General features: G+C 39.8%; 44 protein-coding genes and 1 pseudogene (2 of these 45 running past the window's edge). 26 read left to right on the top strand and 19 right to left on the bottom strand.

Going from position 1 to position 57,671, the window contains the following annotated elements; all coding sequences use genetic code 11:
- Both bcsG and VCASEI_RS07660 read right to left on the bottom strand, forming a co-directional pair.
- Positions 1 to 884: pseudogene (gene bcsG / locus VCASEI_RS07665) on the bottom strand (cellulose biosynthesis protein BcsG); it reaches 453 nt to the left of the window's first position.
- A 152-nt stretch (positions 885 to 1,036) separates the two neighbouring features.
- Complete coding sequence (locus tag VCASEI_RS07660) at positions 1,037 to 2,752, bottom strand: mechanosensitive ion channel family protein (protein WP_162621036.1); 1,716 nt, start codon at positions 2,750 to 2,752, stop codon at positions 1,037 to 1,039.
- 310 nt (positions 2,753 to 3,062) lie between these two features.
- Between VCASEI_RS07660 and speA the strand changes: the two genes are divergently transcribed.
- The 3 genes from speA (at position 3,063) to VCASEI_RS07645 (ending at position 6,907) form a co-directional block, all read left to right on the top strand.
- The gene (gene speA / locus VCASEI_RS07655) at positions 3,063 to 4,976 is read left to right on the top strand and encodes an arginine decarboxylase (protein WP_089110139.1); all 1,914 of its coding nucleotides are present in this window, start codon (positions 3,063 to 3,065) and stop codon (positions 4,974 to 4,976) included.
- Between the two features lies 1 nt (position 4,977).
- The gene (speB, locus tag VCASEI_RS07650; RefSeq protein ID WP_086963144.1) at positions 4,978 to 5,919 is read left to right on the top strand and encodes an agmatinase; all 942 of its coding nucleotides are present in this window, start codon (positions 4,978 to 4,980) and stop codon (positions 5,917 to 5,919) included.
- A 148-nt stretch (positions 5,920 to 6,067) separates the two neighbouring features.
- A complete protein-coding gene (locus tag VCASEI_RS07645) occupies positions 6,068 to 6,907 on the top strand; it encodes an isopenicillin N synthase family dioxygenase (RefSeq protein ID WP_086963146.1) in 840 nt (279 codons plus the stop codon).
- A gap of 115 nt (positions 6,908 to 7,022) precedes the next feature.
- Here VCASEI_RS07645 and VCASEI_RS07640 read toward each other — a convergent pair whose 3' ends face one another.
- Both VCASEI_RS07640 and VCASEI_RS07635 read right to left on the bottom strand, forming a co-directional pair.
- Positions 7,023 to 7,952, bottom strand: a complete 930-nt coding sequence (locus tag VCASEI_RS07640) for a 1-aminocyclopropane-1-carboxylate deaminase/D-cysteine desulfhydrase (RefSeq protein WP_089110138.1) — start codon at positions 7,950 to 7,952, stop codon at positions 7,023 to 7,025.
- Between the two features lie 38 nt (positions 7,953 to 7,990).
- The gene (locus VCASEI_RS07635; RefSeq protein ID WP_086963149.1) at positions 7,991 to 10,369 is read right to left on the bottom strand and encodes a YgiQ family radical SAM protein; all 2,379 of its coding nucleotides are present in this window, start codon (positions 10,367 to 10,369) and stop codon (positions 7,991 to 7,993) included.
- 315 nt (positions 10,370 to 10,684) lie between these two features.
- Between VCASEI_RS07635 and elbB the strand changes: the two genes are divergently transcribed.
- The 4 genes from elbB to VCASEI_RS07615 all read left to right on the top strand — a co-directional run bounded on the left by elbB (position 10,685) and on the right by VCASEI_RS07615 (position 13,502).
- Positions 10,685 to 11,344 (top strand): isoprenoid biosynthesis glyoxalase ElbB, encoded by a 660-nt coding sequence (elbB, locus tag VCASEI_RS07630; RefSeq protein WP_089110137.1) that lies wholly within the window; start codon positions 10,685 to 10,687, stop codon positions 11,342 to 11,344.
- 126 nt (positions 11,345 to 11,470) lie between these two features.
- Positions 11,471 to 12,322 carry an alpha/beta fold hydrolase gene (locus VCASEI_RS07625; protein WP_089110136.1) on the top strand — a complete coding sequence of 284 codons (852 nt, stop codon included), beginning with the start codon at positions 11,471 to 11,473 and terminating at the stop codon, positions 12,320 to 12,322.
- 150 nt (positions 12,323 to 12,472) lie between these two features.
- The gene (locus VCASEI_RS07620; protein WP_086963156.1) at positions 12,473 to 13,147 is read left to right on the top strand and encodes a hypothetical protein; all 675 of its coding nucleotides are present in this window, start codon (positions 12,473 to 12,475) and stop codon (positions 13,145 to 13,147) included.
- Positions 13,148 to 13,307: 160 nt separating this feature from the next.
- Positions 13,308 to 13,502 (top strand): DUF4250 domain-containing protein, encoded by a 195-nt coding sequence (locus tag VCASEI_RS07615; protein WP_086963157.1) that lies wholly within the window; start codon positions 13,308 to 13,310, stop codon positions 13,500 to 13,502.
- Positions 13,503 to 13,563: 61 nt separating this feature from the next.
- Here the strand turns inward: VCASEI_RS07615 and metR are convergent, their stop codons facing one another.
- Positions 13,564 to 14,475 carry an HTH-type transcriptional regulator MetR gene (metR, locus tag VCASEI_RS07610; protein ID WP_086963159.1) on the bottom strand — a complete coding sequence of 304 codons (912 nt, stop codon included), beginning with the start codon at positions 14,473 to 14,475 and terminating at the stop codon, positions 13,564 to 13,566.
- Positions 14,476 to 14,711: 236 nt separating this feature from the next.
- Between metR and metE the strand changes: the two genes are divergently transcribed.
- A complete protein-coding gene (metE, locus tag VCASEI_RS07605) occupies positions 14,712 to 17,108 on the top strand; it encodes a 5-methyltetrahydropteroyltriglutamate--homocysteine S-methyltransferase (RefSeq protein ID WP_089110135.1) in 2,397 nt (798 codons plus the stop codon).
- A 243-nt stretch (positions 17,109 to 17,351) separates the two neighbouring features.
- Here metE and VCASEI_RS07600 read toward each other — a convergent pair whose 3' ends face one another.
- From VCASEI_RS07600 to VCASEI_RS07590, 3 genes are all read right to left on the bottom strand, one after another.
- Positions 17,352 to 19,673 carry a VolA/Pla-1 family phospholipase gene (locus VCASEI_RS07600; protein WP_089110134.1) on the bottom strand — a complete coding sequence of 774 codons (2,322 nt, stop codon included), beginning with the start codon at positions 19,671 to 19,673 and terminating at the stop codon, positions 17,352 to 17,354.
- A 17-nt stretch (positions 19,674 to 19,690) separates the two neighbouring features.
- The gene (locus VCASEI_RS07595; protein ID WP_089110133.1) at positions 19,691 to 20,929 is read right to left on the bottom strand and encodes an outer membrane protein transport protein; all 1,239 of its coding nucleotides are present in this window, start codon (positions 20,927 to 20,929) and stop codon (positions 19,691 to 19,693) included.
- Between the two features lie 245 nt (positions 20,930 to 21,174).
- Positions 21,175 to 22,434 carry an outer membrane protein transport protein gene (locus VCASEI_RS07590; protein WP_086963166.1) on the bottom strand — a complete coding sequence of 420 codons (1,260 nt, stop codon included), beginning with the start codon at positions 22,432 to 22,434 and terminating at the stop codon, positions 21,175 to 21,177.
- A 668-nt stretch (positions 22,435 to 23,102) separates the two neighbouring features.
- Here VCASEI_RS07590 and rsuA point away from each other — a divergent pair.
- From rsuA to VCASEI_RS07530, 12 genes are all read left to right on the top strand, one after another.
- Complete coding sequence (gene rsuA, locus VCASEI_RS07585; RefSeq protein WP_089110132.1) at positions 23,103 to 23,801, top strand: 16S rRNA pseudouridine(516) synthase RsuA; 699 nt, start codon at positions 23,103 to 23,105, stop codon at positions 23,799 to 23,801.
- Positions 23,802 to 23,985: 184 nt separating this feature from the next.
- Complete coding sequence (locus VCASEI_RS07580; protein WP_089110131.1) at positions 23,986 to 25,185, top strand: Bcr/CflA family multidrug efflux MFS transporter; 1,200 nt, start codon at positions 23,986 to 23,988, stop codon at positions 25,183 to 25,185.
- A gap of 41 nt (positions 25,186 to 25,226) precedes the next feature.
- Entirely contained in the window at positions 25,227 to 25,874 is a 648-nt protein-coding gene (locus tag VCASEI_RS07575) for a DUF2913 family protein (protein WP_089110217.1), read from the top strand.
- Positions 25,875 to 26,095: 221 nt separating this feature from the next.
- Positions 26,096 to 26,767 (top strand): ABC transporter ATP-binding protein, encoded by a 672-nt coding sequence (locus VCASEI_RS07570; RefSeq protein WP_086963171.1) that lies wholly within the window; start codon positions 26,096 to 26,098, stop codon positions 26,765 to 26,767.
- Positions 26,748 to 29,201 carry an ABC transporter permease gene (locus VCASEI_RS07565; protein ID WP_089110130.1) on the top strand — a complete coding sequence of 818 codons (2,454 nt, stop codon included), beginning with the start codon at positions 26,748 to 26,750 and terminating at the stop codon, positions 29,199 to 29,201. Before VCASEI_RS07570 ends, VCASEI_RS07565 begins: the two co-directional genes overlap by 20 nt.
- On the top strand, positions 29,198 to 30,322 hold the full coding sequence (locus tag VCASEI_RS07560; protein ID WP_086963175.1) for a lipocalin-like domain-containing protein: 1,125 nt from the start codon (positions 29,198 to 29,200) through the stop codon (positions 30,320 to 30,322). Before VCASEI_RS07565 ends, VCASEI_RS07560 begins: the two co-directional genes overlap by 4 nt.
- Before the next feature lie 222 nt (positions 30,323 to 30,544).
- Entirely contained in the window at positions 30,545 to 31,708 is a 1,164-nt protein-coding gene (gene nhaA, locus VCASEI_RS07555; protein WP_086963176.1) for a Na+/H+ antiporter NhaA, read from the top strand.
- Between the two features lie 509 nt (positions 31,709 to 32,217).
- Entirely contained in the window at positions 32,218 to 32,847 is a 630-nt protein-coding gene (locus VCASEI_RS07550) for a TetR/AcrR family transcriptional regulator (protein WP_086963178.1), read from the top strand.
- 53 nt (positions 32,848 to 32,900) lie between these two features.
- Positions 32,901 to 35,201 carry an acyl-CoA dehydrogenase gene (locus VCASEI_RS07545; protein ID WP_086963180.1) on the top strand — a complete coding sequence of 767 codons (2,301 nt, stop codon included), beginning with the start codon at positions 32,901 to 32,903 and terminating at the stop codon, positions 35,199 to 35,201.
- Between the two features lie 169 nt (positions 35,202 to 35,370).
- A complete protein-coding gene (gene fabV / locus VCASEI_RS07540; RefSeq protein WP_089110129.1) occupies positions 35,371 to 36,573 on the top strand; it encodes an enoyl-ACP reductase FabV in 1,203 nt (400 codons plus the stop codon).
- A 108-nt stretch (positions 36,574 to 36,681) separates the two neighbouring features.
- Positions 36,682 to 37,194: an AAA family ATPase gene (locus VCASEI_RS07535; RefSeq protein WP_238321372.1), complete on the top strand. Its 513-nt coding sequence runs from the start codon at positions 36,682 to 36,684 to the stop codon at positions 37,192 to 37,194.
- 28 nt (positions 37,195 to 37,222) lie between these two features.
- Complete coding sequence (locus VCASEI_RS07530; RefSeq protein ID WP_086963186.1) at positions 37,223 to 37,687, top strand: methyltransferase family protein; 465 nt, start codon at positions 37,223 to 37,225, stop codon at positions 37,685 to 37,687.
- A gap of 107 nt (positions 37,688 to 37,794) precedes the next feature.
- Here the strand turns inward: VCASEI_RS07530 and VCASEI_RS07525 are convergent, their stop codons facing one another.
- The 6 genes from VCASEI_RS07525 to VCASEI_RS07500 form a co-directional block, all read right to left on the bottom strand.
- Entirely contained in the window at positions 37,795 to 39,477 is a 1,683-nt protein-coding gene (locus VCASEI_RS07525) for an aspartate:alanine antiporter (RefSeq protein ID WP_086963187.1), read from the bottom strand.
- A 443-nt stretch (positions 39,478 to 39,920) separates the two neighbouring features.
- Entirely contained in the window at positions 39,921 to 40,184 is a 264-nt protein-coding gene (locus VCASEI_RS07520; protein ID WP_086963188.1) for a GrxA family glutaredoxin, read from the bottom strand.
- A 117-nt stretch (positions 40,185 to 40,301) separates the two neighbouring features.
- Entirely contained in the window at positions 40,302 to 41,156 is an 855-nt protein-coding gene (locus VCASEI_RS07515; RefSeq protein ID WP_086963190.1) for a MurR/RpiR family transcriptional regulator, read from the bottom strand.
- A gap of 342 nt (positions 41,157 to 41,498) precedes the next feature.
- Complete coding sequence (gene panP / locus VCASEI_RS07510) at positions 41,499 to 43,145, bottom strand: pyridoxal-dependent aspartate 1-decarboxylase PanP (RefSeq protein WP_089110216.1); 1,647 nt, start codon at positions 43,143 to 43,145, stop codon at positions 41,499 to 41,501.
- Positions 43,146 to 43,257: 112 nt separating this feature from the next.
- On the bottom strand, positions 43,258 to 43,779 hold the full coding sequence (locus VCASEI_RS07505; RefSeq protein WP_086963192.1) for a hypothetical protein: 522 nt from the start codon (positions 43,777 to 43,779) through the stop codon (positions 43,258 to 43,260).
- A gap of 130 nt (positions 43,780 to 43,909) precedes the next feature.
- Positions 43,910 to 44,815: a lysine exporter LysO family protein gene (locus tag VCASEI_RS07500; protein WP_086963194.1), complete on the bottom strand. Its 906-nt coding sequence runs from the start codon at positions 44,813 to 44,815 to the stop codon at positions 43,910 to 43,912.
- A 480-nt stretch (positions 44,816 to 45,295) separates the two neighbouring features.
- Here VCASEI_RS07500 and VCASEI_RS07495 point away from each other — a divergent pair, with 480 nt between their 5' ends.
- Positions 45,296 to 45,889: a TfoX/Sxy family DNA transformation protein gene (locus VCASEI_RS07495; protein ID WP_086963196.1), complete on the top strand. Its 594-nt coding sequence runs from the start codon at positions 45,296 to 45,298 to the stop codon at positions 45,887 to 45,889.
- Between the two features lie 70 nt (positions 45,890 to 45,959).
- On the opposite strand, the gene VCASEI_RS07490 is transcribed toward VCASEI_RS07495, so the two are convergent.
- Positions 45,960 to 46,517, bottom strand: coding sequence for a hypothetical protein (locus tag VCASEI_RS07490; RefSeq protein ID WP_086963197.1), 558 nt, complete (start codon positions 46,515 to 46,517; stop codon positions 45,960 to 45,962).
- A gap of 322 nt (positions 46,518 to 46,839) precedes the next feature.
- Between VCASEI_RS07490 and VCASEI_RS07485 the strand changes: the two genes are divergently transcribed.
- Together VCASEI_RS07485 and serC are read left to right on the top strand one after the other, a co-directional pair.
- Positions 46,840 to 48,102: a DUF945 family protein gene (locus VCASEI_RS07485; RefSeq protein WP_086963199.1), complete on the top strand. Its 1,263-nt coding sequence runs from the start codon at positions 46,840 to 46,842 to the stop codon at positions 48,100 to 48,102.
- A 163-nt stretch (positions 48,103 to 48,265) separates the two neighbouring features.
- On the top strand, positions 48,266 to 49,348 hold the full coding sequence (gene serC / locus VCASEI_RS07480; protein ID WP_086963200.1) for a 3-phosphoserine/phosphohydroxythreonine transaminase: 1,083 nt from the start codon (positions 48,266 to 48,268) through the stop codon (positions 49,346 to 49,348).
- A gap of 131 nt (positions 49,349 to 49,479) precedes the next feature.
- Here serC and cydC read toward each other — a convergent pair whose 3' ends face one another.
- From cydC to trxB, 3 genes are all read right to left on the bottom strand, one after another.
- Entirely contained in the window at positions 49,480 to 51,201 is a 1,722-nt protein-coding gene (gene cydC, locus VCASEI_RS07475; protein ID WP_089110128.1) for a heme ABC transporter ATP-binding protein/permease CydC, read from the bottom strand.
- Entirely contained in the window at positions 51,194 to 52,996 is a 1,803-nt protein-coding gene (gene cydD / locus VCASEI_RS07470) for a heme ABC transporter permease/ATP-binding protein CydD (RefSeq protein ID WP_086963203.1), read from the bottom strand. Before cydD ends, cydC begins: the two co-directional genes overlap by 8 nt.
- Before the next feature lie 152 nt (positions 52,997 to 53,148).
- Complete coding sequence (gene trxB / locus VCASEI_RS07465; protein ID WP_089110127.1) at positions 53,149 to 54,105, bottom strand: thioredoxin-disulfide reductase; 957 nt, start codon at positions 54,103 to 54,105, stop codon at positions 53,149 to 53,151.
- Between the two features lie 330 nt (positions 54,106 to 54,435).
- Here trxB and VCASEI_RS07460 point away from each other — a divergent pair, with 330 nt between their 5' ends.
- Both VCASEI_RS07460 and VCASEI_RS07455 read left to right on the top strand, forming a co-directional pair.
- Positions 54,436 to 55,095 (top strand): 2OG-Fe dioxygenase family protein, encoded by a 660-nt coding sequence (locus VCASEI_RS07460; protein WP_086963206.1) that lies wholly within the window; start codon positions 54,436 to 54,438, stop codon positions 55,093 to 55,095.
- On the top strand, positions 55,088 to 56,326 hold the full coding sequence (locus tag VCASEI_RS07455) for a cysteine desulfurase-like protein (RefSeq protein WP_089110126.1): 1,239 nt from the start codon (positions 55,088 to 55,090) through the stop codon (positions 56,324 to 56,326). Before VCASEI_RS07460 ends, VCASEI_RS07455 begins: the two co-directional genes overlap by 8 nt.
- 72 nt (positions 56,327 to 56,398) lie before the next feature.
- On the opposite strand, the gene VCASEI_RS07450 is transcribed toward VCASEI_RS07455, so the two are convergent.
- Complete coding sequence (locus tag VCASEI_RS07450) at positions 56,399 to 57,235, bottom strand: DUF2797 domain-containing protein (RefSeq protein WP_089110125.1); 837 nt, start codon at positions 57,233 to 57,235, stop codon at positions 56,399 to 56,401.
- A gap of 240 nt (positions 57,236 to 57,475) precedes the next feature.
- On the opposite strand from VCASEI_RS07450, the gene VCASEI_RS07445 reads away from it, so the two are divergent.
- Positions 57,476 to 57,671 carry the start of a GGDEF domain-containing protein gene (locus VCASEI_RS07445; protein ID WP_089110124.1) on the top strand. It continues 1,124 nt past the right edge of the window, so the window shows 196 of its 1,320 coding nt (coding positions 1–196); it begins with the start codon at positions 57,476 to 57,478; its stop codon lies off the right edge, out of view.

The following is a 57,671-nucleotide window of genomic DNA, read 5'->3' as shown; positions in this document are numbered from 1 at the left end:
ACTGACCATGCCCGTTTCACCGCTGTTTTTAATAATACGGTTCCCATCATGTAATGAAATGGTGTTGTACAGTGCGACGACCTTCTCTTGTGGGTCTTTTTCACGGTTTGTTAACCAACGGTTTAGAATGTCTTTATCACGATAAATATCGGATCCATCGAACGCAGCTTGGTAAGGGGATAAACCCTCTTTACTCATGACCGGAGCTTGAAGGTGACCTTCATTTTTTAATAGTCCGGTAAAGTTATCAAATGACCCATTATGATTAAGCATTAAGTTTTCACCGTAGCCTAATTTCGCTAAGTTATCGAATAAGTAACATTGCTGGCTTGGGGGTCAGAAAACAGTGCCTCATGGGGTTCTTGTCCGCAACTGGCACGTAATAAACGAACCAATGCCGGGGCCGCTGCAATGGGTACAACAGCTTGTTGTGGGCTCGGTTTCGGTAAGCTGAAATAAATCATTGCCGCAATCACAAAGATAGAGACTCTGAAGATCCGGTTCAGGAAGTAATAAGCGAAAATTAATACAGCAATAGCAAGCAGATCTTGAAGAGAAACAAAGCGTGACGCCAACTCTAAAAGATAGCTGAGCTGAAAGTCCATTAGCCCACTCATTTGCCCCCACAACCGATTAAGTGGTGGCAAGAAGGAATCGTAATGCCCTAGATAGAAAGCAATCGGAAAGGCGGCAATGGCCCGTATTAATGTTAAAAGTTTATGGCGCAGTGGGATCAGTAAATAAATAACAAAGGCAAAGTTTTCGATTGGGTGGAAGCCAATAGTACCTTGTGAGAATAATGCCAATTTTATGATGAAATACAGGTTCCACCAGCCGAGGCCTAACATCATCATTTGTTCGGGTGTTTTTTGGGATTTTTTCATGTGTATTAATTCTGCTTATCGGTAGAATCTTGAGGTAAATAGGCGCAATAAATGAATATTGGACAATGGATAAAAGAAAAGCCCTAATAAAGGATGATATTAGGGCCGTATGGTTTTAACTTTGAGCGCTGTTTTAATTCTGAGCGCGGGTGTTAATCCTGAGTTCGAGTTGGATTAGACGATAAGTTAAGACCCATGTCAGTACCAACAATATGTAAATGAATATCTTGTTGTGGGAAGGGAATGTTGATCCCTTCGGCGTCAAAGCGCATTTTTACTTCACGAGTACAATCACGCATTACGTCAATATAATCATCCGTTCTTACCCACGGGCGTACAATAAAGTTGACCGACGATTCTTCCAGTGTATTCACCTTAATGATAGGCGCTGGTGCTTTAAGTACTCGTTCGTCTGCCGCTAAAATGTCTTCAAATATTTGTTCTGCCTTTGCAATGGAATCTTTATGTCCAATACGAAATATCATATCAACCCGACGTACTTTTTCATAAGTGCGGTTAATGATGACTTCCATCCAAATTTTAGAGTTAGGAACTAAAAGCACTTCATTAGAGAAGGTTCGTATGGTGGTATTAACTAGGCTCACATGGCTAACGGTGCCTTCTACTCCCGCCGCATTAATCCAATCCCCTTCATCAAAAGGGCGGTAGATCAGTAACATCATGCCTGAAGCAAAGTTTGAAAGCGTGTCTTGTAGAGCAAAGCCGATGATGATACCTGCGACGCCCAGGCCGGCGATCACGGGTGTGAGATCCAAACCAACTTGTGCTAAAGCAATGAGTAGCGCGATGCAGAAAATTAATTTTACCGACATCGATAAAATAAATTGCTGCATTAAATTACTGAGTTTTAAGTGTGGTGCTTTCACTGCTTTTTTCAATAGATGTTGCACCAATTGAGCAACAACACGTGCGAGAGCTAATATCAATACAAACATAAAGAGATTAAAAAACATGTTTGGACTGTTGATAACAAACCAGCTTGAAAATTGCGTAAACCAACTAACAAACGTTGATTTCAAAACTGCCCAACTGAATAAATCATGGGTAATATCACCGGTGGCCGTAAATAATTCATGTCGTAATTCTACGGTATTGATATTAAGAGAATCTGCGGTATCAACTAAGCGCGATAAGGCTTTACTGTAAGTATTAATGTCTCGCTGCAGATACGATATTTCTAAGTTGATTTTTTCAGCTTGAGTGGCGGATAAACCCTCTAACTGTCTTTGCAATGATTCTTGATAAGTTAATGAATAATTTAATGCTGCGGAAGTAAAGTGGGCGAGATCTTGCAGTTTATCTTCGAACTGGCTTATTGATTTATCGGTATCAATGCCTAGAGATTGTAACCATGCGTAGTTCTGGTACTGCTCTGTATAAAGGATGGCTTGGCCTATGCGCAATTCGTTCAGAGGGATTTGCATTAAGAGGCGATCATCTTTCTTGGCTTTTTCAATTTCCGTCTGGAGATTATCGAGTTTTTGTTCTACATAAGAAAGATAGAATTTGTAGTATTCAGTTTGCAATTGGATCTGCTGAGTCAGCAACGTTTTATCCGAATTTTTTTGTTCAACGGATGATTGCTCAACGGCCGATTTGAGTACTTTACGAAGCTTTTCATTCATGTTGTAAATTTCAAGTTGAATGATGGCCAATCGTTCACCTTTTAGTGTTTTAGCTTTTTCCGTTAACACTTTCATTGTGTTACTAATCTGGGTGATTTCAGATTGATTGAGACTGTTTTCGCTTTTGACTCTTTCATTATTTTCGTGTTGAGCCGTTTGAGCTTGGGAAAGTCCTGAAAACGAACACAAAAGAATAAGTAAAAAAGCTAAATAATATCGCATGGTTAACCCATTTTTATGAAACGTAAGTATTGAGGTATAGCTGTAATTATTACTGACTAAGATTGAAACACAATACTTACTCTTCATATTTGAAGTGACAATTTCAATTACTTTGAATAATTTATAATATGCTGACTTTTCTTAACATTTAATTCATTCAATTTATTTATTCTTGCTACAAATTTTTCTCATTGGACTCGTTGAAATATTTATTAGTTAATGCGCGTGAACTGACGCACACTTACGAATAAACCTGTGTGTTAACGTATTGATTCAATGTAAAAACTCATTTTAAACGAGAGGGAATAATGTGGAAAATCCTGTGAACTTAGAGCAAATTCGAGCTAACTATAATGTACGTCATTGGAGCCAAGGGTTCTATGGCATTAATGATGCTGGTGAAATGACGGTTTCTCCGCGTGCAGGTGAAGAACACCTTCAAGTGCCATTAAGTACAATAGTGAAGCAGATTGAAGCGCAAAATTTAACTTTGCCAGCTTTGGTTCGTTTTCCGCAAATTTTGCACCAACGCGTTCATAACGTGTGTGATGCTTTTAACCAAGCCATTGAAGAATATAATTACACTAACCGCTATCTTTTGGTTTACCCAATTAAAGTAAACCAACAAAAAGAAGTGGTGGATGAGATACTGGCGAGTCAAGCTGAGCTTGAGCATAAGCAACTTGGTCTTGAAGCGGGTAGCAAGCCTGAACTCCTTGCTGTATTGGCGTTGGCACAGCAAGCCAGTTCGGTCATTGTTTGTAATGGCTATAAAGATCGTGAATACATTCGCTTGGCATTGATTGGTGAGAAACTAGGACATAAAGTTTTTATTGTTCTTGAGAAATTATCTGAGTTAGATCTTGTGTTATCTGAAGCAAAATCTTTAGGTATTAAACCTCGTATGGGTTTGCGTATTCGTCTTGCTTCTCAAGGGGCAGGTAAGTGGCAATCAAGCGGTGGTGAAAAATCAAAATTTGGTTTATCGGCGAACCAAGTATTAACGGTAATTAATCGTTTAAAAGCGGAAGACCAATTGGAGACGTTGCAGTTGGTACATTTTCACTTAGGCTCACAAATGGCAAACATTCGTGATGTGCGAAATGGCGTGAGTGAAGCCGCGCGTTTTTATTGTGAACTACGTGATATCGGTGCACAACTTGATTATATGGATGTTGGTGGCGGTTTGGCAGTGGATTATGATGGTACTCGTAGCCAATCTCACAGTTCAATGAACTATGGTTTGGCGGAATATGCCCGTAATATTGTTTCGAGTATTGGTGATATTTGTCAGCTTTATAACCAACCAGAGCCAACCATTATTTCTGAATCTGGCCGTTCATTGACGGCGCACCATGCGGTATTGATCACGAATGTTATCGGTACCGAAGGTTACAAGCCTGAAGTGATTGTAGCTCCCGAGGATGACGCGCCAACGTTACTGCATAACATGTGGCGTAACTGGGAGATCCTGTCTCAAGGGACAGATGATCGCGCATTAATTGAGATTTACAATGATACACAAAGTGATTTAGCTGAAGCGCATAACCAATTTGCAACGGGTGTGATTAACTTGCATCATCGCGCTTGGGCAGAACAAGTCTGTTTACGCATTTGTCATGAATTGAGTTTACAGTTGAACAATAAGAACCGCTTTCATCGTCCTATTATCGATGAGTTAAATGAACGTTTAGCGGACAAATTCTTCGTTAACTTCTCATTGTTCCAATCGCTTCCAGACGCGTGGGGGATTGATCAGGTTTTCCCTGTAATGCCATTGACCAACTTAAACCAAGTTGAGCAAACTCGCGCAGTGATGCTTGATATTACTTGCGACTCGGATGGTGTGATTGATCAATACGTTGATGGACAAGGTATTGAAACAACGTTACCAGTGCCTCGCTGGGATAAAGATACCCCATATTTAATGGGCTTTTTCTTAGTTGGCGCTTATCAAGAGATTTTGGGTGATATGCATAATCTATTTGGTGATAGTCACTCGGTTGTCGTGAACGTGAATGAGAAAGGGCAATCTGAAATCGTATTGATTAATGAAGGCGATACCGTGGAAGATATGCTGCGTTATGTCCATATTGATGTGGATGATATTCGCCGTAATTATCGTGAATTAGTGGCAAGCCGTGTTGAAAGTCACGAACAAGAAAAGATCCTTGCAGAATTAGAGCAAGGGCTGTCGGGCTACACTTATTTGGAAGATATTTGATATGAACAAATTTGATGATCTGTTTAATAAACCAGATTATTCATTGTATTCAAACTCAATGAGCTTTGTGCGTCGCCCTATGGTGCAAAATCCGGTAGAAGCAGACGCTGATGTTGTGGTGTTGGGTGTACCGTTTGACATGGCAACATCAGGTCGTTCTGGCGCCAGAATGGGACCCGATGCGATTCGTCGTGCTTCGGTCAACCTAGCATGGGAGAGCAAAAAATTTCCTTGGAATTTTAATTTGTTTAAACATACCAATGTTGTTGATGCTGGGGATTTGGTGTTTGATTGCGGAGATGCCGAAGATCTGACACAGCGTTTAGAAGCGGCGGCAAGTGAAATTATTGCCAGTGGGAAAACGTTGTTAAGTTTAGGGGGCGATCACTTCATTACTTTGCCGCTGCTGCGTGCGCACGCGAAACAACACGGCGAAATAGCATTGATTCATTTTGATGCTCATACCGATACTTACAGCAATGGCAGCCGGTATGATCATGGCACTATGTTTTATCATGCCCCCAAGGAAGGGCTGATTTCTCGTGAGCACTCAGTACAGATTGGTATTCGTACTGAATATAAGCAAGAGGGGCATGGATTTAATGTCATCAATGCGATGGAAGCTAACGATTTATCGGCGTCTGAGATTGTCGAAAAAGTGAAAAAAATTGTTGGTGATAAGCCAGTGTATTTAACTTTTGATATTGATTGCCTTGATCCAGCGTTTGCGCCGGGAACAGGAACGCCAGTTTGTGGCGGCATGACATCGGATAAAATTCTAAAAATTCTACGCAGTTTACAAGGGATTAACTTGGTCGGTATGGACGTAGTTGAAGTGTCGCCTGCGTATGATCAAAGTGACATTACCGCTTTGGCTGGCGCGACTATCGCGCTGGATTTATTGTACTTGTGGACACAGCAAAGGCTCAGCAACAAAGTATAATCCAACGTCGTTTTAAGTTAGGTGATCAAACGCACTACGCTAAAATCGTGGTGCGTTTTTTATTATAAAATAGAGCTTCAACGTTTGCTTTCATCGCTATAGATACTTACACTTTGCGAGTATTTTCCCCAAATGATAAAAATATATTATGAAATTAGAAACCGTTGATTACCTTGCTGATGATGCTGCTGAGCAATTTGTAAAATCACTGCGTGAAACTGGCTTTGGTGTACTGAAAAATCACCCAATTCCTAAAGAGTTGGTTGAGTCGATTTATGAAAATTGGCAACAATTCTTTTTATCGGAACAAAAAAATGATTTTCATTTTAACGTTGATACACAAGATGGCTATTTTCCACCGTCTGTTTCTGAAACGGCAAAAGGCCATAGCGTTAAAGACATTAAAGAATACTTTCATGTGTACCCTTGGGGGCAAATACCTGAGCAACTGAAAGCTCAGATTTTAGATTACTATCAACGTGCAGATTCGTTCGCACAAGAGTTACTAAGTTGGGTAGAGCTGCATGCACCGAAAGAAGTGCAAGCGAAGTTCTCGATTGCTTTATCGGATATGATTAAAGATAGCGAGAAAACATTATTGCGTATTTTGCATTATCCACCGATGACGGGTAATGAAGAGCCTGGGGCAATTCGTGCTGCTGCTCATGAAGACATTAATTTATTGACTATTCTCCCTGCGTCTAATGAACCTGGTTTACAAGTTAAAGCGATGGATGGAACGTGGCTAGATGTGCCTTGTGATTTTGGTAATCTCATCATCAACATTGGTGATATGTTGCAAGAAGCATCTGGTGGCTATTTTCCATCGACGACGCATCGCGTCATTAACCCAACTGGTGGACGCCAAGATAAATCGCGTATTTCTTTGCCGCTTTTCTTACATGCTAAGCCAGATGTGGTGTTGTCGGAACGTTACACTGCTCATAGTTATTTAATGGAACGTTTACGTGAGCTAGGTGTTATCTAGCTATCGGAATCTTAGGTTATTGAGATGAACTTGTATTCATTTGTAATGAAACGCATTGCTCTATGAGTGATGCGTTTTTTATGGTTCGAATGGCATTGATGGAATAGTGAAATGGTTAATCCAATTTTCGTTGATAGCGCTTTTCCATACTGGCATTACCAAGTAAACCACCTTGATGTATATAGAGTAAGGTTTGGTTCGGGTTATGTTCACGCGATTGGTTGAAATGGTGGGTTAAGCATTGCCACATATAAGGATCGTATAACAGATCAAACTCAACGTTAGTTTGCTGTGTTAACGATTGCCACATTTGATAATCAGCGGAATATAACTTTCCAAATTGGTGTTTACGCCTTTCAGGGCTCGATAGAACAGTTGGATGGGATTGTTCACCTAAGCTTTTAAATTGCTGTATTAAGTATTCCTCTCCGCCAACACAGGCACAAGTCAGTACATTAATATTATACGGCGCAAGGTGTTTATTGAGGTAAAGAGCAGTGGTGCCGGTGCCAGAGGGGAGGGCGACGGTCAATTCGGCTGTTTCTTGTTCTTGCGCCCATTGTCGAATTTCTTGTGCTAATTGTTTGATACCGACTTCGGCGATAGGACTGCGTCCGCCTTCGGGTATAACTAAACATTCTTCAAATAAATATTGTTCATTAGGCATTCGAATCGTTTCAATATAATCGTGAGGAGGCAGCTTTGATCCTAACTGATTAATATCGATGACGGTTGCACCAAGTTCGAGAGCCGCTTGATAATTCCCAAGAGGATTTTGCTTAAGCCATTCTGGAATATGAGAGACATAAAATTCTAGCTTCCAGCCTTTAAGTTTGGCAAGAGCAGATAAGCTATATAACGAATTGGCTTGTGGTGAACCGTAGCCGATTAAAGTAGTGATATTCGGGTAATCGGCTTCAAGCAACGCCATAAATTTTCGGGCTTTATTTCCAGAAAATTCAGGGTGGAGTAGGTCATCCCGTTTAAGATAAAAAGGATAGCCATTAAAGGTGTGTTGGGTTACAGGGGTATTGGCAAGTTTCATGGAAGTTAGAGGCGCTAGATTGCTAACGCCTTTTCCGATTAACGTGTGCGGCTACCAGCGGGTTTGCCTTTTGGCTTACCTTTAAAACCACCTGTTTTACTTTGATCAATTGGTTTACGGTTCGCGCCAGCCGGTTTTTTATTACCCGTTGGTTTACTACTGTTTTTCGGGTCGTTATTGGTTGATTTATTGTTATTAGTCGATTTACTGTTGCCTTGTGGTCGTTCTCCCCCAAGGCCTGGTTGACCTTTTGCTCCCGTGTGGCGTGTTGCAAAGCGATGTGCACCATGACGCCCCGATTTACGGCGTTGTGCCGGCGTTAAGCTTTCGACCGCATCTTCAGCAGGGACTAAACAGTTTGGCTTATCTCCAATTAAATGTTTTTTACCCATGTTGATCAGAGCTTCACGAATCATTGGCCAGTTAGCGGGATCGTGATAGCGCAATAAACCCTTGTGCAAGCGACGTTGACGTTCACCTTTGGCTATGGTCACATCTTCACGTTGCTTGTATTTAACACGTTTAAGCGGGTTCGTTTCAGAATAATACATCGATGTGGCGTTACACATTGGCGATGGGTAGAAGTTCTGAACTTGATCGCATTCGTAATTGTTGCTCTTTAACCATAGGGCTAAGTTCAGCATGTCTTCATCTTCAGTGCCCGGGTGAGCGGAGATGAAGTAAGGGATTAAGTATTGTTTTTTACCTGCTTCTGCGCTGTACTTTTCAAACATTTGCTTGAACGTGTCATAAGTGCCCATACCCGGCTTCATCATTTTGTCTAATGGGCCTTTTTCGGTATGTTCTGGGGCGATTTTCAAATAGCCACCGACATGATGAGTCACGAGTTCTTTCACATATTCAGGAGACTGAATCGCGAGATCGTAACGCACGCCAGAAGCGATCATTACTTTCTTAATTCCCGGAACTTTACGTGCCGCGCGGTAAAGATCAATGGTGTGCTGGTGGTCGGTGTCCAATTTGTTACAAATACCAGGGAAGACACATGATGGGCGGCGGCAGTTTGCTTCCGCTTTTGGATCTGAGCATCCTAAACGGTACATGTTAGCCGTTGGGCCACCAAGATCAGAAATAGTACCTGTAAAGCCCGGTACTTTATCACGAATTTCTTCTAGCTCGTTCAAAATAGATTTTTGAGAACGGTTTTGAATAATGCGACCTTCATGTTCGGTAATGGAACAGAAAGAACAACCACCAAAACAGCCGCGCATGATATTGACGGAAGTTTTGATCATGTCATACGCTGGAATTTTTGCCTTACCATACATTGGATGCGGTACTCGTGCATAAGGCAAATCAAACACAAAATCCATTTCTTCAGTTGAAAGTGGAATAGGAGCTTGGTTAACCCATAATTCACGGTCACCATGTTTTTGCAATAAAGCACGCCCAGAATATGGGTTGGTTTCTAAGTGCATGACGCGACTTGCGTGAGCATACAAAATACGGTCATTCTTTAATTTTTCAAATGGCGGTAAACGAACAGCGGTGTGTTTTGAATCGTGACGTGGTTTGCGGTCAAGTTTAATCGGTTGAGGTTGGATCTCAATCACTTGTGCTTGTGCGTTTTGAGCATCTTCTGCTTGTTGATCTTTGGATTGTGTGTCGCAGTTCGATTCCACTTCGTAAGGGTTAATTGGTACAAATACCGCTTTGCTTGGCTTTTCAATTCGTGAAGAGTCAATAACGGTGTAGCCTTCTGGTACCGCAGGAAGGTTTACTGCCGTACCACGTATATTGGTCATTTCGCTGATGGGCTCTTGGTTGGCAAGGCGGTGTGCCACTTCAACCAAAGCACGTTCTGCGTTACCAAAAAGGAGAATGTCTGCTTTTGCATCAAAAATAACGGAGCGACGTACTTTGTCTGACCAATAATCGTAATGTGCGATACGACGAAGGCTGGCTTCAATGCCACCTAACACAATCGGTGTTTCTTTATAAGCTTCACGACAGCGTTGAGAATAAACCAGTACGGCACGGTCGGGGCGTTTGCCACCTTCGTTGTTTGGAGTGTAAGCGTCATCGTGGCGCAGTTTTTTATCTGAGGTATAGCGGTTGATCATGGAATCCATGTTACCGGCGGTGATACCAAAAAATAGGTTAGGTTGCCCCAGTGCCATGAAATCGTCTTTATTTTCCCATTTTGGTTGAGCGAGGATACCCACTCGAAAGCCTTGAGCTTCTAATAATCGGCCAATAATTGCCATACCAAAACTGGGGTGATCAACATAAGCATCACCGGTTACGATGATAATGTCACAGCTGTCCCATCCAAGGGCGTCCATTTCCTTACGGGTTGTTGGTAAGAAGGGAGCTGGTCCAAAGCACTCCGCCCAATATTTTGGATATTGGTCGATGGGTGTTGGCTTAGATGAAAGTGGGATGTCGCTGTACATAAATTGACCTCTAATTTGGGATGCCAAAGTATACAGACTTAGGCTCTGAACAACTAGGGTAAAAGCAAAACTATTTTCCTACTATGCCCTTATCTATATAGGGTTATACTTTTCTTACTTGAAGCAAAAGTTCTGCTGTCTGCGTTCACTCACTGCAGCTTTAATGACGATAAGTGATAGGTAGGTTTGAGTATTTTTATTCAGATTGTTTTTTATCTCTCTGTTATTGGCAAATAAATACGCTAGGCTCATTGAATTGAAAGTGTTGTCTATTTAAGCCGTGCTATTTTATTTTAGTTCAATTAAGGAGTTTATATGTCTAAGACTGTGGCTGTTATTCTGGCGGGAAGTGGTGTGTATGATGGATCGGAGATTAATGAGGTTGTATTAACGTTATTAGCGCTTGAAGAACAAGGCGTCGAGTATCAGTGTTTTGCTCCGGATATTGAGCAAGCTCATGTGGTGGACCATTTGTCTGGTGATGAGCAAAACCAAACGCGAAATGTATTGCAAGAAGCGGCGAGAATAGTTCGTGGCAATGTGAAGGATGTTGCAAAACTGCAAGTACAAGATCATGCCGCGTTGATCATGATCGGTGGTTTTGGCGTTGCGAAAAATTTATCATCGTTTGCTTTTAAAGGCCAAGATTTCGATATTCTACCTTGTATAAAGAAGAGCATGAAGGCGTTTACTGATTCGGGTAAACCTTCAGGCTACATGTGCATTGCACCTGTTCTTCTTCCTAGTGTTTTTGACGGTGTTAAGTGCACGATAGGGAACGATGTGGATATCGCTTCCGTCATTACCACATTGGGTGGTAAACATGTGGAGTGTGCAGTCGATGAGATTACGTTCGATGAAAAATATCGAATTGTGACGACACCTGCGTATATGCTTGCTGAAAATATTAAACAGGCAAAACTAGGCATTGATAAGTTGGTGACACGAGTTTGTTTATTAAGTGATGCAATTTAATCATATTAGACACCGCGTAAAAGGATAAAATAGATGAAAGGATTATGGCGGAGGTAAGGTCTACTTATATGAATTGTGAGCTTGGTGCTCATACTTATTACAGCGATTTTTAAAAGGTAGGCAAGGATGCGTTTTTTATTAATAGTATTGATGATGCTAACGATATCGGCGTGTTCTATGCCACCGGAAATAAAAGAAAACAAAGCCACAATAGAACGAGTTAAACATGTTCCTAACCTGCTGATTAAACATAATATCGAACATAAAAACTACCGTTTACATTATGTTAGTGCTGGTAAGAAAAATAAACCCAGTATTGTTTTTGTTCATGGTACACCGGGAGGGTGGGGGACATTTGCTACGTATTTTGAGCAATCAGAGCTACTTAAACATTTTCAATTTTTTTCAATTGATAGGCCGGGGTGGGGGCAGTCGACTTATCCTTCTGGTGACTTTCCAGTGAGTTTGTCGGAACAATCGAGATTGCTTGCACCGTTATTAAAAGAAATTGCCACGACAAGTCAACAAAAAGTCATTCTTGTTGGGCATTCTTATGGTGGTTCTTTAGTGCCAAAACTGGCAGCTGATTACCCTGAGTATGTTCGCGGAATATTGATTTTAGCTGGTGATGTTGGACCTAAGCTTGCACAAGCCCGTTGGTTTAATGTTGCTTTGCATTACATACCAAGCTTTTTGATTCCGGATCCTTGGTATGAATCGAACAAAGAGGTATTGGCGATAGCGCCTTCATTAGAAAAATCACAAGACCAATATCGTTCCATTACTCAGCCCATCACTTTCTTACAAGGCACTGACGATGAACTTGTTCGTCCTGATAATGCCAATTACGCTAAAACCTTATTTAAAAGGTCCAATCTTGAAGTGAAGTGGTTGAAAGATGCTGGGCATATCATTAATTTGACCAATGTGGCTGATGTCGTGGCAGCGATTAAAGCATTAGATAAGCGGAGCCTTTAAGTCACATTATAATCCAATTAACACAGTGGAAAACTCGTTTTTAGTGCGCCCTCAGGGAGCGTCTTGGCGTCACTTGTATATATTCGGCATGATTTTTCGTTGTCGTTTTGATAAAGTCCCGCCACTCAAATAATGGATGGTTAAGTTTTTATGTATTCCTACTTGTTAAGTGTTATTCCACCAATGTTGCTTGGTGCTCAATGTGTCTTATTGTTGATTTTACTGAAAGGGAATATATGCCCTGGTCAGCGTGGTCGTATTCATAAACAGTTACCTATTATTGCGATATTATGGCTCGCCATTAGTCCATTATTTTGGCCTCTTGCCTCGGTTTCTGTGCTTATCTTTGTCTTCTTCTCTCAAGTGAAAGTGAGTAAAACCCGTGAATCTGGACCTATTTGGTTATTGCAGTTGGCTCTTGGGTTCGCCATTGCGTTTATTCTTTTCTTTATTATTGGTTCAGAACGTCCACAAGGATTATTTATTCTTGCGGGCATGATGTTTCTTGGTGCAAGTTTTAGCCATGTTTTATTGTTATTGGCACGGACTCGGTTACAAGCTTTTCATCGTTTGTTACCTGTGGTTGGTATTGTGGCCGCGATGTTGGTTAGCCTTGCAATTTTGTGGCAGACCCAGTATTACAGTTTGAATTATCTTCATAAAATTATTTGGTCATTAGCGGGTTGTTTTATGCTTGTATTGGCGGGTATTGTGGGATCAACTTGGCACCTTTTTACCAACCAAACCATTCAAAAATTACCGCCAATTTGTGGGTTTATGATGAGCTTTGCAGCAATGGTGGGGTTTGCGGCTTTATTGTATTAGTCGTAAGTTATCCGAACCTTAGAGGAAAGGTGCTTTCACTAGCGCTTTGTTGTCTTTAGGATATAAAGATATTTTCTACTTTTTATTCTTAAATCACAGAAATGCTCGACAATGACATCTACGCTTAAAGAAACTCACTTGTTTTAATGAGAAGGTCATTATGGATTTAAGTAATGTAAAAAACTTAGACAGTGCCATTTTGCTTGGCATCGTAAATGAAAAACTGCGTTTAGAGTGCGAGAGCTTTGAAGAGTTGGTGAGTATGTATGAAATGGATACTGAAAGTCTGGTCGGAAAACTTCAAGGCTTAGGCTATCAGTATGATCCGCTAACCAATCAATTTAAGTCAAAATAGTGACTGAAGCGGTGAATTCGTCACTCAAAAACGCCTTGAGATTTTAAGTGACGAAGCAGAGTTATACCATTTTTATCCCATCTAAATGACTCTGGCACTGTTGTTTTGCGGTGCTGAAGAATGCTTGTAAATAGCGTTTTTCTTTTTCTGAATGCCTTGTGGCTGCAAATAATCTGCGCCATAAACCTTTCCCTAATGGTTTACTAACAATCAAGCCTTGGCGTGAAAACTCACTGATTGCCCAATTCGGCAGTGCTGCTACCCCAAGCCCGGCAGAAACCATTTGAACCAGCATTAAAGTATTGTCGGCTTGTTTCCATTTAGCCGGCTCCACCCCGGCAGGTTGTAGAAAATGTTTTACTACATCAAGTCTCTGTTTTTGAACAGGATAAGAAAGCATGGTGTAGGCTGCTAAATCTTCAGGTTGAATGAATTCTTTATCGGCTAATGGGTGATTAGTGGCAGTAATCAGACGCATTTCAAAATCAAATAATGATTCATAATGGATTTCTGAACGAGGCTGAATGTCTGAGGTAATAACCAGATCAAGCTCGCCAGCCACCAGTGCAGGTAATGGCTCAAAGCCAAATCCCGATGAGAAGTCTAATGTCACACTTGGCCAGGCAATTTGGTATTCCTTAAGTGCTGGCATCAACCACTGAAAGCACGAATGGCATTCGATTGCCATGTGTAGACGCCCATTGACATCTTCTTTTAGGCTCGCAATATCGTTCTCTGCCCGCGCTATTTTAGGTAAAACCTCATCGGCTAGCGTTAATAAAATGATGCCCTCGGAAGTGAATTTTATTGGGCGAGTTTTGCGCAGAAATAACTTCCCTCCCATGCGAGACTCGAGATCTTTAAGCTGGTGGGAAAGGGCAGACTGGGTTAAATGCAGCGTGGTTGCCGTCGCCGTTAACGATCCTGTATCTCGTAATACTGATAATGTCCGTAAATGCTTTATTTCTATCATTATCCACCCTCATGATGAAAAACGTTCCTTTAGAATTATTCATAACCTATCTAATTTCTGCACCCTTGTAAACGTCTAGATGTCTATTTGATGCTGGCGATGATGAATTAGATGAATAAAATTCATAATAATAGTGAATGAATAGACATTGCTCATGATGATGGAAAGGTGGATGCTTTAGCCACCTGGACTGCTTTTTAAAAGCGATTAGCCACTTCTAAGACAAGGATATCAACATGACATCACACCTCAGTAAAAATATTGGCAATAAAACCGTTACCCATGTTCTCGGCTACCCTCGTATTGGTGAAAAGCGTGAATTGAAATTCGCTCAAGAGCAGTATTGGAAAGGTGACATTAATCAAACTGAGTTAAAGCAAGTGGGCAGTGAACTGCGTCAACGCCATTGGAATGACCAAGCCTTGAGCGGGTTAAGCTATGTAACGGCAGGGGATTTTGCTTGGTATGATCACGTTCTTACCACGAGTTTATTGCTTGGTCATGTTCCTGCTCGCCATTCTAATGGTGGTGCCCCTGATTTAGATACGTTATTCAAGATCGCTCGTGGCCAATCTGCCGTTACGAGCCGCGCAAGTGCAGATGAAGCAGGCTGTGGTTGTGGATCCCGTCATGAAGAGGGCGAAGGCGTTGCCGCTTCAGATATGACGAAGTGGTTTAATACTAACTACCACTATATCGTTCCTGAATGTCGCCAAGACGATAGCTTCCAAGTGAGTTGGCCTCAGCTCTTTGATGAAGTAAAGCAAGCGATTCAAGCCGGTCATAATGTCAAACCCGTGTTGCTTGGCCCACTCAGTTATTTATACCTTGGTAAAGAAGTGAATGAAGAGGAAGTTGAAAATGGCTTTGACCGTTTATCTTTACTTGCTCGGATACTGCCTGCTTACCAAGCGATCCTTTCTACATTGTCGGAATTAGGTGTTGAATGGGTTCAAATAGACGAGCCTATTTTAAGCCTTGAATTAGACGAAAAATGGTCAAGCGCATTCAAGCCGGCTTATCATGCTCTTGCAAATAAAGAGCTGACAGGGGAGGTAAAGCTGCTTCTCACCACTTATTTTGACTCTGTTGCAGACAACTTAGTGAAGATTGTTGAATTGCCAGTGAATGGTTTGCACATCGATTTATCGGCATCGCCAGGGCAATTAGATGCAGTCAATGCGGCCGTTCCACAAGACTGGGTATTGTCTGTGGGGGTGATTAATGGCCGTAATGTTTGGCGTGCCGATCTGCAAGCTTGGCTTGAAAAGCTTCAACCGGTTAAAGCGCAACGTGGCGATAATCTATGGGTCGCAAGCTCATGCTCTTTGTTGCACAGCCCGATTGATTTAGAGCTTGAAACCGAACTGACGGAAGAAGTGAAGAGTTGGTTTGCTTTTGCTAAGCAGAAATTAAATGAAGTGAGCTTATTAGGCGCCGCATTAGATGGAAATGGCCACGCTGTGGAAGCATGTGCCAGTTATAGCCAACCAATCAAAGCACGTTTAACGGCGACTCATGTGAATAAGTCCCAAGTTCAACAACGCTTGAATGGCCTAACTAAAGTGTTAGGTGAGCGCAGTGCCGCTTACTCTGAGCGAGCACACCATCAAGCAGAAGTATTAGGCTTACCTTTACTGCCAACCACAACCATTGGTTCATTCCCTCAAACGGCTGAAATCCGACAACAACGCAGCGCTTTCCGTACAGGGCAGCTGAACCAAGCTGAATATGAACAAGCACTAAAAGGCCATATTCAAGAAGCAGTTAAGCGCCAAGAAGCATTGGATTTGGATGTATTAGTGCACGGTGAAGCGGAACGTAATGACATGGTGGAATACTTTGCAGAAAACTTAGCGGGTTTCCAAGTAAGTCGCTTTGGGTGGGTACAAAGTTATGGTTCTCGTTGTGTAAAACCGGCCATTGTTGTTGCTGATATTGAGCGGGAGAAGCCAATAACAGTTGATTGGTCTGTGTACGCCCAGTCGCTAACCTCTAAACAAATGAAAGGCATGTTAACTGGACCGGTAACGATTTTATGTTGGAGCTTTCCACGTGAAGACATTACTCGTAAGCAAATCGCACAACAGCTTGCTTTTGCATTACGTGATGAAGTGGATGATCTTCAAAACGCGGGTATTAATATTATTCAAATTGATGAGCCGGCTATCCGTGAAGGCTTACCCCTTAAAAAAAGTGAGCACAAAGAATATTTAGAGTGGGCAGTGCATGCATTTAAGATTTCGGCGGCCAGCGCTAAGCCGGAAACGCAGATCCATACCCATATGTGTTACAGCGAGTTTAATGAGATTATCGATTCAGTTGCCGCGCTTGATGCCGATGTGATCACCATTGAAACATCTCGTTCGAACATGGCATTGCTGAAAGCGTTTGAAGCGTTTAATTACCCCAATGAAATTGGACCAGGTGTGTATGACATCCACTCTCCAAACATTCCAAGTCAAGAGTGGATCGTGAGCCTACTAGAAACGGCTGCGAGAAAGATTCCTGTTGAACGTCTTTGGGTAAACCCAGATTGTGGTTTGAAAACACGTAATTGGGCTGAAACGGAAGCGTCTCTCCATAATATGGTTGAAGCAGCAAAAACTTTACGTCAACAATACCAAGCTTGATAGATTGAGCATCATCGGTGTAGATAGGCGCTTTACCATCGATTGAGGTGTTGGTGAGGTTGGGATTGATAAGAAAATCCCACGTACAGTTTAATAATTAAACGAGACGTGGGCTTTGGTGGTTATAACCTTATTTTTTGTTACCAGCTCCGTGTCTCCCGATAGCTTTTAAGTATGGCTACTAGCAAGGTCGGTGGCTGGTAAGTAATAGCTTCTGGTCAGTATAACTTCTGGTCTGTATAGCTACTTGAGAACCGTGGAATCACTAATGCCCGTTAAAGTATTGTCTTTCAAAAAGTCAATAAGCTCGGTCTGCATCTCAGTATGGCTGTCTATATCACTGAAATCACTTGCCGGTGCAACGGTGGTTGAATGGCTTGCTGTGTTACTGAATTGAATCCAGTTACGGGTACCATCAACAGTGGTATTACTTGCATTCGTTGCGGTTAAACCTAATGTTAATGCTAATGGCTCCGTCCCCGCGAAGGTATTTGCTACCATATTTGGGACAACGGCATCACCATCTACTTCACTGACGTATACGGGGAGAGCAAGGTCGATATAGCCAGCGGTATTGATAGGATCAATAGTATCTAAGACCGTTTGTGCAGCAAAAGAAAATTGAGTAAGTGTTGCTTCTTTTATGGCATCAGAGACATCTGATACATTACCGGCTTTAAGCACACCCACTTTAATAGTTGGCCCAAATGTTTTTGAGTTGATAAGCAGTGGTGCAATTTGGCTACCAGCGTTAGCAAATGCGCCAGAGCTAAATGCAAATAACTGATCCGCCTGGGTATCTCCGAGTGTTTCATTGGCAGCTGCAACCGCGGTAACACCAACTATTCCACCTAAAGAATGGCCAAAGAAGCGTGGTGCTTCAGTGAACTTTATTTTAGTGAATTCGCTAAAGGCAGGTGTTGCACCAAGGGTTGAATTAGCTTGCAGTGTCTTCGCTGTGACAGATAGGGCGGCACGCAGTCCGATAATATCTAGAATACTTTCACGAACGTTGTCGCGGGCAACGGGTAAATAAGTGAGGTTTATGTAAGCGGTTGGATCCACATTCGCTGAGCGGTCTTTATCCAATGAACGTGAGCCATGCAATGGATGATCAATCGCTATCACTGCAATGCCACTGGCAGCCATATTGGCGGCAAAGGCATAGGCATTCTCTTTAACTGAAGTGATTCCATGTTGATAAATGACGAGTGGAGTTGCAGCTGAACCTACTGCAGCTGTTTTTGGTGTAAATAATAAAAATGGCACGGCTTCTAACGATTTAATTTTAGGCACGGGGCTATATTGAGTGATGATTCGTTCACCATCCAATGCGTTACCTGCTGCATTTTTAAGGTTTAAACCAATAAGCTTTAATTGCTCTACAGACTCGGTCAGTTTTGAAGGGTCGATGCCTTTCTCAACAAGTTGCTGAATAATGTTACTGGCATCTACGCCATTGAGTGCATTTTTAATAATGGCAAGGCTAGGCATTGCAGATTCGAATGGTTGGCTATTCCAATTGTCGCCTTTTTCTAAGAAATACGGAAGATTCACGACACCTTTGGATACCGTTACTGCAGCGGCTGACGCTTGGGCACTTAATACTATTTGAGTGGCCCCTGTTGGATCAATGTAAGTCGAAAAGTTTTCATCGTTTGTTAACATATCAGCGTAATCGCTGCTGTCGCTGATACTCATAGTGTAAGCTGAGCTTAAATCAACATTATTTGGGTTGGCGCTGCCTTTCCAAATTGATGCTAGTCCAGCACCGCCTGTTAATTTAGAAGCTAGTCCTTGTGCAATAGCCGCTTTAGTGGCGTATAACGTGTCACCAACCGACTGGGTGGAGAACCATGTTGAATACACGATTTTAGTGGGATCTGTACCTGCTTGGGTAAAGATACCTTCGACACCTTTAATGACTTTTTGCAGTGAACTTAAGTCGCCAGTTTCAAATGTTTGCGTATTGGTTTTTAAAGCAGCGTAAGAGCCAGACATGCCCACAGGGTCACCGTCTTTATCTTTGATGTCGTCCGTTAATGCAATGATATAGTTGCTTTTTTCATGCAGTGGTTTAGTTAACACTATATTGACGGCGTTGCCTTGGGTGACCACTTGGAAGTCAGAACCTTGAGTGAGTATACCTTTTAAACTTGGGCTTCCTGTTAAACCATCAGTCAATTCGATAATCGACACACCAGATGTTAGCACACCGGTGTTAAAACCAACCCCTTTAAATGGAATAGAAATAGGTTGCGTTGTTGACCATCCATCCATTTGGCTTAATGCAGCTTTCGGATTACTAAGGGCATTATCGCCATCGGTTGGAATGTCTAACGTACCATCAACTTGGTTCATTAAAATAAACGTTGGTAGTGGAACATTTTTATTCGCACCTTGAAGCGTAAAATCGACTTTTGTGTCTTGGGCGAGTGAATCATTAATATAAGATTCGTATTTTGTGTTCGCCTCTGTACCTGAACTACTTTGCTCATCACCGCAAGCGGTTACTAATAATAGGGCAGAACATAGTGCGCTGAGTTTAAATATGTTTTTCTTCATAGCGATTATCCCTATGCTTAGTTGAAGGTGTAGTTAAGTTGAACTGCACTGATGTAGGCCGGCCCTTCAGAAGAGAAAATACTGGTCTGGCCAATGGCATTGGTTTCAGTAAATGATCCTTTTTTGCTTGATACCAAAGTGAAACCAGCATCAACAGACAGATTTGGCGACCAAATATAGGTTAAACCAGCGGAATACCAGTAACGATCAGAGTCTGGGATACTCAGTGTTGCTTTACCTGCTTGCTCATCGTAAGCAAAACCGGCGCGGAAAATCCAAGCTTCATTGGCTTGGTAAGTGGTACCGATGGCCCAGCGTTGGTTGTCTTCGTAATATTCTGTTTTCTGAAAACATGTTCCCGATGAACATTGATCGCTTGTGGCTCTGAGTTCTTGAAACTTACTGTAATTTGTCCACTGCCAGCTATAATGAATCGCCCATTGTTTATTTAATTGGTGGAAACCAGCGAGTTCGACAATATCAGGAAGCTCGATATCCAAATCAGCATTTACTTTTCCTGGTGACCCAAGTATTGAGCCTGAGTAGTCGGTGAAATCACCATCTTTAAATTTAAGATCGACGGCAGAACGATAAGAAGCAGAGAATCGGTTATTTTCATTCACTTCATACAAACCACCAACATTCCACCCATAACCCAAAGTATCACCTTCCATTTTGATTAATGAATCAGAAGGGTTGCCACCAGTAAATTGACTGAGTGAACCTTGAGTACGTTTTAATTCCGCTTGTGCATATACAAGGCTAACTCCAGCTCCAAGGCTAAAATGGTCGTTAATACGGTAAGCGATATTCGGGTTAATATTAAAAGAAACTAAAGAGGTTTTTCCCGCCATGTCACCGGCGTCGATATCGGTTGGGTAATCTGTTGTCACACCATAAGATGTGAACATCCCAATGCCCCAAGCCCATTGGTCATTAATGGGGCTCACATAATAAGCGGCAGGAACAACTTGAAAAGGTGCAACATCATTAGATTGCTGTCCACTTGTTTCATCATAAACATCTATTTCAGGATCGATGAAAGAAATGGCACCAGACAGTTGAGCTTTATCGAATAAAGTCATTACCGCGGGGTTTGCGGAGATTTCACTGGCATTATCACCAATCGCACCGTCGCCTGAAAATGCACGTCCAAGACCTGATGCTGAATGTTCAACTACTTGGAAACCAGCAGCATGGACTTGAGAAGCAAGAGCTATTGAGATCGCTAAAAATGAATATTGTGTTTTTTTCATAGTTATCCCTAACCTTATGTTTTTATTTTATGTTTTATTATTACGAGCAAAGTGTGAATGCTAGATTTTAGTATGGTTCATAGATGAGGTTAATCAAAAAATGTAACTGTATTCTATTCATGCGGTTAATTTAAAAAGAGTGAAGTAGAGCCATTGATCCATAATAAAGCCCACAAGCGAGTGGGCTTTATTAATATTCAACTAAAATGAGTTGTTGAGACCTTAGCTAATGAGCGCTAATGGCATTAAAAGGTATAGTTAAGCTGTACAGAACCGATGTAAGCTGGGCCTGATGAACTAAATTCTTGATCTGGTACACCATATTGAGCAAGTGGAGACGATTCCGAGAAGTTGCCAGATTTACCGTCAATATAAGCCAAGCCTGCATCCATGGTTAAGTTATCTGTCCACAAGTAGGTTAAACCTGCGGTATACCAGTAACGATCAGTATCTGGAATACTTAATGTTGCTTCACCTGCTTGTTCGTCATATGCAAAACCAGCACGTAGGATTAAATTATCGGTTGGTTGGTAAGTTGTACCAACTGACCAACGTTGGTTATCTTCATAATGTTCTTGTTTAGTAAAACAAGTTCCTGCTGTCGCAACACAGGCATTACCAGTGGCTGTTAAATCAGTAAATTTACTCCAATTAGTCCATTGCCAACTGTAGTGAACAGCCCATTGATTATTTAGTTGATGGAAGCCAGATAAAATAACGATATCTGGTAGTTCTACCTCAAGATCCGCATCACTCGTTGAACCAGGTTTACCAGTGAGGGCACCTGTACCATCCGTAAAATCACCATCTTCAAATTTAAGTTTGACTGCTGATTTATAAGAGGCAGAAAAACGGTTATCTTTATTCAATTCGTATAAAGCACCGATGTTCCAGCCATAACCAAAAGTATCCCCTTCCATTTTAATTAATGTGCCAGAGCTCGGCTGATTTAATGCTGTTGGACCGGCAATGCCTAGATTACGCTCAAGTTCAGCTTCTGCATAAACAAAGTTTAAGCCAGCACCAATACTGAATTGTTCATTAATACGATAAGCGATATTAGGGTTTATTTTGAAAGTAGTTAGTGAAGTGTGCCCTGACATGTCACCCGCTAAAAAGTTAGAAGGGTATTCTGTTGCTACACCGTAATCGGTGAACATTCCAATACCCCAAGCCCATTTGTCATTAATAGGGTTAACGTAATAAAAAGCAGGAACGACCTGAGAAGGGGCAATATCATCTGCTGAATCACCAAATGTATTATTTTTCACATCTATTTCAGGTTCGATAAAAGAAATGGCACCAGAAAATTGTTTTTTATCGAACAGCATCATAGAGGCAGCATTGGCCGACATTTCACTAGCGTTATCTCCAACGGCACCTGCGCCAGAAAATGCACGACCAAGACCGGATGCTGAATGTTCAACCACCTGAAACCCGGCTGCGTGAACTTGAGAAGCAAGAGCAATTGAAATTGCTAATAATGAATATTGTGTTTTTTTCATGATTATCCCTTACACATTATTTATATATCTAAAAGTTGCACAGTGAATATAATCGAGTGCTTGTTAATAGTTTTATTACTTAATGTGCTTTTTTTGTATTTAAATTTATTAAAAGTGTTACGTGGTTAATATAATTTTTAATTATCTTATTTATTTCGATTAATCAGGTATGACCAGTTTAACTTGATGATTTTATTAAAAATAATATTTAGTTTATTTTTTGAACGAAAAATGCTAGCAGTTATGTTTAGACAAAAGTCTAACTAGTTGTTAACTTTATGAGCATAAATTAGACAAAAGTATAACGGGTTAATTTATGTCGTGAATAATGTTTTGTCTATTTTTAAACTGAAAGGGAGTGACACAACCACGTCTTAAAGTGTGACAAATTAATAATAAAGTATAAAAAGTAAGCGAATCATTGGTGGTGGTTATTTAATTTCGGGAATTATACAAATTTCAATACTGACGTCTAGTTTTTATAAATTTAATATTAATGGCTGAAAAATGTGAAATAGCTCAACTATTACGATAAAGGCTATTATACTAGGTTGCTATAAATAACCTGATTTGGTTTGGCGCGCTCACTCGAGCTTATAAGACAAGATGCTAAAAAGCGTCACTTATGATTTGTTGCGCTTAATGAGCAGGTATCAATTGAGGTAAACATGCGTTTAGACAAATTTTTATGTGAGACATTGGGCGTAACCCGCCGTGAAGCGACCATTTTACTCCGTCGTGGTGAAGTCACGGTGGATGACAAGGTTATTAAAGTAGCATCGGTAAAAGTAACAGAGGCCTCTCGCGTTGAATGGCAAGAGCGTCATTTGCCGATGCCGGGTCCTCGTTATTTCATGCTTAATAAACCTGATGGATTTGTTTGTTCACATGAAGATAATACGAACCCTACGGCGTTCGCTTTACTTGATGAAGTCAATATAGATAAGCTTCATTTTGCTGGTCGTTTAGATGTTGATACTACGGGGCTTGTTTTGATCACTGATGATGGTCAATGGTCTCATAAAATAACGTCGCCAAAGCGTAAGTGTCAAAAAACCTACCGAGTGTGGCTAGAAAACCGAATTGAAGATGACTATGCCGAGCAGTTAGAGGCAGGAATTCAACTTCGTAGTGAAAAGGACTTAACACTTCCTGCTAAAATGGAAGTGGTTGATTTATCTCAAAATGAACTATTACTGACGATTTCAGAAGGTAAATATCATCAAGTGAAACGTATGTTTGCCGCATTAGGCAATAAAGTAGAGCGCTTACACCGTGAATCTATTAGCGCCATTATACTTGATGATGGTTTAGAGCCGGGTGAGTATCGCTCCTTGACTGCTGATGAAATTGAGTCGATACATTAAGGTGAACTATCATATCCACTTCGACTCGCCGTTGAAGTGGATATTTTAACTTTCATACTATTAGGCTTGTTTCACTTTTTTCTTCAACCTTTGAATGCGGCCTACATTCTTGATTATTCGATAAGTATTCGAGACTTAGTCATACCGTTTGTTGACTCAAACTATTTAGAATATAGGAACTGCTATGTCCCAAAATAAGTCTTATTCAGACAACAATAATTATTTTTTCTTGTATCTGATTTTGGGCTCCATCGGATTATTAACGCCTTTTGCGATAGATATGTACCTTCCGGCTATGCCTACAATCGCTAAAGATTTAATGGTAAACAATGGGGCAGTGCAGGGAACATTAACCGCTTATACGGCAGGGTTTGCGATTGGTCAGTTACTTCATGGGCCACTTTCAGACAGTTATGGTCGCCGTCCAGTATTGATGATTGGTATTATTTTCTTCGCTATTACCTCGGTTATTTGTGCGATAACGACAAGTATTGAAGCGTTACTTTACATGCGATTTGCTCAGGGCTTTGCTGGAGCTGCCGCGGCTGTGATTGTGCAAGCTATTGTAAGAGATATGTTTAACAAAGAAGATTTTGCTCGTGCAATGTCTTTTATTACATTGGTGATTACCATTTCGCCATTACTTGCTCCTCTTATTGGAGGGAATTTAGCGGTTTGGCTCGGTTGGCGCTCTATTTTTGCCGCTTTAGCATTGGTTTCTGTGATTGTTCTTATTGCGGTTATATTGAAAATCCCAGAAACACTGTCGACGGAAAATAAACAACCTTTACGATTTCGTACCACCATTAAAAATTACTATAGTTTATTTACCAACCCAGTTTCTTTTGGTTTGATTTTTTGTGGTGCTTTTTCTTTTGCTGGTATGTTTGCTTTTATTACCGCAGGTTCGTTTGTTTACATTGATATATACGGTGTAAAACCTGAACATTTTGGTTATTTATTTGCATTAAATGTTATCGGTATGGTGTTGATGACCAGTTTTAATGGTAAAGCTGTTCGTAAAATGGGTTCACATTGGATGCTACGCTTCGGGCTAGGGTGCCAAACTCTAGCTGGGGTAGCATTATTGGTTAGTTGGTTGTTTGATTTTGGCTTATGGGCCGTGGTAGTCAGTGTTATTTTGTTTGTCGGCACTATCTCGATTATTGGTAGTAATTCAATGGGGTTGTTATTAAGCAGTTACCCGCAAATGGCAGGGACAGCATCGTCACTTGCCGGTACATTGCGTTTTGGGACTGGCGCCATCGTGAGTGCGATTATCGCATTCTTACCAAGTGGCTATGTGTGGCCAATGGTTATTTCGATGTTTTTATGCTCGATGTTGTCGGTTAGTGCTTATTGGCTGCTTAGCCGTAACGCATGACCGATATTTACTTTATTAAAAAGTTTGTTAGAGAATTAAAGATGCAATATTCACTAGAGATTCAAAACGCAGTAAACGGTGCTCTATCCGAATTAAAGCAGCAACATGCAGCAGGAAAGCTTGCAGATACACCGATCACCAATACACATTTTCTTGCTCATTGGGTAACAAAAAGTATTAAAAGCCAATGTTTCAATTCTTGTGTAAAAGATGATTTACTCCGCTGGCAGAAAGCCAGTCGCAGTAAAGGCTCGGGCAGTGATTTATTAGGTATATTTGAACGTATTTCAGAGCTTTATCAACGCTTAGTCCCTATTGGTGAAGAACATGTGCCTATTCTAGATGTTCATATTGAAGCTTTTATGGATCATATGGAAAGTGTTGGATGGGAAGTGGTTAATGAATTTGAGTTGACAGAAAAGACGCAAGTTTTTGCTGATCAGCCAAACTCATTTGTACTATGTGCCAAGCAATGTGATGATTGCTTTGAGGGAAGTGACCTTGTTAAACCGATGAGCTTTTTTGTTCGTGGGAACCATACTGCATTTGTCTTAGAAGCATCGAACAATGGTTTTTTAGTGCATAAACAAACCGATTATAAATCGATTGTGAAATATCATGGTGAATATCGTATCTTTCCGAAAAATGAAGGTAATAAACTAGCGGAAATCCCATTTAAATTTAGTTAACCTAAATTCTGAATAAGAAGGTCTATTGCGTTGTTTTCATGGTTGAGATAAGCGTTTACGGATGTATTTTAATGGATGATGGAATGGTTGCGTTATTTGCAAAAGAAATACAAATCATTCGCTAAATGAATAATGCTAGCGTAAAAACCAAATTACTTTCTAGTCATGATCAATTAGTGTAAATTTCCAGTCTACGTTTCTGGGTAACGTGTGAGAGCTGAATGTTATATCTTAAAAACCTATGTAAAGGTTATGTCGACGGTGGTGTTTTTAGTCCGGTTTTACAAGGTGCTGAGTTATCATTAAAACGTGGTTCACAACTAGCTTTAATGGGGGAAAGTGGATCAGGGAAAAGCACACTATTGAATTTGATCGCAGGATTGGATGCTTGTGATTCCGGAGAAATTGTTTGTTCCGATTTTCCTATGCATAATGCACCGGAACGGCACCGAACAGCTTTTCGACGTAATCATATCGGATTGATTTTTCAGCAGTTTAATTTACTCACAACGTTAAATATTGCCGATAATATTCGTTTCTGCCGACAATTGAAGGGCTTGCCAGAAGATCCTAATCTGTGGCGACAGATTCTTTCCTCTCTTGATCTTATGCCTTTATTAGGCCGCTATCCTGAAGAAGTCTCTGGGGGGCAACAACAGCGCGCGGCTATTGCCCGAGCATTATATATGGAACCGTCATTGCTTCTAGCCGATGAACCCACAGGGAGCTTGGATGAAAAAAATGCTGAAGCCGTTATGCGTTTATTAACCAGTTTATCGAGCAAAATGGATTGTACGTTATTATTGGTTACTCATAGTGAAAGAGTCGCTAGCCATTTAGAAGGTTGTGTTCGTTTACAAGGGGGTGTGTTGAATGTTTTGGCCCGTAGTTAAAGCTCTACTTGGTCATTACCGTCGCCATCCGTTTCAAATTCTTTTGGTGTGGCTTGGCTTAACTTTGGGAATTTCCTTGTTTGTTGGTGTGCTGGCGATTAATTATCACGCCAAACAAAGTTATGCTCAAGGTGAAAAACTCTTTTCCAACCCATTGCCTTACCGAATTCAACCTAAGTTGACGAGTAATAAGATTCCTCAAGGGTTCTACGTACAGCTTCGTCGTAATGGTTTTAATCAATGTGTTCCATTTGATACCTACCGAGTGGTTGCTAAAGATGGTACCCAACTTAATATTGTTGGGTTTGACCCGATTGCAATGATGTCACTCCGTTCTGAAAAAAATGCAGATAGCGCCGATATGTTGGAACTAATGCGACCTCCTTATCCTGTTATGATCAGTGAACAACTATCAAGTTACTTAAATGTCGATGATGGGGATTATATTCCACTTGGTGCAGGTGAGCTCCTTGGCCCAATTAAAGTCGACGCTTCTGAAAGAATTACCGGTTCTCGACTTATTGCAGATATGTCTTTATTAAGAACGCTTAATCGTAGCTCTGGATTTGATATGGTCGCTTGTGCTGAAATGCCAGCGGATAAATTAGATAAATTACGAGCCTTTCTTCCTAATGGGATTTCTTTACATCGTAATACTCGCGTTGAACTTGGATCATTGACGAAAGCGTTCCATATGAATTTAACAGCAATGGGGATGCTTTCATTCTTAATTGGTTTGTTTATTTTTTATCAAGCAATGTCATTGTCGTTTACTCAAAGACAGCCATTAGTGGGCATTTTACGTCTGACAGGTGTTTCGGGGTGGCAATTAACGAAAGCACTATTAATTGAAATCTTTGGGTGGATTTTGGTTGGCTGGCTGAGTGGTACCGTATTAGGTTTAGCATTAGCAAACCGTTTAATGCCTTCGGTATCGGCGAGTTTAAGTGATTTGTATAACGCTGACGTAGGGCTTTCCATTGAGTGGCAATGGGAATGGAGTCAATACAGCTTATTAATGGCTATTTTGGGTTGTCTATTAGCCTGTTTTTGGCCATTAGTTCGTTTGGTGAAGTCTCAACCTATTCGCCTTGCTTCTCGTCTGTCATTAATACGTTTTGCAGGACGTGAGTTCACTTTACAAGCTTTGGTTGCTTGTGTTTGCATTGTGATTGCTGTGGCCTTGTATCAAGTACCAACTACGCAAGAACAAGGCTTTACGCTTATTGCTTTATTGTTAGTTAGTGTTGGTTTTATCATGCCTTACTTCTTATGGCGTTTATTCACTAGTTTTTCATTCACGATGCCTTGGGTAAAAGTCCGCTGGTTCTTTTCTGATATAGCTTCCAGTATGAGTTATCGAGGTATAGCTGCCATGGCGTTTATGTTAGCGCTAGCGACTAATATTGGTGTTGAAACGATGGTGGGGAGTTTTCGCCAAACGACCGATCAATGGCTTGTTCAACGATTATCCGCTGACTTGTACATTACTCCGACCGCGTCTTCAGCGGCAAGAATGGGGGAGTGGCTTCAATCACAAAATGAAGTGGATAGTGTTTGGTGGCGTTGGGAGAAATCATTACAGTCGGATAATGGCAGTATTCAGGTTGTAAGCTCTGGCGATTCAGATTCAGAGCGTCATGCATTAACCGTGAAGCTTGCTGTGCCGCAGTTTTGGTATAAGTTGCATAATGGTAAAGGGGTGATGATCAGTGAATCTATGTCGCTTAAGCAAAATTTACACCCTGGTGATCACATTATACTTCCTGAGCCTCTTGGTCATAATTGGCAAGTCCTTGGGGTTTATTACGATTATGGAAACCCGTATAACCAGGTGATCATTTCTCAGAAAAAATGGACACAATTATTCCGTGGAAGTGGGGATGTGGCGTTAGGGGTTTTATTAGGGCCAAATGAAAGCCCAGAAAATCTAATTCGTCGCATACAACAGCGTTTCAGTCTGTCTCAAAATCGTATTTACAATAATAATGCGATGCATACGCAAGCGATGATTGCGTTTGATCAAACGTTTAAAGTTGCCAATACTTTAGGGAAAATCACGTTATTTATTGCGGTGTTTGGTTTATTTGTGTCGACAGTGGCGGGTGAAGTTGCACGACAAAAGCAAGTTGCCTTATTACGTTGCTTAGGGATATCAGGTAAAGAATTAGTGATCCTTGGGGCTTTGCAGTTGCTAGTTATTGGATTGTTTACGGCGTTTATTGCTCTGCCTTTAGGCATTATATTGGCTCAACTTATGGTTGATGTTGTATTGAAAAACGCATTTGGTTGGACAATGCAAATTGAGCTTTTGCCTGAGCGTTATTTATTTACATTCGGATGGTCATTAATGGCTTTATTCGTTGCCGGTGCATGGCCCGTTTGGTTAATGGTTAAAACGACACCAATGAAGTTACTGAGGGATTCGCTTTGATTTCTAGGCTTAAGCATCCGGTGAAAAAATGGTTATTTCTAAGCCTATTTTTCCTCCTTATTTTAGGAGGTACTACTCAGCACTGGGAAAAGGATCTTGCTGCACAAGAGTTAGGCAATGGAACATTACCAGTAATCAAAGAAGGGGAAGGCAAGGCAGTCTATGAGCCAGTATTACCTGATATTACGATTAATGTTGGTAAAGATTTCAATGAACACCCCAATTACCATCATGAAGTTTGGCATTACAAGGCCAATGTAAAAGGGGATGATGGTCGGGAGTATGGCATACAGTGGACAATGTACCGAATTTCTAATGGCGATTACCAAGGCGTTGGTTGGAAAAACGCCCAAATTTATATCGCACAGGCAGTAGTATCGACGGAAGATCAATCATGGTCTCAGCAGCGGATTTCTCGTGGTGGAATCGGTCAAGCGGGCGTGTTAATGGATCCATTAAGAATGTGGATAGATGATTGGCTGTGGAAGTCGAATAACAATTTTTCTATGCCAAGCCAATTACAAGTGAAAGCCGATGACTTTTCGATTGATTTAACAAGTGCATCTTATGGGCCCTTTGTTCTCAATGGAGATAAAGGCTATAAGAAAACGCATGATTTACTCAGTACAGCTTCTTATTTTTTCAGCGCTCCTTTTCTTAAAACGAAAGGTGTGTTGATGTTAAATGGTAAAGAAGTCAACGTTCAAGGTCTGGCGTGGTTAGATAAAGAATGGGGAAATCATTTAATTGCATCGAATACGCTTCGATGGGATGCATTCTCTATTCATTTAAAAGATGGTCGGGCGCTAGCTTTAACACAATATCATCACCCTCAAAAAATACGTTACATTATTGGAACACTATCAAGTAAAGATGGTTCCGTCATTGATATTGACAATGACGACATCCATTTGTACCCATTAGAAACCTATCCACTTCTTAATGGGAAAATCTTGCCTTTAAGGTGGGTTATTGAGATACCTAAATATAAAATTAGCTTAATTACCCAATTTTATAATAAAGAAATGTGGTTACCCTATTGGGTTCCTTCTTGGGAAGGCCCCATATTGGTAACAGGAAGTCAAACTGGTGTAGGGTTCATACAACTAATGGGTTATTAAGTTATCAAATAATATAGAAATAAACCTATGCTGTTCAGTTTGTCTTTTTACTTTACATACATAGTATATGCTTATGTAATAAAGTATTGAACCCAAAAGTGTACACCACGGAAAAGCCGAGCTTTATACACTAAACAATCGATTTTTATACTTCAACTGACTTCGTTAACATCAGTCCATATTTTGTTAGCGCGTAAACGCTAAGTTAAGGAAAATGGTTATATGCGAGATACTTTAGTTAAATTTTTCAAAATGGAATCAGCCAGCGGTATCCTTCTTGTCATTGCGGCTGCAATTGCTATGTTTATTGCCAACTCATCATTCAATAATCTTTATCAGGATGCCTTACATTTCGATATTGCTGGCATGTCTGCTTCTCATTGGATTAATGATGGCCTTATGGCTGTATTTTTCTTATTGATTGGTTTAGAAGTTAAGCGGGAATTGTTAGTTGGGGCATTACGCTCCAAAGAAACGGCTTTATTTCCCGCGATTGCCGCCGTTGGTGGGATGCTTGCACCCGCTTTAGTATACTTAGTTTTTAATATGAATGATCCCGTTGCGGTGGGAGGTTGGGCTATTCCTGCTGCTACTGATATCGCCTTTGCTTTAGGAATTATGGCTCTACTTGGCAGCCGTGTACCAGTGAGCTTAAAAGTCTTCTTGCTAGCCCTTGCGATCATTGATGACTTAGGTGTCATTGTGATTATTGCTTTATTTTACTCAAGCGATTTATCAACGATTGCATTAGCAGTTGGCTTCATTGCGACAGCCACATTGTTCATTATGAATATGAAGAATGTGACGAAAATACATTGGTATTTAATTGTCGGCTTTATTTTGTGGGTTAGTGTTTTACAATCTGGTGTGCATGCTACTCTCGCGGGTGTACTGATTGGTTTTGCTATTCCGTTGGATGGAAATAAAGGGGCTAAATCACCATTGAAAACCCTTGAGCATGCTTTGCATCCATACGTTAATTTCTTAATTTTGCCTATTTTTGCTTTTGCAAATGCGGGTATTTCTTTAGAAGGTGTGTCATTAAGTGGTCTATCTTCAACGGTGCCAATGGGAATCGCGTTGGGCTTATTAATTGGTAAGCCGTTAGGAGTGTTTAGTTTTAGCTGGCTGTCGGTAAAGTGTGGAGTGGCTCAGCTACCTACAGGGGTTAACTTTAAGCATATATTTGCTGTCTCAGTGTTGTGCGGTATTGGTTTTACGATGTCGATATTTATCTCCTCTTTGGCATTCGTGGATGTTGATGCAGCGTTTGATACCTACTCTAGACTCGGTATCTTAATTGGTTCAACCACGGCGGCCATTTTGGGGTACATATTGTTGCATATGTTTTTACCAAAAGAAGCGAATGCTGAAACTGAAGCTTAGAAAAATATTGTTTTTTATAAGGCCACCTTCGGGTGGTCTTTTTGTTTCTGCTACTTGCGTTTCTTTTAAATTATCCGAATTTGAGATTAGTTGCCTATTAATCAGTGGGATCCGTTATTTATTGTGATGGGCCTTGCTTAAAGGATACAAATAACAGACAAAAAAAAGCCCAAATCAAAAGAGAAATGGGCATAAAACAATATAGGAGTTGTATATGAAAAAATTGCAGTTAGGTGTAGAAATTTTGGAGATACACAAGTGAGCTAATTGACGGCCTATAACTACACTTTTTTATCTTCTTGCTACGTATTATAGGACTGAGTTTTTTCAATTCAGTTCCCATCTTTTTAATAAAAATCTAAAATTTATTTTAATTCATTGATTTTTAAGCACTTTAAATTCCTGATATTTTTTAGGTTATCCATTTGTTGCAATTGTGATCACTACCACTTGTTTCAAGTTAATAACTCAAATAATATTCAAACAAGTGTTTAATACGAGCAATTGAAATGAGTTCTAAAAATACAACAAAAGCAAAGATTATGGATGTGGCAGAAGCTTTGTTCGCAGAACACGGCTTCAATGATACGTCACTACGCACCATAACAACGAAAGCCAATGTGAACTTAGCGTCTGTGAACTATCATTTTGGTGATAAGAAAACATTAGTTAGAGCGGTTTTAAACCGATATTTAGAAGCATTTATGCCTGAACTTGAAAAGTCTTTGATAAAGCTTAATAAACAAAGTAATTACCAGATGACCGAGGTGTTCAATACGCTAACACAGCCTCTATTATCTTTAGATAAAGTTCGTCCAAATGGTGCTAGTCGATTCATGCTATTAACGGGGCGGGGTTATACCGATGTTCAAGGACATCTTCGCTGGTTTATTACGACTCGTTATAGCAGTGTTTTGAATTTATTTACAGATTCTGTCAAAAAGGCAAACCCAGCTTTAGATGCAGAGACCTTATTTTGGCGTTTACACTTTACCTTGGGTACTTGTGTTTTCACTATGTCGTCGAGTAAGGCTTTGGCTGAAATCGCCTTTAATTCATACGGAAAAAAAGTAGATTCAGATGTTGTGATAAAACAACTTATCCCTTTCCTTGCGGCGGGTGTCGCAGCGGAAGCTTAGTATAAAATAATAATTAGAAAGTATAAATAACGCGAATATAAAAGGAATAGATTATGAGCTCTTTACGACAAAAATGGATTAGCGATCCAGCGTTTAAATGGTTTAAACAAGTTTTACCACCACTTTCAAGTACAGAGCGCGAAGCAATGGAAGCGGGAAGTGTATGGTGGGATGGCCAGCTTTTCTCTGGATCGCCGAATTGGCAAACCTTACATCACTATCCAAAACCACAGTTAACGACGGAAGAGCAATCATTCATTGATAACCAAGTGGTTACTCTACTTGAAATGTTAGACGACTATAAAACGGTCAATGAAGACCGTGATTTAACCCCAGAGGTATGGGAGTTCCTTCGTCGTGAAAAGTTCTTTGCATTAATTATTGGTAAAGAATACGGTGGTTTGAATTTTTCATCTCATGCTAACTCGACCATTGTGAGTAAAATTGCTACACGTAGTACGAGTGCAGCAGTTACGGTAATGGTACCTAACTCTTTAGGCCCAGGAGAGCTACTCTCGCACTATGGTACACAAGAACAGAAAAATTATTGGTTGCCCCGCTTATCCGACGGTACTGATATTCCATGTTTTGCATTGACAGGCCCAGAAGCTGGCTCTGATGCAGGTGGTATTCCTGATAAAGGTGTCGTTTGTAAGGGGATGCATAATGGTGAAGAGGTTCTAGGCATTCGTTTAAGCTGGAACAAACGTTATATTACACTTGCGCCAGTAGCAACCGTACTTGGACTCGCCTTTAAGCTAGACGATCCAGACCATTTATTGGGTGATAAGGAAAATCTTGGTATTACTTGTGCGTTAATTCCAGCTGATCATGAAGGTGTTGAAATTGGTGAGCGTCATGATCCGCTTGGACTCGCTTTCATGAATGGCCCAACTCGTGGTGAAGATATCTTCATTCCAATGGATTGGCTGATTGGTGGCGCAGATTATGCGGGTAAAGGTTGGCGAATGCTGGTGGAATGCTTATCAGCGGGTCGTGGCATTTCATTACCTGCATTAGGGACTGCAGTGGGACATTTAACCAGCCGTACTACCGGTGCCTATAGTTATGTTCGTAAGCAGTTTGGAATGTCTATTGGTAAGTTTGAAGGTGTTGCCGATTCTTTAGCTCGGATTGGTAGTATGACATATATGCTCGAGGCTGCTCGTACATTAACCACTACATCGCTTGATCTTGGTGAAAAACCGGGAATCATCACTGCCATTGCTAAATACCATATGACAGAAATGGCGCGTACTATTCTGAACGATTCAATGGATATTCATTCTGGTCGTGCAATTCAAACAGGCCCAATGAACTATTTGGCTAACCACTATTATGGTATTCCCGTTGCAATAACAGTGGAAGGTGCGAATATCTTAACGCGTAACCTGATGATTTTTGGTCAAGGTGCGACTCGTTGCCATCCATTTGTATTACCAGAAATGGAAGCAGCAGCGAATCCAGATGAGAAAGCTGGTGCAAAAGCTTTTGACGGTTTGTTGTTTAAACACATGAGTTATGCAATAAAAAATAGTTTAGGTGCATTTATTATGGCACTGACAGGCTCTCGTTTTGCAAAATCGCATACCTCTGGTCCAACGAAGCAATACTACCGAGATATGACTCGTTTAAGTAAAGCGTTGGCGGTGACAACGGACTTTGCCATGCTCACCTTGGGCGGTGAACTTAAACGCAAAGAAATGCTCTCTGCACGTTTAGGCGATACGCTTAGTTACTTATATTTAGGATCAGCCGTGCTAAAACGTTATGAAGATGAAGGTTGCCAGCAGGCGGATCTCGATTATGTTCATTATGCGATGAACCATTGTTTGAGCGAAGCCGCGCATGCGCTTTCAGAAGCGTATCGTAATCTTCCGAATCGTATTGCAGCGAATATTTTGAAAGTATTGGTTTTTCCATTAGGAAATCGTTTTAAAGCGCCATCTGATAAGCAAAAGTCTAAAGTAGCTGAAAGCTTAATGACTCCAGGTGCACATCGTGAACGTCTGACTCATCTTTGTTATATTGGTAAAGATGATGACGATAATGTTGGTTTGATTGAGCGTGCTTTTATTGCCATGTATGATATTCGTCACCTTGAACGTAAACTTATCAAAGCAATAAAAGACGGGAAACTTACAAAATCAGCGACGTTGCAAGAGCGTTTGGATTCAGCGCTTGAGCAGAAAATATTAACTGAAGACGAAGTGAAACAAATATTGACCGCTGATGAAATTCGTTATCGTTCAATCCAAGTTGATCATTTTAGCCATGATTTCAGTGAAATTCGGACTCATGGTCAAACAACAAAAGTAGGTAAAGCGTCAAAAAAGATTGATAGCGCTGCATAAATAAAGCGTGTAATCGTTGTAATAAAACGCCACAGATTGCTGTGGCGTTTTAGTTTATTTACGTTAAAGAGGTCTAACCACCACTCTGTATCTTAAAAAAAGAGAGAAATAAGATGCGAAACCTCTTATAAACTTTTATCCTACAGGGGTTTTTTAAAGGAAGCTGAATATGATCATCAAACCGAAAATCCGTGGATTTATCTGTACAACAACTCACCCGGTGGGTTGTGAAGCAAACGTAAAAGAACAAATTGCTTATACCAAAGCGCAAGGCCCAATTGCTAATGCACCAAAACGAGTATTAGTGGTTGGTTCTTCAAGTGGCTATGGCTTGTCATCTCGTATTGCAGCAGCATTTGGCGGCGGCGCATCAACCATTGGTGTGTTTTTTGAAAAGCCAGGCACAGAGAAAAAAACCGGCACAGCAGGTTGGTATAACTCAGCGGCTTTCGACAAGCTCGCTAAAGAAGAAGGCTTGTATTCTAAAAGCTTAAATGGTGATGCATTTTCAAATGAAGCCAAACAAAAAGCGATTGATTTAATCAAAGCCGATCTTGGTCAGATTGATATGGTGGTTTATTCACTAGCCTCACCTGTTCGTAAAATGCCGGAAACGGGTGAAGTCATTCGTTCAGCATTAAAGCCTATTGGTGAAACGTATACTGCAACGGCAGTGGACACCAATAAAGACATCATTATTGAAGCAAGTGTTGAACCTGCGACAGAGCAAGAAATTCAAGACACTATTACTGTTATGGGCGGTGAAGACTGGGAATTATGGATGTCAGCACTTTCTGAAGCAGATGTTTTAGCCGAAGGCTGTAAAACCGTTGCTTATAGCTATATCGGTACTGAATTAACCTGGCCGATATACTGGGATGGTGCGCTAGGTAAAGCGAAAATGGATCTAGACCGCGCGGCAGCTGCACTGAATGAGAAATTGTCTGAAATCAATGGTACAGCGAATGTTGCTGTTCTGAAAAGTGTGGTAACCCAGGCTAGTTCTGCTATTCCTGTTATGCCTCTTTATATCGCAATGGTATTTAAAAAAATGCGAGAAGAAGGGGTGCATGAAGGTTGTATGCAACAAATCTACCGCATGTTTACGCAACGTCTTTATAAAGAAGATGGTTCTGTTCCTGAAGTCGATGAGAAGAATCGTCTACGTTTGGATGATTGGGAACTGCGTGAAGATATTCAGCAACATTGTCGTAATCTATGGCCGCAAATTACCACTGAAAACTTGAAAGAGTTAACGGATTATGTTGAGTACAAAGAAGAATTTTTGAAACTGTTTGGCTTTGGTGTTGACGGTGTCGATTATGATGCTGATGTTAACCCAGAAGTAAACTTTGACGTTCAAGATATTTGATTCATGTAGTCAGATGATAAGTGATAAGTTTAAAAGGGCGCTCTTTGGAGCGTCTTTTTTTTGCTTGAGAATTGAGCACTTAGGGTTTATGTTTGAAGTATAAAGGTAGTGAGCGGAGTTGATAATATGGTAAAGGTTGGAACACTTTATTTTTATACTGGAAAAATGGGAGCAGGAAAGTCGACACACTCACTGAATCTTTCAAAAGAAAAAAATGCCGTTCATATTAGTGAGGATGAGTGGCTATCTGTATTGTACCCTGATCAAATTATAAATTTTGAAGACTACTTAATGTTTGCTTCAAGAATGAAACCTCTATTCTTCCAGCATATACAGAAAATTTTGACAACAGGAACCGATGTTGTGCTCGATTTTCCTGCCAACACTTATCAACAAAGAGAGTGGTTTAAGCAATTAATTGATAACGTTAAAGCGGAACACCAACTGATTTATATTGATGCTGATGATGAAGTTTGTTTAGAGCATATTAAGCATCGACGAATAGAACAACCTGAACGAGAAAAATTCGATAACGAAGCTATGTTTTATCATGTAAGTCAATATTTTGAAGCGCCTCAACCCCATGAAGGGTTTACTGTTTTAATCATACAGGTTAATTAATTTTTGCATCTTTTTTAAGGGAGATAACGTGCACTGGTTAGAGTTAAAGATAAAACCGCCGATTGTGGCGATCATTACTGTGATATTGATGTTCGTACTTGATCATTTCTTGTCTAGTGAAAGGTTAGGGCTAGGGCCATTACGTTGGAGTATTGTACTTTCGTTTATCATGGTTGGTTTAATGCTTGCAATAACTGGTGTGAAATTATTTTTTAAATCGGAAACGACTATTCACCCAGATTTAAAACATGCAACGAATAAACTTGTTACCACGGGTATATATCGGCTTTCACGTAATCCAATGTATTTAGGTATATTGCTGAACTTAATTGCGATTGCGGTATGGATGAACAACTGGCTATCCATCGGAGTATGTATTGGTTTTGCTCTGTATATCACTCAGTTTCAAATTAAACCAGAGGAACGGTTTCTACAGAATAAGTTTGGCCAAGAGTACCAAGATTATTGTCGGAAAGTACGTCGGTGGTTATAGATCGGATGCCTAGTGCACTTTTCTAAAGATAATTAACCTTACTAATACAACAATGCCAGCTGTAATCAATCAGCTGGCATTGTTTTAAAGCTAAAGTAAAAGGTTATTTAACTCAAAATAATGAGTAAAGTGCCAGCTAAAGTCATAAGAATATTGGCGATGGCGTATGTACCAGCATAACCAAGTGCAGGAATTGTGGATTTAGCATAATCATTTACTATGTCCATTGCTGGTGCACAAGTACGGGCTCCAATGATGGCACCAAATAGTAGCGCGCGGTTCATTTTTAACACATGAGCACCGAAGAGGTAAGCACACACGACAGGAACCACGCTGATAATAAAACTAACGCCAATAATTTTTATACCGACTTGCCCAAGGTACTCAAACATATTGCTACCTGCGCTTAGCCCTATTCCGACCATAAAGACCATAAGACCTAGATCTTTCACCATATTGAGTGCACCTTGCGGTACATAACCGAAAGTAGGGTGATTCGCTCTTAAAAAGCCCAATGTAATTCCTGCGATTAAGAGCCCAACTGCATTACCTAATCCAAAAGTAACTTGTCCAAAGGTCATGGTAATTAAGCCAAACAATAGGCCAATAATGAAAAAGCTACAGAAGGCTAATAAATCTGCTATCTGGCTATGGATAGAGATGAAACCAATACGTTCTGCAAGGCCTAATACTCGACTTTTTTCACCACTGACTTGTAGAATATCTCCTTTTGCAAGAACGATATTAAGATCCATTGGCATTTCAATTTGAGCGCGAACGACTCGACTAAGGAAACAGCCATACTCTGCAATGTTCAGATCTGATAATTTTTTTCCTGCGATGCTATCACTTTTTACCACGATCTCTTCTTCTGCAATACGTAAATCAAGAAGGTTCCGGTCGAAAACTTCTTTTCCATTTCGGAAACTAGGATCGAGTCGGGCATGGCTGTCTGGATAGCCAACCAAAGCAATTTCATCCCCAAGTTGTAAAATAGCGTCACCATCTGGATGGGCTAAGATACCATTACGACGAATACGTTCAATATAACAACCTGTTTGTCGGTAAATACCTAACTCTCTTAGGTTTTTTCCGTCCGCCCAATCAATCAGCTCTTGGCCGACTCGATAGGCTCGAATGATAGGGAGGTAAACTTTGCGTTGGCCAGCGCCACCTAATCCTCGCTCTTGTGCAATTCGTTGGGCTGAGTCACTTAAATTTTCTTTTTGAAGTTTCGGTAGTAATTTAGCAAACATGATCATACTGGTTAAGCCGATCAAATAAGAAAGCGCATAGCCGACAGAAAGGTTGTCTAAGATCATGGCTAACTGCATTCCATCAGGAATGGTGCCTAAACCTGAATTTAGCGCGTCTTGTGCACCGACTAATATAGGTGTAGAGGTCATGGACCCGGCCATAATGCCTGCGGTTAAGCCAAAATCTAATCCTAATACATGCCCAAGCCCATAAGTGAGGCTGATAGCGGTTACGAGAACGATCAGGCTTAAAAAGAAATAATGTTTCCCATCTCTGAAAAATATGCCAAAAAAATTAGGACCAGCTTCTATTCCAACACAATAAATGAATAGCATAAAACCAATGGTGAGAGCTTCGGCATTAAAATTAAACCCGAGGTGACCCATTAATAGGGCCGTAAGCAGTACTCCAATTGAATTGCCAAGTTGAAAGTTGCCAAATCGAATTTTCCCAATGGAAAGACCAATAGCAAGGACAACAAATAATAATAATATTGGGTTTTGGTTTAAGAGCGCAGCAACGTCTATATTCACGGTAATCTCAAGCGAAAAGGGTACACAACAAAATAAAAAGGAATAAGTATTGTCCAATCAGAGTGTTACTACCTGTATAGCACTGATATGTTTTAACAATGTTATTGGGCATACTATTCATTAAATGATTCATCGAATTTAGTTATACCGTTCTTACTTAAGCTGCACCTTTACAGAATATGGTTACTTCTCATAATAACGTAGTGTAATGGTAGGTTTTCTGCAACTTCAATTAATTGGATATCACTTTGTCGATCAATATTTACAAAGTGTATCGGATAAATAGAGAATAAATAAGAAAAATTATGACTTTTTGGTATTAAATTTTGGTGTGTTAATTTTGAGTAAGAAAAAGAACAAATATGGCTGATAAAATATGGACTCAGGAACAAAAACAGCCCCGATAGGGGGGCTGTTTAATTTACTCAAATCAAAGTGAGGGCTTAATCGTAAAGACCTAAGTTTGCTTTTGAATAGGCTTCAAATTCGGTGAAACCACCAACATGATTTTGGTCAACAAAAATTTGTGGTACCGTTTCCACGGGTTTACCAACTGTTTTTTCAAGATCAGCTTTACTAATGCCTTCAGCATGAATATCAACATAACGATAATTGAAATCATCACGTTGTTCTTTTAATTTATCGGCAAGATCTTTTGCACGGACACAAAATGGGCAACCAGGGCGACCAAAAATTACTACAAACATGGGTTTTCTCCTTATATTCTTTATGCTGCTCACTATGCCTTAAGATATCGATGATTTAAAGTTGATATGAGCTTTTATTTCAATAGAGAAAAGCTATTAATACTTGATTGTTTAAATTTACAACGGATTTACTTTATCGTATCGAGAATCTTTTAAGACATCTTTTACTCGTTTCAAATTCTCTCTAAAGCCTGAACCTCGGCGTAAAGTAAACCCTGTAGCAAGAACATCAATGATTGTCATTTGAACAATACGGCTTGCCATGGGCATATAGACATCGGTATCTTCCGGGACATCAAGTGTAATCGCTAGGTCGCTTGCCGCTTCAAGGGGGGAGTCTTTTGCTGTTATGGCAATGACCGTTGCTCCATTCTCGCGAGCAAGGTGTGCAATTTCAACTTGGCTTTTTGTCCGGCCAGTGTGTGAGATCAAAACCACCACGTCATTTTCTGTTGAATTAATACAACTCATTCGTTGCATAACAATATCGTCAAAATTCATGATTGGAATTTTGAAGCGGATAAATTTATTTTGAGCATCTTTTGCAACAGCGGAAGATGCCCCTAAACCGAAAAATGAAATACGTTTTGCTTGTGTGAGTAAGTCGACCGCTCGGTTGATTTGATAAGGGTCAATACTGTTTTTAGCCACATCCAAGCAAGCCATTGCTGACTCGAATATTTTATGCGTGTAAGCATCGGGGCCGTCTGATTCTTCAACGTTGCGATTAACGTATGGGGTGCCATTTGCAAGACTTTGAGCTAAATGCAATTTAAAGTCAGGAAACCCTTTAGTATCTAAGCGTCGGCAGAAGCGGTTAACGGTTGGTTCACTGACGTCTGCAATTTTGGCTAAGGTTGCAATACTTGAATGAATGGCGGTTTGGGGAGCCGCGATAATTACCTCAGCAACTTTCCGTTCGGATTTGCTAAAAATATCGAGATTTTTTTGAATTTTTTCTAATGTGTTCATACTGCTCTCACCAATGCTAACATTCAGGTTGTAAGAATGAGGTTGTCATCGCTATCACTAACTCATGGTATTTGAGCTAATATAATCTTATGACGTGCTAGGCAGAGTATAACCATGGTTGACTATGGATAGTGTATTGAAAGAGTTTTTTATTCTAAGAATATGACAAAGCTCAAAATTAATTACAGTTTTGACTTTTTTTGACAATAAGATGAGGGTTATCAGAGGTTAGTACAATATTTTACGAAATAAAATTTCAATATTGGGTGTTTTTTGTATGAAAATTAAATTTTTAAGCAAGCAGTCAATTATTGAGCTGCCTGCATAACCATAGAAGTGAAGCTAGAGTTGAAGAATTGTGGAGGTTAGTGTTTCTATTTTGGGTAACACGATAGGACTCGTTTTTGCAATTTTACGCTGTTCTTCAATCACAGAATGGAGTATGCCTTTATCGGTTAAAGGGTTAGCCAAAACAACCCTGAAAACGTTTGTTTCCATGCGGCCCCATTTTTCAGGAGTAAGCCGAGTCCTTGACACAAATGAGCGACCATTTTCTCGTTGTTTTTTTTGAATAAACTTAGTTAATTCATTAAGCAGTTGATGTAATTCTTCTTTTTCTTTAGCACTTGCGATGGCCAATGCTTTTTTGGTTTTTAAGGGGACATACCGATAGGTGAGTATGCATAACTCCGGTTTGGATATAAGTTCAAAGTCTTGTTGTTGCTCAATTAGATTTGCAAAAAACTTGGCTTTTTCGATACTTTGATCAATCAGTAGTTCGTAGCCTGGTCGGCTGATAATATGCATGCTTGAATAAACGAGCATTGCCATTCCAGAGCGTGATCCTTCTAGTGTATGAGCACCTAAATCCTTCGAACCTTTTCGTAAAATATATTCTGCATGATGTTCAATCGATGTCATTGCTGAAGGGTTTTTAAATAAAACCATTCCTGCGCCCATTGGAATGTACATTTGCTTATGTGCATCAATGGTTACGGAGTCAGCACGTTCAATGCCTTTGAGTAAATATCGGTGGTTATTTGACATCAAGGTAGCACCACCCCAAGCGGCATCAACATGAAAATGGCATTCTTCACGTTCTGCAATATCGGCAATTTTATCTAAGGGGTCAATGCTGCCTGTTTCTGTGGTACCTGCAACACCAATGATTGCAAAGGGTTTAATATTTTGTATTTTTAAATGACAGATAGTTTCTTCAAGTGCAATAGGACAAATCCGGTTTTGACTATCCGTTTTAACTGCAATTAAATTTTGTTGACCAATACCCAAAATATCGGCTGCTTTTTTTAGCGAATAATGACCACGTTCTGAGACTAATACCGCAATGCCTTTATAACCATAATGCATCATCGCATGATATAAGCCTTCTTTACCTACGCCTTGAAAGTCACCATCAGCCTTTAAAGCATTATTACGTGCAACCCAAAGGGCAGTGATATTGGCAATCGTGCCCCCAGAGCAAAATGCACCTAAAGAATGCTCTGCACTGTGCATCCAATGTTGATAGAAATCATCACCTTGTTGATAGATCAACCGGTGTAACATACCCAAGACTTGACGTTCTAGAGGCGTAAAGGCTTTGGAGGTTTCAATTTTTACTAAATTTTGATTTAGAGCGATCATTATTTTTGATAGAGGCATCAAAAAATAAGGTAACGCTGATGTCATATGCCCGATAAAACTCGGTGCAGATGTATGAACTGAGTGAGATACAACGGTATCTAAAAGGTGTTGGGTGTGCTCGGAGACAAATGTTGGGGTTTCTGGTATTGCAGAATTTAAAAAATCTTTCTCAATCTCAGATAACGGCTTTTCTTCGGCAACAATATGCTCTCTTAAAAATTCATTAAGATTTTGAGAAAGTTTTTGTTCAATATTTCCCAATGTGGAGTCGGGAGCTTCTGGCACGGTAAAAATGCGTAATAAGCTCTCAAAATTGACATCTACAATTTTGTCATCAGATCCCATAAAGCGGTTTTCTTCTTTAATTTTGATAATATTAAAACTTGAGCGAGCCAATTTATATGAAAATAGAGGTAAAGTCTCGCTCAATATTGAAAGGGAAAATAGAAAGGAATTATTACGGGCATTCCATTGCACTGGTTTTTGCGACGGTTTGGTTATACTTATCTAATGCCGGTTTAATGTTGCTTGGATGGCTTAGTAAGTCAGCAAATGCTGAACGTAATTCGTAGTTTTTTTCGTTAGGAGGCGATTGGCGATCATCAAACGTTGTTTTGGCAACTTGGCCTAATTTATCATCGCGCTGAGATAAGGTTTTAATTTCTGATTGTTCTAATTTTAGCCATGACTCGACCGACTGATCGATAGCCACTTTTGAAGGGTCATTAATGAGGTAGTAATCTACTGCTGCACGGTTTAATTCAAAATGATGGGTTCTTCCTGCTAAAAACCAGTCACCGACTTCTTTTAGATCAGGATGGGTCATCGTTGTAATAGCCACAAGATCTTGGTACCACATTAAAGAGGCATCAATATAAGCATCGTATTTTTTTGTTAAACACTGAGTATTAGTAATATTGTCTGCCAGTACGGAGCCACTGGAAAGTGAAAATAAAAGAGCAATGGCGAGTTTTTTCATTGTCAGTCCTTGAATAGAAGCCAATTAAGCCGAAGCATTGTAAACTTGCATGTCCGATAAGTCAGTCATTGCATTAAATAAAGCGTACTTTTGTGATCAAATCTACGCTTCTATCTATATATGAGAGAGGCTAATGGCCTAAAGATACGAAAAATAGCATCAAAACGGGTACTAATAAACTTAGAATAAAACCACTCACAATCGCTATTGGTACACATTTTACGCCACCAGTGCTTTGAATAACAGGAAGTGTAAAGTCCATCGCTGTTGCTCCAGCGTAACCAATAGAGGTACATGGATAGCGACGAATAAGCATTGGTATAGCAACTAACGCAACTAATTCACGTAGTAGCTCTAACATAAATGATGCGCCACCATAAATTGGGCCATAGGCATCCCCCATTAAAATTCCTGCTAGAGAGTACCACCCAAAACCAGACGACATGGCTAAGGCATTTGTTACCGGGATATCGAGAATGTATGCAGAAAGGATCCCCCCGCACCAAGAGGTGAGGATTATCACTAAGGCAATAAGCATTCCTCGTTTATTCAAAATAATTTGTTTCAGTGTTAATCCACTATTGCGTAGTTGAATACCAATGAAAAAAAGAAGTAAAAGAAGAATAGCTTCGCTTCCTTGGTTAACCCATGAAACTTCAAAAGATAGGAGTAAGCCTAATAGTAGGCCAGCACCAACTACTAAGATTAACTTTGCTGATTCAAGAGCCATTTTATGAATAGGAAGTGATGTGCCTTTTGCATTTGCTTGGACTGAAAAGTATTTATCGATAAAAGGGAGTACTGCCAGGTTACACAGTCCAATCGTTATAAAAAATGTTGATGTATAAAGTATGATGGTTTGTAAGTTAGCGCTTAGATTATCAAGCGCTGAAAGGCTCAAACCCATTAAAAATAGTATGACATATATAAGATAGGAAACCACTTTACTAATGCGGTGGAGCCAAGATTCATTGGATAGGCTAATGAAATAACCGATGATCAATGGCAAAAAGATCATGAATACGCCTGAATACATAAATACCTCGTATAATGAAGATAAAAACAATTATCATTTTTACAGTAATTTTCTTTAGGCTATTTTAATGATTAAAAGTAATAAAAATAGATAATCGTATGATTTTTTATAATTATTTTTCTACTGAGCATTAATTTATGTTGTAAATTAATCATGGTAGAGATAGTCGTTTTTGCTTTTTTTACTTCATGTTCGAATTTTTTTTTACCATTTGATGACATTTAGTAAATAATATTGCGATCAATATCGTAATTTTTCAGATATTTTCATCTTGTGATGTGAGCTGTGCACTTACTTAATTTTTATCATGAAGTATCATTTCTTATTGAAGTCACTTATAAAAATTTTAATTAATATAGTTTGTTTTTAGAGTCGATCTAACAATTAAACAAATTTAGTAACATGGAAGTCTATTATAAAAGTCATTTATGACGCTTGTGTCTTGATCGGGGGGTTAAACATAAGTATGGAGGTTACAAAATGGGTAGTAATTTGGAGCGGTCATTTTTTGAATATGTAACTAAGTTTGGTTCATTTCAAAAACGTTCAATGTTTGGTGGTATTGGACTGTTTAGTGAAGATGCAATGTACGCATTGATCTCGAATGGCACTATTTTTATTCGCGGTGGTGGAGATCTTGATCAAAGCTTAGAAGCAAAAAATTGTAAAAGATATAAGCATGTGAAGAAACAAACCGTCGCAACGGTTAACTATTTTGATATTACAAAGCTCTATACAGAAGGTGATGTTGCTTTAGATGGAATTATAGAAGCATCCATTGAATACTCTAAAAGAGAAAGAGCATTTCAGAAGTCAGAAGATAGTCGACGATTACGTGATTTACCTAACATGCAACTTACTCTAGAACGAATGGTTAAAAAATCAGGTGTGCCAGATGTCACTACTTTTCTTCAGATGGGACCAGAGGATGTATTTAAACGAGTAAAAGAAACCTATGGTAGTGATGTTGATATCCGTTTATTGTGGAAATTTGCAGGTGCAGTTGATGGATGCCATTGGAAACTTATTCAAGAGCCAAGAAGGCAAAAACTTTTATCCAATGTACATCATTAATACTTTTACTTAAAAAAACCTCGCAATCTTTGCGAGGTTTTTTTAATATTTACATAACGGTGATTCTTATTTAGAAATTAAAGCGGGTAGTTACCATTAATTGATCACCATAGATATAATTTAATTTACCTTCTAGGCCAATTGAAAATAGCTCTGTTGCGTGAAAACGGCCAGATATTGTACCGTATACATCATCAGTATCAGCATCATTGTTTATTTTGTAATAACCTAGCTTCCCTGCAATTTCAAATTGTGGGCCTAACCATTGTCTCACACCAATATTTACTTCCATACCTGCATCGTTATTATATTTTTTAGAGTCGTCATCAACCATTTTGAATAACATCTCACCGGTGATATCTGCCCAGTTATTTACTGGTGCATGAAAACCTAAACCAGCAGAAAGGTCATAGTCATTATCGAACTCAGAGTCGAGGGACAAAATAGCATGTGCATTTGGGTGGATAGATTTACTCACACCAGCACCAAAAGTCATTGGGCTTAAGCCGATACGAGCATCGATATAGTCATAATTAAAGTTGCTCATGGTTGATGGATTCGTATTATCGGCAGCAAATACCGAGCTTGAAGCAAGTAACAATCCTGTGAAAACAAGTGACTTATGCATGAAAGAAAACCCTTTTCTTAATACTGTCTATGGTGATTTATGAAGAATTGATGATTAGAAAATGAGGATTAAAGTGCTAATACAATCAGTTCTTTATTTGAATGGCTAGATTTTGTCAGAAGCAAGCTAAGATGTAAAATAACAAAGTTGTTCTTTGTATGAAATACTCGTCTTAAATATTGATAGTATGTTTACATAAGCTTGATAATTCGGTGTTATTTTGTCTATTAGGTATAGAATAATCTATAAAATATGTAGCGCTTTGCCATGACAAGTGAATTCAATTTACGTTAGACTGGCTCTTTTACCTGCAAGGATCGAAATGAATAATTATAAGAAGTATGCAGCCATTGGCGGTGCCGTCGCACTTGCTGCATGTTGGCCACTAGCCGTCGGTCAGTTTGCTGAATCAACTATAATAGATGCGGCTAAACAATTAGATAAAAAAGAAGTGAGCGTAGAAGTTGTAAACTACGATCGTGGCTATTTAAATGCGACAGCGCAGACTAAAATTACCATCGTTGATTCTGTCTTGAAGCAACAATTAGAACTTGATGGCCTTCCTACTACATTGATTTTAAATCACCAAATTCATCATGGATTATTTGGTGTTTCTTCTGATACCAAGACTGAGAATTATACGGAAATTCCTATTCTTATTCACTCTGTAACGTCTTTTCTTGGCTCAACTTCAGTTGAAGTGAAAAGTGAAAAAATGACGTTTAATTTTGCTCAGGATGCTAATTCGACATTAGCGTTTTCACCGGGAACTTTTAACGCCGATATTAGCCGTGATGGACAAGTCAAGTTTGACTACCAGTTAGACAGTTTTAATGGGCACTTCGCGAATGGTGAATCATTATTACTTAATAGTATTAGTGGCTCAGGCGATGGTAAAAAACAACAAGGTTTTTGGATTGGGCAACAAAACGTAGGTCTAGGTGAGATTAATATGCTCACACCAACAGGTGAAAGTGCGTTTAATATTAATCAGTTTAATTACCGTTTTAACACAAAAGAAAATGCATCTGAAGCTACCTTTAGTAGTCAACATCATGTGTCAATTGACAGCATTGAATTGGAAGACGACACCCTAACCGATCTAGGATTTGATATATCGTTTAAAGATATTGGCATGGAGGCATTTACACAACTATTAGAAACTTATCAGGCTAAAAGCCAAGCGTTAACGAGTGATGATGTGAAAGCGATTACAGACAATGTCGATTCTTTATTCGAAAAAGGATTTACGGTTTCTTTAAATAAAATGAAAGCGACTATACGTAAAGGTCATTTTGAAGGGGATTGGTCATTAACTGTCCCTAAGGGAGATAAAAAGGTTAGCCAAAACCCAATGGTGATTCTTTCGATGTTAGAAGGTGAAACAAACGCTTTTATTTCGAATGATATGGCGATTGAATTTCCTTTTATTCAAGCAGGGTTAGATAATCTGATTCAACAGGGCGTAATGCTACATAAAGCGGATGGCTACCATATTAATGGTGAGATAAAAGAAGGTAATGTTGAGTTTAAAAGTGGTAAGAAGATGCCTCTTTTTGCTCTACTTGCTCCATTATTTATGTAATCACTCTTTTGGAGTTGAGATGGAAGAGGCCGATTTGGCCTCTTTTTTTATGGTTTACTCAAAAAGGTGTTTTGAGGGATTAAGAAAAATGGTATTACTGTAGGAAAGTTGACATGGTTTATTCAAACCAAGATTATTCATTCTAGCAGGAGCAATATTCATCATGGAACCAATCTATAACTTCAGTGCTGGCCCAGCAAGTCTTCCAAAAGCAGTAATGAAACAAGCTCAAGAGGAGTTTATTAATTGGAATGGTCTTGGTACTTCCGTTATGGAAATCAGTCATCGTAGTAAACCTTTTCTTAAGGTCGCAGCAGAAGCTGAGCAAGATTTACGTGACTTACTGTCTATCCCAAATAATTATAAAGTTTTATTTTGTCAGGGTGGAGCTCGGGCACAATTTGCAGCGGTTCCTATGAACTTACTAGGCAGTGCAAAAACGGCTGATTACATTGATGGTGGTTACTGGGCAGCAAGCGCGGTTGAAGAAGCGCAAAAATACTGCGAAGCGAATGTTATTAATGCATCCACGACTATCGATGGTAAATCGGCTATTATTCCTGCTTCTGACTGGGTTTTGTCAGATGACTCTGCTTATGTCCATTTTTGCCCGAACGAAACCATTGATGGTATTGAAATTAATGATCTGCCTGTAACGGATAAGCCGATTGTGGCTGATATGTCATCAACGATTTTGTCTCGTGAAATTGATATATCAAAGTACGGTGTGATTTACGCTGGGGCACAAAAAAATATTGGTCCTGCAGGCCTTTGTATCGTGATTGTCCGTGATGATTTGTTAGATCTTGCTCATTCAGCACTTCCAAGCATTTTGAATTACAAAGTGCTATTTGAAAAAGAATCTATGTATAACACTCCACCTACATATGCATGGTATTTGTCTGGATTGGTTTTTAAATGGTTAAAATCGAATGGCGGTGTTGCTGCCATCGAGAAGGTAAACCGTGAGAAAGCAGCTACTTTATATCAATATATTGATCAATCTGAGTTTTATCGCAATAGTGTGCACTCGAATAATCGTTCGTTAATGAATGTTCCATTCCAACTTGCAAAACCTGAGCTGGACGCTTTGTTTTTAGAACAAGCAGAAGCCCGTGGTCTACAAGCCTTGAAAGGACACAGAGCGGTTGGCGGTATGAGAGCATCTATTTATAACGCTATGCCGTTAGAAGGTGTGCAAGCGTTGGTTGAATTCATGAAAGAGTTCGAACAAAAAAACGCCTGAAGTTCATTAAATAAGTAGGAACATAAATCGGTCGTTTAAATAAAACGAATCGTGATTAATACAGAAAAACGCCATGGTAACTTTTGACGGTGACCATGGCGCTTTTTCATTAAATCTAAACCTATAAGATCTTACAAGCGTTGATGTAAGCGATGGTATAAACCTTGCTGAGCCAGTAAATCGTGATGAGATCCTTGCTCAACAATTTTACCTTGCTCCATCAGACAAATGCTATCCATACGATCAAGACCCACTAAGCGATGAGTTACAAACACTACGGTTTTACCTTTAGAGTGTTGATTAAGCAATTGCATGATTTGGTTCTCTGTCTGCTTATCAAGGCCTTCAGTGGGTTCATCCAATAACAAAATAGGGGCATTGTGTAATAGTGCTCGGGCAATACCAACACGTCGTTTTTCACCTCCTGATAACTGACGGCCACCATCACCTAACCAAGTATCTAACCCTAATCCTTCATTTAAATATTCTAGACCAACTTGCTTTAAAATACTGAGCAGCTCGATATCATTTGCATCGGGTTTAGCTAAATGTAAGTTGTCTTTTAATGTGCCATTTAAAATGTCAACTCGTTGGCTGACAACCGAAATAGATTCGCGTAGGCCCTTTTCTGTCCACTGAGTGATTGGGCTATCACCAATATAGAGTTCACCTGATGTGACATCAAATTGGCGAGTTAGCAATTGAAGCAACGTGGATTTACCTGAACCAGTCTGGCCGACAATAGCCATCTTCTGCCCGGATTTTAACTCTAACGATACATCATCTAATGCCAACGTTTCACTGTCATAGTATTGGAAGGTTACATGGTTTAGTACTAAGTTGTATTCTTGAGTGTGTTCCACTCCAGATTTTGGAAAAACAATATCAGGTGTAGCATGTAAAATTTCATTTAAGCGTCTTGCTGATTCTAGGGTTTGCCCTAAATATTGGAATGCACCTGCAATTGGCATTAGTAGTTCAAAGCTTGCCATGGTAGCAAAAGCCATAAGTGCGACCATAGGGCCGGGTGGTTGGCCATTAACACCATCAGCGGCCATCCAAATGATCAGTACTAAGCTCCAGCCGTTTGCTAACAGTAATAGGGCGCTAGCAAGGCCTGTGTAATGAGCATTTTTAAACTGATTTTTCACCAACTTGTCTTGATGATCACTAATGGCTTGACGATATTTAGGTTCCGCGCCAAATAAAACTAATTCACTATGCCCTTGAACCCAATCTAGAGTTGCTATACGTAATTTTGCTTTATTTTGCGTGAGTGTTTCGCCATTTTGTTTGCCTAATTTATAAAAAATAACAGGCCAAAGTAATAATAAAGTAAGTAAAATAGCGCCAAGCGTTAATCCGATGGTGAGATCAAACCAAGCAAGTAAAAGCGTTAAAGATATGATACCAAATATGCCAACAATAATAGGGCTGACCAAGCGTAAATACACATGATCCATGGCATCTACATCGGCCACTAATCGGTTAAGTAAATCGGCATCACGCAGCTTGGACATACGACCAGGAATTAGTGGTGTTAACTTCTTAAAGAAGAAGATACGTAGATCCGCTAACAGTTTGAAGGTTGCATCGTGGCTGACAACACGCTCACCCCAGCGACCTGCTGTCCTTGCCATCGCAAAACCACGAACACCACCACCAGGCAGCATATAATTAAAGGTTTCACGAGCAATAGTCAAACCTGCAACAGATGCTGCCGCAATAAACCAACCTGACAACGTAAGTAGGCCAATGGAAGCGACTAATGTTGCAAGGGCAAGTAGCATACCAAGCGACAAACTAAACCAATGTTTCTTATACAGTCTGAGGTAAGGTGCTAATTCATGCATCTAAATTCCCCTTATTTTCACTATCAGATTCAATTTTTGTTGATAACATTTGGGCAAATAAACCTGATGCTTTTATGTCATTATAATGGCCAGATTGAACGATTTGACCTGACTGCATAACCAGAATATTGGCTACTTCTTTTAAATGACCGAGTTGGTGGGTAACCATCAACGTTGTTTTGCCAATCGTATTCACATTTAATGCTTTTACGACTAAGTTTTCACTGTGTGCATCAAGGCTTGCAGTGGGTTCGTCAAGTAGCCAAAATTGGCCATTTTGCAGCATAGCACGTGCTAATGCTAGGCGTTGAGCTTGTCCAACGGAAAGGCCACCAGAGCGATCGCTAATGTGATAATCCAAACCATGAGTTGCTGTAAATTCATCAGCAAAGGCATCTTTTAGTGCTTTTGTTACCTCAGGCTCTGAAAGGTTTTGCTGGCCTAATGTGACATTGTCATAAATGGTGCCATTGACCAACAGAGGATTCTGTCCAACCCAACTGATATTTTGACGCCAATTTTTTAAATCGAGCTCTTTAACTTCAACACCATTGATCGTGAGTGAACCTTGATACGGTAGGAAGCCTAAAATAGCATTAATTAAACTGGTTTTACCGGCACCACTTGGTCCAACTAATGCAGTGGTTTGATTGGCATGAATGGTGAATGAAATCGGGCCAACGAGCTTTATTTTTTCAGAGTTCTTGGTTTTCTCCGTGCTGAAAACTTCTAAATTTTGCGCAATAATAATGATTGATTCTGGTGTGGGTAATGGGGTATCACCGGATTTAGCAGCTTCGACATCGGCTTCTAAAAATTCTACTAAACTTTCAGCGGCGCCTAATGCCTGTGCTTTAGCATGGTAATAAGTGCCTAGATCGCGCAGTGGTTGGTAAAATTCTGGCGCTAAGATCAAGATGAAGAGGCCCGTAAATAGGGTAATACTTCCGCCATAATAACCAAAATTTAACTCGCCAATATAGCTGAAACCAAAGTATACAGCGGTAATCGCAATGGAAATAGAAGTAAAAAACTCTAAAACCGCAGAGGATAAAAATGCGATACGAAGTACATCCATGGTGCTTTTTCGTAACACTTCAGAAGCTCCGCGTAGTAGTTCTGTTTCCGATTCCGCTCGGTGAAATAGACGAATAGTTGTCATTGATTGTAATCGGTCATAAAAATGGCCAGATAAACGTTGCAGAGCTTTAAAGTTCTTTTTATTGGCATCAGCGGCTTTCATTCCAACTAAGGCCATAAATAAGGGAACAAGTGGTGCAGTGATTAAGAATATTAATCCAGCCGCCCAATTGAAAGGGAAAACGACGACAAGAATAATGAAAGGTAGTAATACGGCGAGTGACATTTGTGGTAAATAACGAGAGAAAAAATCTTGCATTTCTTCTACTTGTTCAAGTAGCAATGTCGCCCAAGTACCAGCAGGTTTACCTTTTATATAAGCTGGGCCTAAATCGCGTAATTTATCTAAAATTTGTTGGCGGATGTAAATGCGGACATATTCACCACAGCGATAACCGGTGATTTCTCGTCCCCAATTACATAAAGAGCGCCCTACAATCATTAATGCTAATCCCACAAATGAAGGAATAAGCTCATGCTTATCGACTTGTTCAATAATAATGTTGTGAAGAATAGAGGCGAGAAAACCGGCTTGTCCAAGTAGAAATAGCGTAGAAAGTACGCCTAAACCAATGGTGGAAAATAACCAGAATTTGGCAAGTTTACCTTGTTCTTTTAGCCATTTGTTTAAATGGCGTCGGTGTTGTTTATCCATGTAAGACTTCTTCCCAGCTGGATGTGAAAATGGACAGGATGATGTTGAGATTTACACTTAGTGACGTTAACAAGCTGTCGAATAGCGCTGAATGTTAAACTGGATTTGCTAAAATTTAAGAGGGCCACAAAACCCTCTTAAGTTATAACGAATTAGTTGTTTAAGCCATCTAAGTAACGTTCAGCATCTAATGCTGCCATGCAGCCTGTACCGGCTGATGTGATCGCCTGACGGTAATTGTGATCCATAACATCTCCCGCGGCAAAAATACCCTCAATGCTGGTTTGTGTGGCATTACCTTCAAGACCTGATTTGACGATAATGTAGCCATCTTTCATTTCAAGTTGGTCTTGAAATATATAGGTATTTGGCTGGTGGCCGATAGCAATAAAAGTACCCATAACATCAATTTGTTCAATATTATTTGATTGCGTGTCTTTGATACGAACGCCCGTTACGCCCATTTCATCTCCTACGACTTCTTCTAAAGTGCGATCAGTATGCAGAACGATATTACCGTTCGCGACTTTATCCATAAGGCGATTGATTAATATTTTTTCGGCGCGAAATGTATCTCGGCGGTGAATTAAATGAACTTCTGATGCGATATTGGATAAGTATAATGCCTCTTCAACCGCTGTATTACCGCCGCCCACTACAGCCACTTTTTGGTTACGATAAAAGAAACCATCACAAGTTGCACAAGCTGATACGCCTCGACCTTTAAAGGCCTCCTCTGATTCAAGGCCCAAATATTTAGCAGAAGCACCTGTTGAAATAATCAGAGCGTTACAAGTGAATTCGGTTGAATCACCTTTTAAGAGAAAAGGGCGTTGGCTAAAATCTACTTCATTTATATGGTCAAAAATCATTTCGGTTTCAAAGCGTTCTGCATGTTCTTTCATGCGGTCCATAAGCGCAGGACCCGTTAAACCTTCAGCATCGCCCGGCCAATTTTCAACTTCGGTCGTTGTGGTTAATTGACCTCCTTGTTGCATGCCGGTTACTAATACTGGTTTTAGATTTGCACGAGCAGCATAAACCGCTGCGGTATAGCCAGCAGGACCAGAACCAAGAATAAGTAAATTACAGTGCTTAACGTTGCTCATGGAAGCTCCATATTTGAATACGATGAAAGGTGAAAAAGTCGTGTTCGGATTGTAGGGAAAATGAAGGATTAAAGAAAGTAATAGATGTCATTTCATGATTTTTTAGCGTTTATCATCAATTAAAATACGAGTATAAAATAGTGTTTAGTGAAAAACTTTGCTTATAACTTTCATTTAATTACTTTAGCAGTTGTTTGAACTGGTTTGCTGGTTAAATTTAAGTTTAATAGTCTTTATTATTGGCATTTTATCAAATATATACCTTTGTAATTTGAATCAATGGCAGGATCTTCTAATCTTAATGTGTCATTAACATTAAGGGAGAATATCATGGAACGTTTAGCCTTAGATCGAATAGAGCATGATTTACAGCTTTTTCGTATAGAGACAGAGTTGTTGAAATCAATATTACCTAGCTTTGGATTTCTTCCACGAACTAATCATGCCGATGGCCAGTATCGTTTAAGACGCTATTCGGTGGTGAATTTACTGAACGGAAAAGTTCAGCCAAGTGATAAGCATGAATTTATGCAATCCAGTGATATTAATCATTTCCAAGGTGATGTTGTTAGACAATTTGAAGGGATAGAAAACGAAGTATTAGGCAGTGTTGGATTGCTGACTATGTGCCAAATTTTTGCTCAATCCAACCAGTTACCTAATGGTCAAGAAATAGAAATCCACCAAATGCGAGTCGTAAGTTTATTGGATGAAACTCCCGTTGCGCCAGAAGGGGTTCACCAAGATGGATTTGACTATATCGCTTTGATTGGAATTGCCCGTAATAATATCGTGGGGGGGGAGATTATGTTGTATAAAGATAATCATGAAGCCCCGTTCTTTCGTAAAGTCTTGGACGATGGTGACGTTGCTATTCTTGATGATCATCATTTTTGGCATAATGCTCAACCAATTAGATCGATTGAACAAGATAAAGAGGGCTATTTAGATATTATTGTTTTGACGGCTAAGGAAGGACGCAATGTTTAATTCAGTTTTCCCTATTAGTCTCATTCGAAAGGCTTTTCCTGCATTAAATCATGATTGGGAGGGGAACCCCGTTATTTTTTTTGATGGCCCTGGTGGATCGCAGGTCCCTGATACCGTGTTATCTGCGATGCATGCTTATTTGAGTCAGTATAATTCTAATCTTGGTGGTGCGTTTTATTCTAGCAAAGTTACGACGGATCTCATGGCCTTGGCTCGTTCTCATATATCGAATTTTATTCATGCTGAACAACCCGACAATATCGTTTTTGGCGCGAACATGACCAGTTTAACTTTCCAAATGAGCCGTACGATTGCTAGAGATTGGCAACCAGATGATGAGGTTATTGTGACGAAACTTGATCATTACGCCAATGTATCGAGTTGGCAGCAAGCGGCACAAGATAAAGGAGTATTAATTCATCAAATTAATGTTCGCTCTCCGGAATGTGATATTGATTATGAACAACTTGCTAATAAAATTAATAAAAAAACCAAGTTAATTGCAGTGACGATGGCTTCTAATACAACCGGAACAATTGTTGATATTAAGCGTGTTGTTGCGTTAGCAAAATCGGTTGGGGCGATGGTATACGTAGATGCCGTACACTATGCCCCACATTATTTAATTGATGTACAAGATCTAGGTTGTGATTTTCTGGTTTGTTCAGCTTATAAGTTTTTTGGTCCACATATTGGACTGATGTATATTGCACCTAAATGGCTTAATACTCTTACTCCTTATAAGGTTGAACCCGCGACTAATGTAGGGCCGGGGCGCTTTGAAACAGGGACACAGAGTTTTGAAGCTCTAGCTGGATTAATTGCCTGCATTGAGCACTTGGGAGCACTGGGCAGTGAGCACCAACCGTTAAGACAGCGTTTAGAGCAAAGTTTTCAACAATATCAAGATTATGAACATCAATTATCTGAATACTTTTTAGCACAGCTCCAACGCTTTCCTCAAGTTAAGCTTTATGGACACTCGAGTTCGCAGGTGGCGCGGACGCCAACTTTTGCTTTGAAAGTTGAAGGAAAGGATTCTCTGGACATCGCTCAAAAACTTGCGACATGTAATGTCTGTATTTGGAGTGGGCATTTTTATGCAAAAGGTCTAATTGAACAACTGCAGTGTGAGCATCTTGGCGGTTTATTACGAGTGGGCTTAATGCACTATAATACACCGGAGGAAATTGATGCATTTTTTGATTACTTTCGTCAATGCTTGGAGTAAGCCAGTGAATGATATAAAAATAATTTATTGAATCAAAGAGTTGAAATTCTTTGATTCAATAAGAGTCAATGATCATTGATCGAAGGTTATTTCATAAGAGGTGAATTTTCGAATATTAATAACGCCGGTATCTAAAATAAGGTATTGGCCTTTTATTCCTTTCAACACGCCAGATACGATAGGGTTTTTATCAAAGTTATGAGACGTGATTTTTACGGGGTGTTCGTCTACCGGGTAATGAATAGGAGTAATGTCATCGGATAATATTTGTATTGCATCCTCACCAAATTCCTGACGAATCGATTTAATAGTGGACTCGACAAGTGGTAAAAGTTCAGCGAATTTTTCTTCTAAAGCTATTGGTTTACCATCTTCTTTTAAGAGTGTGCGCCAGTTAGTCTTATCGGCAATATGCTTGGCTAATTCTACTTCTATTAACCCCGAGATATATCGTGTTTTTACTTTGAAAATAGGTAAACCTTGAGTGGCACCTTGATCAATCCATCGAGTTGGAATTTGTGTGTGGCGAGTTATACCTACTTTTATACTTGAAGTGTTTGATAAATATACAAAGTGATCAACCATACAATTGGCTTCACCCCATTTAGGTTCGCGGCAGGTGCCTTGATCGTAGTGGCAAGTCTCGGGCTTCATTATACACATATCGCAACTGGCGAGTTTTTTCATACAGATAAAACAGTGTCCTTGAGAGTAGCTTTTCTTCGTTTTTTTTCCGCAAGAAGAACAAAAAATATTGCCAGTGTGGTTTAGTGAAATGGTTTGACCAATGTAATGGTTCAACTCAATGAGTTGGTCACCAACAGGAAGTGAATATTGTACTTGACCATTTTGATCTGAATCTAAATTGGAATGCAGTTTTGAAAGATTTCCAGTAACAGTTAATGACATGCTTACACTCTTATTATTAATTTTGCGTAGTCTATCGAAATTTTGACTATGTTCATACCGCTGAGAAGCAAAGTCAGCGATCATAAAATAGAAATTGAATTTACATAGTCCCATGTCATTGTAAATTAAAATAATGTAAGGGGGTGAACCCCATCTATTTGAATCTATTCGTGCTATATCTATAATGATTCTAATTTAACGGTATTGATTTAAATGACATTTTATCAGCTAAGGTAATTTATGCGTACTCTCAACCTTACTCGCAATAAAGTCATCCTATTCATCATAATTATTAATATCTTACTGACTAGCTTATATGTCATTTTGGGTAAACAAAAAGCACTGGTGATCTCACCTGATCATTTTCAATATGTCGCTCATACGGATCAAGTTGTTGGGGGTAAAAGTACGGCTAAGTTAGTTCTATCGGAGCAAT

Source organism: Vibrio casei (assembly GCF_002218025.2).
GTDB lineage: Bacteria > Pseudomonadota > Gammaproteobacteria > Enterobacterales > Vibrionaceae > Vibrio > Vibrio casei.
The sequence above is the reverse complement of the archived record's forward strand: the minus strand, read 5'-3'. Positions and strand labels throughout refer to the sequence as shown.

Excerpts from the sequence above, each read along its gene's own strand:
- VCASEI_RS07450 (WP_089110125.1), bottom strand. The coding sequence starts at position 57,235 with ATGTCATTAACTGTTACTGGAAATCTTTCAAAACTGCATTCCAATTTA.
- VCASEI_RS07595 (WP_089110133.1), bottom strand. The coding sequence starts at position 20,929 with ATGAAAAAAACACAATATTCATTTTTAGCGATCTCAATAGCTCTTGCT.
- trxB (WP_089110127.1), bottom strand. The coding sequence starts at position 54,105 with ATGAGCAACGTTAAGCACTGTAATTTACTTATTCTTGGTTCTGGTCCT.
- speB (WP_086963144.1), top strand. The coding sequence starts at position 4,978 with ATGAACAAATTTGATGATCTGTTTAATAAACCAGATTATTCATTGTAT.
- VCASEI_RS07550 (WP_086963178.1), top strand. The coding sequence starts at position 32,218 with ATGAGTTCTAAAAATACAACAAAAGCAAAGATTATGGATGTGGCAGAA.
- fabV (WP_089110129.1), top strand. The coding sequence starts at position 35,371 with ATGATCATCAAACCGAAAATCCGTGGATTTATCTGTACAACAACTCAC.
- VCASEI_RS07615 (WP_086963157.1), top strand. The coding sequence starts at position 13,308 with ATGGATTTAAGTAATGTAAAAAACTTAGACAGTGCCATTTTGCTTGGC.
- VCASEI_RS07485 (WP_086963199.1), top strand. The coding sequence starts at position 46,840 with ATGAATAATTATAAGAAGTATGCAGCCATTGGCGGTGCCGTCGCACTT.
- nhaA (WP_086963176.1), top strand. The coding sequence starts at position 30,545 with ATGCGAGATACTTTAGTTAAATTTTTCAAAATGGAATCAGCCAGCGGT.
- elbB (WP_089110137.1), top strand. The coding sequence starts at position 10,685 with ATGTCTAAGACTGTGGCTGTTATTCTGGCGGGAAGTGGTGTGTATGAT.
- VCASEI_RS07580 (WP_089110131.1), top strand. The coding sequence starts at position 23,986 with ATGTCCCAAAATAAGTCTTATTCAGACAACAATAATTATTTTTTCTTG.
- VCASEI_RS07490 (WP_086963197.1), bottom strand. The coding sequence starts at position 46,517 with ATGCATAAGTCACTTGTTTTCACAGGATTGTTACTTGCTTCAAGCTCG.
- VCASEI_RS07660 (WP_162621036.1), bottom strand. The coding sequence starts at position 2,752 with ATGCGATATTATTTAGCTTTTTTACTTATTCTTTTGTGTTCGTTTTCA.
- VCASEI_RS07515 (WP_086963190.1), bottom strand. The coding sequence starts at position 41,156 with ATGAACACATTAGAAAAAATTCAAAAAAATCTCGATATTTTTAGCAAA.
- metE (WP_089110135.1), top strand. The coding sequence starts at position 14,712 with ATGACATCACACCTCAGTAAAAATATTGGCAATAAAACCGTTACCCAT.
- VCASEI_RS07625 (WP_089110136.1), top strand. The coding sequence starts at position 11,471 with ATGCGTTTTTTATTAATAGTATTGATGATGCTAACGATATCGGCGTGT.
- cydC (WP_089110128.1), bottom strand. The coding sequence starts at position 51,201 with ATGCATGAATTAGCACCTTACCTCAGACTGTATAAGAAACATTGGTTT.
- serC (WP_086963200.1), top strand. The coding sequence starts at position 48,266 with ATGGAACCAATCTATAACTTCAGTGCTGGCCCAGCAAGTCTTCCAAAA.
- VCASEI_RS07600 (WP_089110134.1), bottom strand. The coding sequence starts at position 19,673 with ATGAAGAAAAACATATTTAAACTCAGCGCACTATGTTCTGCCCTATTA.
- VCASEI_RS07520 (WP_086963188.1), bottom strand. The coding sequence starts at position 40,184 with ATGTTTGTAGTAATTTTTGGTCGCCCTGGTTGCCCATTTTGTGTCCGT.
- VCASEI_RS07455 (WP_089110126.1), top strand. The coding sequence starts at position 55,088 with ATGTTTAATTCAGTTTTCCCTATTAGTCTCATTCGAAAGGCTTTTCCT.
- VCASEI_RS07575 (WP_089110217.1), top strand. The coding sequence starts at position 25,227 with ATGCAATATTCACTAGAGATTCAAAACGCAGTAAACGGTGCTCTATCC.
- VCASEI_RS07500 (WP_086963194.1), bottom strand. The coding sequence starts at position 44,815 with ATGTATTCAGGCGTATTCATGATCTTTTTGCCATTGATCATCGGTTAT.
- VCASEI_RS07570 (WP_086963171.1), top strand. The coding sequence starts at position 26,096 with ATGTTATATCTTAAAAACCTATGTAAAGGTTATGTCGACGGTGGTGTT.
- panP (WP_089110216.1), bottom strand. The coding sequence starts at position 43,145 with ATGGGATCTGATGACAAAATTGTAGATGTCAATTTTGAGAGCTTATTA.
- metR (WP_086963159.1), bottom strand. The coding sequence starts at position 14,475 with ATGATAGAAATAAAGCATTTACGGACATTATCAGTATTACGAGATACA.
- VCASEI_RS07590 (WP_086963166.1), bottom strand. The coding sequence starts at position 22,434 with ATGAAAAAAACACAATATTCATTATTAGCAATTTCAATTGCTCTTGCT.
- VCASEI_RS07645 (WP_086963146.1), top strand. The coding sequence starts at position 6,068 with ATGAAATTAGAAACCGTTGATTACCTTGCTGATGATGCTGCTGAGCAA.
- VCASEI_RS07635 (WP_086963149.1), bottom strand. The coding sequence starts at position 10,369 with ATGTACAGCGACATCCCACTTTCATCTAAGCCAACACCCATCGACCAA.
- VCASEI_RS07640 (WP_089110138.1), bottom strand. The coding sequence starts at position 7,952 with ATGAAACTTGCCAATACCCCTGTAACCCAACACACCTTTAATGGCTAT.
- VCASEI_RS07505 (WP_086963192.1), bottom strand. The coding sequence starts at position 43,779 with ATGAAAAAACTCGCCATTGCTCTTTTATTTTCACTTTCCAGTGGCTCC.
- cydD (WP_086963203.1), bottom strand. The coding sequence starts at position 52,996 with ATGGATAAACAACACCGACGCCATTTAAACAAATGGCTAAAAGAACAA.
- VCASEI_RS07545 (WP_086963180.1), top strand. The coding sequence starts at position 32,901 with ATGAGCTCTTTACGACAAAAATGGATTAGCGATCCAGCGTTTAAATGG.
- VCASEI_RS07495 (WP_086963196.1), top strand. The coding sequence starts at position 45,296 with ATGGGTAGTAATTTGGAGCGGTCATTTTTTGAATATGTAACTAAGTTT.
- rsuA (WP_089110132.1), top strand. The coding sequence starts at position 23,103 with ATGCGTTTAGACAAATTTTTATGTGAGACATTGGGCGTAACCCGCCGT.
- VCASEI_RS07620 (WP_086963156.1), top strand. The coding sequence starts at position 12,473 with ATGTATTCCTACTTGTTAAGTGTTATTCCACCAATGTTGCTTGGTGCT.
- VCASEI_RS07565 (WP_089110130.1), top strand. The coding sequence starts at position 26,748 with ATGTTTTGGCCCGTAGTTAAAGCTCTACTTGGTCATTACCGTCGCCAT.
- VCASEI_RS07460 (WP_086963206.1), top strand. The coding sequence starts at position 54,436 with ATGGAACGTTTAGCCTTAGATCGAATAGAGCATGATTTACAGCTTTTT.